This window comes from Pseudomonas sp. PDM09, assembly GCF_014852305.1.
Taxonomy (GTDB): domain Bacteria; phylum Pseudomonadota; class Gammaproteobacteria; order Pseudomonadales; family Pseudomonadaceae; genus Aquipseudomonas.
In genome coordinates this window covers 1-57,671 of the sequence record NZ_JACVBI010000010.1, presented here as the reverse complement: position 1 = coordinate 57,671, position 57,671 = coordinate 1, and the positions used below count along the sequence as shown (strand labels likewise).

49 protein-coding genes and 1 pseudogene (1 of these 50 running past the window's edge) are annotated in these 57,671 nt (G+C 59.5%); 20 read left to right on the top strand and 30 right to left on the bottom strand.

The window, feature by feature from the left end:
* A protein-coding gene (locus IB250_RS22655) for a hypothetical protein (protein ID WP_192345651.1) crosses the window boundary here: on the top strand, positions 1–147 show its 3' portion. 42 nt of this gene lie to the left of the window's left edge; 147 of the gene's 189 nt are visible here — the last part of the coding sequence; its start codon lies beyond the left edge, outside the window; the stop codon is at positions 145–147.
* A 66-nt stretch (positions 148–213) separates the two neighbouring features.
* Here the strand turns inward: IB250_RS22655 and IB250_RS22650 are convergent, their stop codons facing one another.
* From IB250_RS22650 to IB250_RS22615, 8 genes are all read right to left on the bottom strand, one after another.
* Positions 214–756, bottom strand: a complete 543-nt coding sequence (locus tag IB250_RS22650) for a DUF2058 domain-containing protein (protein ID WP_123495908.1) — start codon at positions 754–756, stop codon at positions 214–216.
* A 28-nt stretch (positions 757–784) separates the two neighbouring features.
* Positions 785–1,618, bottom strand: a complete 834-nt coding sequence (gene mazG / locus IB250_RS22645; RefSeq protein WP_192345650.1) for a nucleoside triphosphate pyrophosphohydrolase — start codon at positions 1,616–1,618, stop codon at positions 785–787.
* Between the two features lie 124 nt (positions 1,619–1,742).
* Positions 1,743–3,986 carry a GTP diphosphokinase gene (gene relA, locus IB250_RS22640; protein WP_192345649.1) on the bottom strand — a complete coding sequence of 748 codons (2,244 nt, stop codon included), beginning with the start codon at positions 3,984–3,986 and terminating at the stop codon, positions 1,743–1,745.
* 128 nt (positions 3,987–4,114) lie between these two features.
* The gene (gene rlmD, locus IB250_RS22635) at positions 4,115–5,467 is read right to left on the bottom strand and encodes a 23S rRNA (uracil(1939)-C(5))-methyltransferase RlmD (protein ID WP_192345648.1); all 1,353 of its coding nucleotides are present in this window, start codon (positions 5,465–5,467) and stop codon (positions 4,115–4,117) included.
* Complete coding sequence (cysM, locus tag IB250_RS22630) at positions 5,467–6,369, bottom strand: cysteine synthase CysM (RefSeq protein WP_007899067.1); 903 nt, start codon at positions 6,367–6,369, stop codon at positions 5,467–5,469. Before cysM ends, rlmD begins: the two co-directional genes overlap by 1 nt.
* 107 nt (positions 6,370–6,476) lie before the next feature.
* The gene (locus IB250_RS22625) at positions 6,477–7,493 is read right to left on the bottom strand and encodes a PDDEXK nuclease domain-containing protein (RefSeq protein ID WP_192345647.1); all 1,017 of its coding nucleotides are present in this window, start codon (positions 7,491–7,493) and stop codon (positions 6,477–6,479) included.
* Positions 7,494–7,675: 182 nt separating this feature from the next.
* Positions 7,676–9,106 carry a sensor histidine kinase gene (locus IB250_RS22620; RefSeq protein ID WP_192345646.1) on the bottom strand — a complete coding sequence of 477 codons (1,431 nt, stop codon included), beginning with the start codon at positions 9,104–9,106 and terminating at the stop codon, positions 7,676–7,678.
* Positions 9,093–9,815, bottom strand: a complete 723-nt coding sequence (locus tag IB250_RS22615) for a response regulator transcription factor (RefSeq protein WP_192345645.1) — start codon at positions 9,813–9,815, stop codon at positions 9,093–9,095. The genes IB250_RS22620 and IB250_RS22615 overlap by 14 nt, the downstream gene beginning before the upstream one ends.
* A 215-nt stretch (positions 9,816–10,030) precedes the next feature.
* On the opposite strand from IB250_RS22615, the gene IB250_RS22610 reads away from it, so the two are divergent.
* The 4 genes from IB250_RS22610 (at position 10,031) to IB250_RS22595 (ending at position 15,030) form a co-directional block, all read left to right on the top strand.
* The gene (locus tag IB250_RS22610; RefSeq protein ID WP_192345644.1) at positions 10,031–12,781 is read left to right on the top strand and encodes a response regulator; all 2,751 of its coding nucleotides are present in this window, start codon (positions 10,031–10,033) and stop codon (positions 12,779–12,781) included.
* Positions 12,782–12,991: 210 nt separating this feature from the next.
* Entirely contained in the window at positions 12,992–13,981 is a 990-nt protein-coding gene (locus tag IB250_RS22605; protein ID WP_192345643.1) for a 2-hydroxyacid dehydrogenase, read from the top strand.
* A gap of 210 nt (positions 13,982–14,191) precedes the next feature.
* Positions 14,192–14,626, top strand: a complete 435-nt coding sequence (locus IB250_RS22600; RefSeq protein WP_007899088.1) for a hypothetical protein — start codon at positions 14,192–14,194, stop codon at positions 14,624–14,626.
* On the top strand, positions 14,626–15,030 hold the full coding sequence (locus tag IB250_RS22595) for an META domain-containing protein (RefSeq protein WP_008074973.1): 405 nt from the start codon (positions 14,626–14,628) through the stop codon (positions 15,028–15,030). Before IB250_RS22600 ends, IB250_RS22595 begins: the two co-directional genes overlap by 1 nt.
* Before the next feature lie 127 nt (positions 15,031–15,157).
* Here the strand turns inward: IB250_RS22595 and IB250_RS22590 are convergent, their stop codons facing one another.
* A complete protein-coding gene (locus tag IB250_RS22590) occupies positions 15,158–15,625 on the bottom strand; it encodes a TlpA family protein disulfide reductase (RefSeq protein WP_192345642.1) in 468 nt (155 codons plus the stop codon).
* Positions 15,626–15,739: 114 nt separating this feature from the next.
* On the opposite strand from IB250_RS22590, the gene arsC reads away from it, so the two are divergent.
* From arsC to IB250_RS22575, 3 genes are read left to right on the top strand one after another with little or no spacing between them, the layout of a single operon-like run.
* Entirely contained in the window at positions 15,740–16,093 is a 354-nt protein-coding gene (arsC, locus tag IB250_RS22585) for an arsenate reductase (glutaredoxin) (protein WP_192345641.1), read from the top strand.
* The gene (gene wrbA / locus IB250_RS22580; RefSeq protein ID WP_008011647.1) at positions 16,090–16,686 is read left to right on the top strand and encodes an NAD(P)H:quinone oxidoreductase; all 597 of its coding nucleotides are present in this window, start codon (positions 16,090–16,092) and stop codon (positions 16,684–16,686) included. The genes arsC and wrbA overlap by 4 nt, the downstream gene beginning before the upstream one ends.
* A gap of 1 nt (position 16,687) precedes the next feature.
* A complete protein-coding gene (locus IB250_RS22575) occupies positions 16,688–17,113 on the top strand; it encodes a DUF2069 domain-containing protein (RefSeq protein ID WP_192345640.1) in 426 nt (141 codons plus the stop codon).
* Positions 17,114–17,204: 91 nt separating this feature from the next.
* On the opposite strand, the gene IB250_RS22570 is transcribed toward IB250_RS22575, so the two are convergent.
* On the bottom strand, positions 17,205–17,879 hold the full coding sequence (locus tag IB250_RS22570; RefSeq protein WP_063342855.1) for a DNA-3-methyladenine glycosylase I: 675 nt from the start codon (positions 17,877–17,879) through the stop codon (positions 17,205–17,207).
* A gap of 131 nt (positions 17,880–18,010) precedes the next feature.
* Positions 18,011–18,835, bottom strand: a complete 825-nt coding sequence (ttcA, locus tag IB250_RS22565) for a tRNA 2-thiocytidine(32) synthetase TtcA (protein WP_192345639.1) — start codon at positions 18,833–18,835, stop codon at positions 18,011–18,013.
* Between the two features lie 420 nt (positions 18,836–19,255).
* Between ttcA and IB250_RS22560 the strand changes: the two genes are divergently transcribed.
* Both IB250_RS22560 and IB250_RS22555 read left to right on the top strand, forming a co-directional pair.
* Positions 19,256–19,858 (top strand): Yip1 family protein, encoded by a 603-nt coding sequence (locus tag IB250_RS22560; RefSeq protein ID WP_017340184.1) that lies wholly within the window; start codon positions 19,256–19,258, stop codon positions 19,856–19,858.
* A gap of 158 nt (positions 19,859–20,016) precedes the next feature.
* Positions 20,017–20,511, top strand: coding sequence for a SprT family zinc-dependent metalloprotease (locus tag IB250_RS22555; protein ID WP_192345638.1), 495 nt, complete (start codon positions 20,017–20,019; stop codon positions 20,509–20,511).
* Between the two features lie 120 nt (positions 20,512–20,631).
* Here IB250_RS22555 and IB250_RS22550 read toward each other — a convergent pair whose 3' ends face one another.
* Entirely contained in the window at positions 20,632–21,813 is a 1,182-nt protein-coding gene (locus IB250_RS22550; RefSeq protein WP_192345637.1) for a CaiB/BaiF CoA transferase family protein, read from the bottom strand.
* Between the two features lie 145 nt (positions 21,814–21,958).
* Entirely contained in the window at positions 21,959–23,293 is a 1,335-nt protein-coding gene (locus IB250_RS22545) for a dicarboxylate/amino acid:cation symporter (protein WP_192345636.1), read from the bottom strand.
* Between the two features lie 339 nt (positions 23,294–23,632).
* Between IB250_RS22545 and IB250_RS22540 the strand changes: the two genes are divergently transcribed.
* A complete protein-coding gene (locus tag IB250_RS22540) occupies positions 23,633–24,646 on the top strand; it encodes an AraC family transcriptional regulator (RefSeq protein WP_192345635.1) in 1,014 nt (337 codons plus the stop codon).
* Positions 24,647–24,963: 317 nt separating this feature from the next.
* Here the strand turns inward: IB250_RS22540 and IB250_RS22535 are convergent, their stop codons facing one another.
* The 4 genes from IB250_RS22535 to IB250_RS22520 form a co-directional block, all read right to left on the bottom strand.
* On the bottom strand, positions 24,964–25,323 hold the full coding sequence (locus IB250_RS22535; RefSeq protein ID WP_192345634.1) for a DUF6124 family protein: 360 nt from the start codon (positions 25,321–25,323) through the stop codon (positions 24,964–24,966).
* A gap of 529 nt (positions 25,324–25,852) precedes the next feature.
* Positions 25,853–27,199: an ATP-binding protein gene (locus IB250_RS22530; protein ID WP_192345633.1), complete on the bottom strand. Its 1,347-nt coding sequence runs from the start codon at positions 27,197–27,199 to the stop codon at positions 25,853–25,855.
* Positions 27,196–27,873 carry a response regulator gene (locus tag IB250_RS22525; protein ID WP_192345632.1) on the bottom strand — a complete coding sequence of 226 codons (678 nt, stop codon included), beginning with the start codon at positions 27,871–27,873 and terminating at the stop codon, positions 27,196–27,198. The genes IB250_RS22530 and IB250_RS22525 overlap by 4 nt, the downstream gene beginning before the upstream one ends.
* Before the next feature lie 191 nt (positions 27,874–28,064).
* Entirely contained in the window at positions 28,065–28,667 is a 603-nt protein-coding gene (locus IB250_RS22520; RefSeq protein WP_192345631.1) for a hypothetical protein, read from the bottom strand.
* Positions 28,668–28,814: 147 nt separating this feature from the next.
* Here IB250_RS22520 and IB250_RS22515 point away from each other — a divergent pair, with 147 nt between their 5' ends.
* On the top strand, positions 28,815–29,606 hold the full coding sequence (locus tag IB250_RS22515; RefSeq protein WP_192345630.1) for a dienelactone hydrolase family protein: 792 nt from the start codon (positions 28,815–28,817) through the stop codon (positions 29,604–29,606).
* Positions 29,607–29,746: 140 nt separating this feature from the next.
* Entirely contained in the window at positions 29,747–30,472 is a 726-nt protein-coding gene (locus IB250_RS22510) for a 4'-phosphopantetheinyl transferase family protein (RefSeq protein ID WP_225603738.1), read from the top strand.
* Between the two features lie 117 nt (positions 30,473–30,589).
* Here the strand turns inward: IB250_RS22510 and IB250_RS22505 are convergent, their stop codons facing one another.
* Complete coding sequence (locus tag IB250_RS22505) at positions 30,590–32,200, bottom strand: ATP-binding protein (protein WP_123495864.1); 1,611 nt, start codon at positions 32,198–32,200, stop codon at positions 30,590–30,592.
* Positions 32,197–32,919: a response regulator gene (locus IB250_RS22500; RefSeq protein ID WP_123495862.1), complete on the bottom strand. Its 723-nt coding sequence runs from the start codon at positions 32,917–32,919 to the stop codon at positions 32,197–32,199. Before IB250_RS22500 ends, IB250_RS22505 begins: the two co-directional genes overlap by 4 nt.
* Positions 32,920–33,653: 734 nt before the next feature.
* Here IB250_RS22500 and IB250_RS22495 point away from each other — a divergent pair.
* The gene (locus IB250_RS22495; protein WP_192345628.1) at positions 33,654–36,548 is read left to right on the top strand and encodes a ribonucleoside-diphosphate reductase subunit alpha; all 2,895 of its coding nucleotides are present in this window, start codon (positions 33,654–33,656) and stop codon (positions 36,546–36,548) included.
* Positions 36,549–36,811: 263 nt separating this feature from the next.
* Here the strand turns inward: IB250_RS22495 and flgE are convergent, their stop codons facing one another.
* From flgE to IB250_RS22465, 6 genes are all read right to left on the bottom strand, one after another.
* A complete protein-coding gene (gene flgE / locus IB250_RS22490) occupies positions 36,812–38,125 on the bottom strand; it encodes a flagellar hook protein FlgE (RefSeq protein ID WP_123495858.1) in 1,314 nt (437 codons plus the stop codon).
* A 30-nt stretch (positions 38,126–38,155) separates the two neighbouring features.
* Positions 38,156–38,845: a flagellar hook assembly protein FlgD gene (flgD, locus tag IB250_RS22485; protein WP_192345627.1), complete on the bottom strand. Its 690-nt coding sequence runs from the start codon at positions 38,843–38,845 to the stop codon at positions 38,156–38,158.
* A gap of 15 nt (positions 38,846–38,860) precedes the next feature.
* Positions 38,861–39,304: a flagellar basal body rod protein FlgC gene (gene flgC / locus IB250_RS22480; RefSeq protein ID WP_007899122.1), complete on the bottom strand. Its 444-nt coding sequence runs from the start codon at positions 39,302–39,304 to the stop codon at positions 38,861–38,863.
* Between the two features lie 3 nt (positions 39,305–39,307).
* Complete coding sequence (flgB, locus tag IB250_RS22475; RefSeq protein WP_095634357.1) at positions 39,308–39,715, bottom strand: flagellar basal body rod protein FlgB; 408 nt, start codon at positions 39,713–39,715, stop codon at positions 39,308–39,310.
* 355 nt (positions 39,716–40,070) lie between these two features.
* A complete protein-coding gene (cheR, locus tag IB250_RS22470) occupies positions 40,071–40,898 on the bottom strand; it encodes a protein-glutamate O-methyltransferase CheR (protein WP_192345626.1) in 828 nt (275 codons plus the stop codon).
* A 46-nt stretch (positions 40,899–40,944) separates the two neighbouring features.
* The gene (locus IB250_RS22465; protein ID WP_008071794.1) at positions 40,945–41,877 is read right to left on the bottom strand and encodes a chemotaxis protein CheV; all 933 of its coding nucleotides are present in this window, start codon (positions 41,875–41,877) and stop codon (positions 40,945–40,947) included.
* Between the two features lie 81 nt (positions 41,878–41,958).
* On the opposite strand from IB250_RS22465, the gene flgA reads away from it, so the two are divergent.
* The 4 genes from flgA to IB250_RS22445 all read left to right on the top strand — a co-directional run bounded on the left by flgA (position 41,959) and on the right by IB250_RS22445 (position 44,566).
* Positions 41,959–42,720 (top strand): flagellar basal body P-ring formation chaperone FlgA, encoded by a 762-nt coding sequence (gene flgA, locus IB250_RS22460; RefSeq protein ID WP_123495852.1) that lies wholly within the window; start codon positions 41,959–41,961, stop codon positions 42,718–42,720.
* Between the two features lie 169 nt (positions 42,721–42,889).
* Positions 42,890–43,216 carry a flagellar biosynthesis anti-sigma factor FlgM gene (flgM, locus tag IB250_RS22455; protein ID WP_192345625.1) on the top strand — a complete coding sequence of 109 codons (327 nt, stop codon included), beginning with the start codon at positions 42,890–42,892 and terminating at the stop codon, positions 43,214–43,216.
* 47 nt (positions 43,217–43,263) lie between these two features.
* Entirely contained in the window at positions 43,264–43,731 is a 468-nt protein-coding gene (locus tag IB250_RS22450) for a flagella synthesis protein FlgN (protein WP_008071798.1), read from the top strand.
* Positions 43,732–43,819: 88 nt separating this feature from the next.
* On the top strand, positions 43,820–44,566 hold the full coding sequence (locus IB250_RS22445) for a flagellar brake protein (RefSeq protein WP_192345624.1): 747 nt from the start codon (positions 43,820–43,822) through the stop codon (positions 44,564–44,566).
* A 63-nt stretch (positions 44,567–44,629) separates the two neighbouring features.
* On the opposite strand, the gene IB250_RS22440 is transcribed toward IB250_RS22445, so the two are convergent.
* The 4 genes from IB250_RS22440 to IB250_RS22425 all read right to left on the bottom strand — a co-directional run bounded on the left by IB250_RS22440 (position 44,630) and on the right by IB250_RS22425 (position 49,901).
* Positions 44,630–46,012 (bottom strand): MFS transporter, encoded by a 1,383-nt coding sequence (locus tag IB250_RS22440; RefSeq protein WP_123495848.1) that lies wholly within the window; start codon positions 46,010–46,012, stop codon positions 44,630–44,632.
* Positions 46,013–46,083: 71 nt separating this feature from the next.
* Positions 46,084–47,325 (bottom strand): glutamine synthetase family protein, encoded by a 1,242-nt coding sequence (locus IB250_RS22435; protein WP_192345789.1) that lies wholly within the window; start codon positions 47,323–47,325, stop codon positions 46,084–46,086.
* 282 nt (positions 47,326–47,607) lie between these two features.
* The gene (locus IB250_RS22430) at positions 47,608–48,300 is read right to left on the bottom strand and encodes a sensor histidine kinase (protein WP_192345623.1); all 693 of its coding nucleotides are present in this window, start codon (positions 48,298–48,300) and stop codon (positions 47,608–47,610) included.
* Positions 48,297–49,901, bottom strand: a complete 1,605-nt coding sequence (locus IB250_RS22425) for a tetratricopeptide repeat-containing response regulator (RefSeq protein WP_052966588.1) — start codon at positions 49,899–49,901, stop codon at positions 48,297–48,299. Before IB250_RS22425 ends, IB250_RS22430 begins: the two co-directional genes overlap by 4 nt.
* A gap of 380 nt (positions 49,902–50,281) precedes the next feature.
* Here IB250_RS22425 and IB250_RS22420 point away from each other — a divergent pair.
* Positions 50,282–53,853: pseudogene (locus IB250_RS22420) on the top strand (CheR family methyltransferase).
* Between the two features lie 14 nt (positions 53,854–53,867).
* Here IB250_RS22420 and IB250_RS22415 read toward each other — a convergent pair.
* Positions 53,868–54,407 (bottom strand): hypothetical protein, encoded by a 540-nt coding sequence (locus IB250_RS22415; protein ID WP_192345622.1) that lies wholly within the window; start codon positions 54,405–54,407, stop codon positions 53,868–53,870.
* A gap of 854 nt (positions 54,408–55,261) precedes the next feature.
* On the opposite strand from IB250_RS22415, the gene IB250_RS22410 reads away from it, so the two are divergent.
* Positions 55,262–57,671, top strand: a 2,410-nt coding sequence (locus IB250_RS22410) for a beta strand repeat-containing protein (RefSeq protein ID WP_225603736.1), incomplete at its 3' end; no start/stop codon positions are given.

Sequence of the window (57,671 nt, the reverse complement as noted above, 5' to 3'; positions counted from 1 at the left end):
CATGAAGGCATCGCCGCCGGTATCCGCATCTGGGATGTACATCAACAAGACCTGTTGGTCGGGATGTTTCACTCCGAGACCGAAGCCCATAAATACAAGGCCGAACTTGAAACACAGGAGCAGCAGCGCGAAGCGCGTTCTGCATAATGACCGCATTGAAAACGACAAACCCCGCCATGAGCGGGGTTTGTCGTTGTTGCAGTCTCTAACGGCTTACCACATCAGATCGTCAGGAATCTGATAGGCCGCGTACGGATCGTCTTCGGCGCTGACTTCTTCTGTCTTCACATTCAGCTGCACGATGCGCTGTGGATCGCGCTCCTGAATCTTCAGGGCCGCTTCACGAGGGATCACTTCGTAACCGCCAGCGTGATGCACGATCGCCAGCGAACCGCTGCTGAGCTTGTTGCGCATCAGCGTGTTGACGGAGATACGCTTGACCTTCTTGTCGTCGACGAAGTTGTAGTAGTCCTCGGTGGTCAGCTTGGGCAGGCGCGAGACTTCGATCAATTGCTTGACCTGGGCGGCGCGGGCCTTCGCTTCGGCCTTCTCCTGCTGCTGACGGTTCAGTTCCTGGTCGCGCTTGACCTTCTCGGCCATGGCTTCCTGAGCGGCACGCTGCTGGGAGTCATCGAGTTCAATCTGACCTTTGTGGGCCAGACGTTGCTGCTTCTGCTTCTCTTTGCCGACCTGTTTGGCCTGCTTTTGGTTGACCAGCCCTGCTTTGAGCAACTGGTCGCGAAGGGAAAGGCTCATGGTGCTTATTTCTCACTTAGGCAACTGCTCAACCGCAGCTGGGCAAATTCTTTTCCTGACGTTTGGCTTCGCCCCACAAGGCGTCCAACTCTTCGAGGGTGCAATCTTCTATGGGACGGTGGGTGTCGCGCAATGCCTGTTCGATAAATCGGAAGCGTCTTTCAAACTTTGAGTTCGCGCTGCGCAGTGCGGTTTCCGGATCGACCTTGAGGTGTCGCGCCAGATTGACCACGGAAAACAGCAGGTCGCCGACTTCATTGGCAATCGCCGTCGAGTCATTGTCGGCCATGGCTTCGAGCACTTCATCGAGCTCTTCGCGAACCTTGTCGAGTACCGGCAAGGCGTCCGGCCAGTCGAAACCGACCTGCCCTGCGCGCTTCTGCAGTTTTGCCGAACGGGACAGCGCCGGCAACGCAGCAGGCACGTCGTCGAGCAAGGACAACTGCTGCGGCGCCGAAGACTTCTCGGCGCGCTCTTCAGCCTTGATCTCTTCCCAGCGTTGCTTGACCTGCTCTTCATTCAGACGCGGGATGTCCAGCGGCGCATACAGATCACCGGTGGGGAACACGTGAGGATGACGGCGGATCAGTTTGCGCGTGATGCTGTCGACCACGCCATCGAACTCGAAACGCCCTTCTTCCCGGGCCAGCTGGCTGTAATAAACCACCTGGAACAACAAATCGCCCAACTCACCCTGTAAATGATCGAAGTCCCCGCGCTCGATCGCATCGGCGACTTCGTAGGCTTCTTCCAGGGTGTGGGGGACGATGGTCGCGTAGGTTTGCTTGATGTCCCACGGGCAGCCGTATTGCGGGTCGCGCAGACGGTTCATCAGGTGCAGCAGGTCTTCAAGGCTGTACATCAATCATGTCTCATCACAAAAACCTGTGGGAGCGAGCCTGCTCGCGATAGCGGACTTGCAGGCAACACAGATGTTGACTGAAATACCGCCATCGCGAGCAGGCTCGCTCCCACATTGGTCATCTTCACGGTGTGCGGTTACGGCGGGTTTCGATGATGTTCGGTAACTGGGAAATCCGCCCCAGCAACCGCCCCAGCGCATCCAGCCCCGGAATCTCGATGGTCAGGGACATCAACGCCGTGTTGTCCTCTTTGTTCGAACGGGTGTTGACCGCCAGCACATTGATCCGCTCATTGAGCAGCACCTGCGACACATCACGCAGCAGACCGGAACGGTCGTAGGCGCGAATGATGATGTCCACCGGATAGGTGAGCACCGGCACCGGGCCCCAGCTGACCTGGATGATCCGCTCCGGCTCACGCCCGGCCAGTTGCAGCACCGAGGCGCAGTCCTGACGGTGAATGCTCACGCCACGGCCCTGGGTGATGTAACCGACGATCGCATCCCCCGGCAGCGGCTGGCAGCAGCCGGCCATTTGGGTCATCAGGTTGCCGACGCCCTGGATCTGAATGTCACCACGCTTGCCCGGTTTGTAGCCGGTGGCTTTGCGCGGGATCAGTTCCAGCTGTTCGTTGCCGCGTTCCGGCTCGACCAGTTGCTGCGCCAGATTCACCAATTGCGCCAGGCGCAAATCGCCTGCGCCCAATGCAGCGAACATATCCTCGGCGGTCTTCATGTTGGCCTTCTCGGCCAGCTTGTCGAAGTCCACCTGCGGCAGGCCGAGGCGATTGAGTTCGCGCTCGAGCAAGGTTTTACCGGCCGCGACGTTCTGATCGCGGGCCTGCAATTTGAACCAGTGAACGATCTTCGCCCGCGCCCGCGAGGTGGTGATGTAGCCCAGGTTCGGGTTCAGCCAGTCGCGGCTCGGCGTGCCGTGCTTACTGGTAATGATCTCGACCTGTTCACCGGTTTGCAGGCTGTAGTTGAGCGGTACGATCCGCCCGTTGATCTTGGCGCCGCGGCAGTTGTGACCGATTTCGGTGTGTACGCGGTAGGCGAAGTCCAGCGGTGTCGCGCCCTTCGGCAAGTCGATGGCGTGACCGTCCGGGGTGAAGATATAGACCCGGTCCGGCTCGATATCGACCCGCAGTTGTTCGGCAAGGCCACCAATATCGCCCAGCTCTTCGTGCCACTCGAGCACCTGACGCAGCCAGGAGATTTTCTCTTCATAGTGGTTCGAGCCGGACTTGACGTCGGTGCCCTTGTACTTCCAGTGCGCGCACACGCCCAGCTCGGCTTCTTCGTGCATGGCATGGGTGCGGATCTGCACTTCCAGCACTTTGCCTTCAGGGCCGATCACCGCGGTGTGCAGCGAGCGGTAGCCGTTCTCTTTCGGGTTGGCGATGTAGTCGTCGAACTCTTTCGGGATATGCCGCCACAGGGTGTGGACGATGCCGAGCGCGGTGTAGCAGTCGCGCATTTCCGGCACCAGCACGCGAACCGCGCGCACGTCGTAGATCTGGCTGAACTCCAGACCCTTGCGCTGCATTTTGCGCCAGATCGAATAGATATGTTTGGCCCGACCGCTGATGTCCGCATCGACGCCAGTGGCCTGCAACTCTTCTTTGAGTTGGGTCATCACGTCGGCGATAAAGCGCTCGCGATCCAGCCGTCGCTCGTGGAGCAACTTGGCGATCTGCTTGTACTGGTCAGGCTCAAGATAGCGGAAGGACAAGTCCTCCAGCTCCCACTTGATGTGACCGATACCGAGGCGGTGGGCGAGCGGCGCGTAAATGTCGAACACTTCACGGGCTACGCGGTTGCGCTTCTCGTCGTCGGCGGTTTTCACCGCGCGGATCGCGCAGGTGCGTTCAGCCAGTTTGATCAGCGCGACGCGCACGTCGTCGACCATGGCCACGAGCATTTTGCGCAGGTTTTCGACCTGGCCTTGAGTGCCCAGCACCATGGATTGACGGGGGCTCAGGCTGGCGCTGATCGCCGCCATGCGCAACACGCCGTCGATGAGTTTGGCGACCACCGGACCGAAGCGTTGGCTGACCGCCGGCAACTGGATCTGGCCTTCGCGCACGCCGCGGTAAAGCACGGCTGCGACCAACGAATCCTGGTCGAGTTTGAGGTCGGCGAGAATCTCGGCGATCTCAAGGCCCGTGCGGAAACTCGAGGTCCCTTCGGACCACAGATTCTTCGCCGCATTGGCTTGTTGTTCGGCCTCGCGAGCGAACTCGCAGGCTTCCTTCAAGGCTTCGCGATCCAGTGCCAGATCGACACTGACCGCATGATCGAGCCAAGCCTCGAGGTTGATACTGCCGTCAGTATTGATCGGCTGGTGTGCTCTCACCTGTACCATCTTGCTTTACCTTCCCTACGACGCAGATTCAATGCGTCAAATCGCTGACCTTCGCTGCCCGTGTGCACTCGCGGGGCTAAGACGAATGCGCTTTGCACGAGCGGGTCAGTCGGACCAGACGAGCCGTCCTAGCTCGCTTCAAATAACGCCATGGCCTCGACATGTGCCGTCTGAGGAAACATATCGAGAATCCCGGCACGTTTTAACCGGTAGCCCTGCTTGATCAATTCGACTGTGTCGCGCGCCAGCGTTGCAGGGTTACACGACACATACACCAATCGTTTGGCGCCCAAAGACGCCAGCTTGCGCACCACCTCAAAAGCACCGTCGCGAGGTGGGTCCAAGAGTACCGCACAAAAGCCTTCATCGGCCCATTCGGCATCGGCCAAAGGCTGGGATAAATCGGCCTGAAAAAACTTCGCGTTATGCAGATTATTGCTGACAGCATTCGCGGCGGCACGCTCGACCATCGCCTGCACCCCCTCCACCGCCACCACTTCGCGAACGGTTTTGGCCAGCGGTAAAGCAAAGTTGCCCAACCCACAAAACAGGTCCAGAACCCGCTCATCAGATTTCGGTGCCAACCACGCCAACGCCTGGGCCACCATCGCTTCGTTGACCCCGGCGTTGACCTGAATGAAATCTCCCGGCCGATACGCCAGGTTCAAGTCCCACTGCTCAAGGCGATAGCCCAGCGACTGATCGGCCTCGACCGGTTGCGGCTCGCCGTCGCCATGCAGCCACAACTGGGCTTCATGGAACGCGCAGAAGTCCTTGAGGATGGTCATGTCGGATTCGGACAACGGCGCCATGTGCCGCAGCAATACCGCCAATGACGAACCGCTGAACAACTCCACATGCCCCAACGCCTGAGGTTTGCTCAAGCGCCGCAGCATCTCCGGCAAGCGGGTCATGATCGATTGCAAGGGCTGTACCAGCACCGGGCATTCGTTGATGGCGACGATGTCCTGACTGCCGGCAGCACGGAAGCCGACTTCGAGTTTTTTCGCTTTCATGTCCCAACGCACCGCCACTCGGGCGCGACGACGGTAGCCGAATTCCGGACCGCTCAACGGCGCTGCCCACTCTTCAGGTTCGACACCGGCAACCCGCGACAATTGCTCGGCGAGCATGCGCTGTTTCAGGGCGAGCTGTTCGTTGTGGGGCAAATGCTGCACGCTGCAACCGCCGCAGCGAGCGGCATGAGCGCACGGTGCCGGGCGGCGCAATTCACTGGCCTGGAACACGCGCTCGGTGCGCGCCTCGACCACTTTGCCGTGGGCACCCAAGACCCGCGCCTCGACGTCTTCACCGGCCAATGCGCCGATGACGAACCACGTGCGACCTTCGAAAAACGCGATACCGCGACCGTCATTGGCCAGGCGCTCGATGGTCAAGCGCTGCTTTTTGCCGGTCGGGACTTGCGGGGCCTTGCTGCCGCCTGTGGGCTGGAAGCGCAGGCCTCTCTCTTGCCTGGCCATCAGTTGGGCGCGTCGAAAATGCCGGTCGACAAGTAACGGTCGCCACGGTCACAGATGATCGCGACGATCACCGCGTTTTCAACTTCTTTGGACAGGCGCAGCATCGCCGCCACGGCACCGCCCGAAGACACACCGCAAAAGATGCCTTCTTCGCGTGCCAGACGACGGGTCACGTCTTCGGCTTCGCTTTGCGCCATGTCGACGATCCGGTCCACGCGCTCGGCCTGGTAGATCTTCGGCAGGTATTCCTGCGGCCAGCGACGGATGCCCGGAATCGCCGAACCTTCCATCGGTTGCAGCCCGATGATCTGCACGTTGTCGTTCTGCTCTTTCAAGTAGCGCGAAACGCCCATGATGGTGCCGGTGGTGCCCATCGAGCTGACGAAATGAGTGATGGTGCCTTCGGTCTGACGCCAGATTTCCGGACCGGTGGTGGTGTAGTGCGCCTCGGGGTTGTCACCGTTGGCGAACTGATCCAGCACCTTGCCACGACCTTCGGCTTCCATTCGCTGGGCGAGGTCGCGAGCGCCTTCCATGCCTTCTTCCTGGCTGACCAGAATAAGCTCGGCGCCATAAGCCGTCATGGCGGCTTTACGCTCGGCGCTGGAGTTGTCCGGCATGATCAGGATCATCTTGTAACCCTTGATCGCCGCAGCCATGGCCAAGGCAATCCCGGTGTTGCCCGAGGTTGCTTCGATCAGCGTATCGCCGGCGTGGATCTGCCCGCGCAATTCGGCACGGGTGATCATCGACAGCGCCGGACGGTCCTTGACCGAACCCGCCGGATTATTCCCTTCGAGCTTGAGCAAAAGGGTATTGCTGGTGGCGCCAGGCAGGCGCTGCAAACGGACCAGCGGAGTGTTGCCGACGCAATCGGCGATAGTTGGGTACTGCAAGGTCATGGCGTATTCGCAATCCAGACTGCGGGGGCGCCTATCATACCGGCAAACGTGCGCAGGCCATATCACGCAAAGTAAGGGGCTTATGGCGAATGGGAATAAGAGGAAGATTACCCGCTCTTCTCCTGCTCAAAATCCAGCGCATAAAACTCATGCAATTTAGCCTGCAACAACTGCTTGTCCGGCAGGCGAGTCTGGTATTCGGCAATTAACGCTGGCGACAGGCTACGGTTAAGGGCGTACTCGACCACCTCGTCATCCTTGCTGGCACAAAGCAACACACCAATGGCAGGATTTTCGTGGGGTTTGCGCTCATTGCGATCCAGCGCTTCCAGATAGAAATCCAGCTTGCCCAAATACTCCGGCTCAAACCGACCGACCTTGAGCTCAATGGCTACCAGACAGTTGAGCCCACGATGGAAGAACAGCAGATCCAGGGCGAAATCACGCCCACCGACTTGCAGCGGGTATTGGGAGCCGACAAAGCAGAAGTCACGACCCAGTTCGATCAGAAATTCCTTGAGACGCGCCAGCAGCCCCTTATGCAGATCGGTTTCGGCATGGCCGCCGGGCAGGTCGAGAAACTCGACCATGTAGGCATCGCGGAAAATCTCAAGCGCCGCAGGGTGAGTATGTCTTAGCACTGCGGAGGTTTTTGCCGGTTGGGTCACGCTACGCTCGAACAGTGCAGTTTTGAACTGACGCTCCAACTCGCGCTTCGACCACTTCTCCTGAACCGCCATTCGTAGATAAAACTCCCGCTCTTCCGGGAGTTTGCCCTGACTGAAGATGACCAGATTATGGGTCCAGGGTATTTGTCTCACCAGCGGTGAGACTTTCTCGTCACCCCGGTAAGTCTCGTAGAACTGACGCATGCGGAACAGATTGGGGCGAGTAAAACCACGTAACCCTGGTTGAGTCTGGGCCAGATGCTCAGCCAGTTGGCTGACCACAGAATCGCCCCATTCGGCCTTTTCCAGCTTGCGACTGATATAGGCACCCACCTGCCAATACAGCTCAATCAGCTGGGTATTCACCGCCTGCATGGCTTGCTGTTTGGCATCTTGAATCAACGCAAGCACTTCATTGAAACGGTCGTCGGTTGCGGGGACGCTGAATGCATTCATGCCAAACTCCTTGAGGACGAGGAAAAACGCGAGTCTATTCCGTCGAATCAGGCATAAGGTGTCGGCAATACCCTTTAGGAAAGGTCGTACAAATAAACGGGAACGCTCCGGCAAAAGCTGAACGACGGTGGCTGGAAGAGCCGCATCGCGAGCAGGCTCGCTCCCACAGGAGTCGAGGTTGATCACACAATGTGTGGCAGACACACATCAACTGTGGGAGCGGGCTTGCCCGCGATGGCGTCATCACTAACACCGTCATCATCCGCCAATAACCGCATATTCAACCGCAACCCTGCCCCGCTGTTTTCCGCCCATAGATGCCCCCCCTGCCGCAGCACCGCATTCCTCGCAATGCTCAACCCCAACCCAAATCCACCATCCCCCGGCCGCGAACCATCAAGCCGGATGAACGGCGAGAAGATCCGTTCAAGATCCTCGTCCGCCACTCCACCGCCCTCGTCCTCCAGCCACAGGTGCCAGAAGTCGCCATCGCGCCGACCAGCGAGCGTCACGACACCTCCCGCAGGTGAATGACGAATGGCGTTGCGCAGTATGTTTTCCAGCGCTTGGGCCAGGGTATTGAGATGGCCGCGCACCCAGCAGGATGCATCTACCGCGCAGTGCAACTGACTCGCCGGCCAGCCACTTTCATAGCAGGCGTTTTCCGTGAGCATTTCCCACAAGGCCTGGACCTGGATCGCTTCATCGAGCAACGGCGCGCGCTCGGTGTCGAGCCAGGCGAGTTGCAGGGCGTCCTCGACCAGACGTTGCATGCCGTCGACTTCCCGGCCAATGCGTTCGCGCAATTGCCCCAGGTCTTGCTCGCTTTCGCTGGCCACCCGCAGCCGGCTCAGTGGCGTACGCAATTCGTGGGACAGGTCGCGCAGCAATTGTTGTTGCAGAGCCACCGTGCTTTGCAGGCGCTCGGCCATGTGATCGAAGGCCCTGCCCAGTTCACCCAATTCATCCGAGCGGTTGGTGGTGCGGCTCGATAAACGCACAGTCAGTTGGTCGGCGCGCCAGGCGTTGGCCTGCTCGCGCAGGCTGTTCAGCGGGACGACCAGCAATCGATACAGCCCCACGCACAGCAGCAGCGTGAACAGCCCGGGAATCACCCCATTGGTGATCACCCGCCAAAACACCCGGTAGCGTCCTGGCATAAAACGCTGAGGCAACTCGATCACCAGGCTGCCGGCAGACGGGTCATTGGGAAACGGGATCTTCAGCCACGGCCGGCCCTGGTGGCGCCGACTCACCGGCCAATCCAGACCGCGCAAAAAGGTCAGGCGCTGGATTTCCTGATGGGTCAGCGGGTAGTTGCTCAGGGATTGCAAGTCGCCACCGATGACACCGACCCAAGTCGACTCGCGCTCGCCGACACGCGGCAACCAGGCATCAATGCCTGCGCTCTGCTGTTCGTTCCACGCCCGCTCCGCCTCGGCGGCGTAGCGCGTCAGGCTGCCCCGGGCCTCGTCGGACAGGAACAGGTTTTTCTTTTCCATGTAGCGGCCCCAGGACCAGCTCAACCAGATCATCAGCAGACAGAACGCTACCAACAGGCAAGCCAGTTTCCAGAACAGTGAATGCTTGCCCGGCACGTCAGACCATTTCATCGGCCGCACTCAATACATACCCCTTGCCCCAGACAGTACGCACTTCACGCTCGGTGTAACCGATGGCCTTGAGCTTGCGGCGAATCTGGCTGATGTGCATGTCGAGGCTGCGGTCATGGGGCGCATAACCGCGCTGCAGTACCTGCTGATAAAGGAACGCCTTGCTCAGTACTTCATCACCGTTGCGATTCAATGTATCCAGCAACCGATATTCGCTGCGAGTCAGGCCGGCCGCGTGTTCGCCCAAAAAGACCTCGCACCGTTCATCGTCGAAATGCAGGTTGTCCATCGCAGGGGCAATCGATGCCGGCGCTGGCCGCCGATCGAGCGCCACCCGCCGCAGGATCGCCTCGATGCGTACCCGCAGCTCGGCCATGCTGAAAGGTTTGGGCAGGTAATCGTCGGCACCGAGGCGAAAGCCACTGATGCGATCCGCCTCCGCCCCCAGCGCCGACATCAGCACCACTGGCGTGGAGTGACTCTGGCGCAGTTGGGTCAGCACCGCCAGGCCATCCAGCCCCGGCAACAGAATATCCATCAACACCACATCGAAGGCTTGCCGGCGCGCAATGGCCAACCCTTCCTGGCCGTTCTGACACCAGGTCACCTGAAATCCACAGCGCCCCAGATGCTCATGGACATAAGCACCGAGCACCAGATCGTCTTCGATGGAGAGGACGCGGGGGGGAACAACGGAGATGGGAGTCATGAGTATCTGCAAATAATTCTCAGTTGCCGATTATTCAAGATCGCCTCGCCAGGGGCAACCCATGGTTTGCTCCCCAAGACCAAAGCGCGGAACTGGCCGACGAATGACGACATCAATTTTACGAAGATTGCCCGCATGCAAATCGCTACACTGCGCAGGTGGCGCGTGCCGGACGCATGTGCAGGTCAATAAACAGCTGGATGCGGGAGAGATGCGTGCTCAAGAAACTGGGAATTAAAGGCCGCGTGCTGTTGCTGACCCTGTTACCGACCACCCTGATGGCGCTGGTTCTGGGCGGCTATTTCACCTGGATGCAGCAATCGGACCTGCAATCGCAACTCATGCAGCGCGGCGAAATGATTGCCGAACAGCTGGCACCGCTGGTGGCCCCGGCCATGGGTCGCAAAGACAACGACCTGCTGGAACGCATCGCCACCCAGTTCCTGGAACAAACCGACGTGCGCGCGGTGACTTTCCTCGCCCCCGACCGCACTCAGCTGGCCCATGCCGGCCCGACCATGCTCAATTCGGCGCCTTTGGGCAACGGTTCACAGCTGCTGCGCCGCAGTGGCAATGACGCCACGCGTTACCTGCTGCCAGTGTTCGGCAAGCACCGCAACCTGGCCGGCGACCTTATCCCCGATGAAGCCGACCGTCTGCTGGGCTGGGTCGAACTCGAGCTGTCGCACAGTGGCATGTTGCTGCGCGGTTACCGCAGTCTGTTCGCCAGCCTGCTGCTGATCGGCGGTGGCCTGGTCGGTGCGGCGCTGTTGGCGTTGCGCATGGGCCGGACCATCAACCGGCCATTGAGCCAGATTAAACAAGCCGTGGCACAGCTCAAGGACGGTCACCTGGAAACCCGCCTGCCGCCCCTCGGCAGCCAGGAGCTGGATGAACTGGCGTCCGGCATCAACCGAATGGCCGGAACCCTGCAGAACGCTCAGGAAGAATTGCAAAACAGCGTCGACCAAGCTACCGAAGACGTGCGTCAGAACCTGGAAACCATCGAGATCCAGAACATCGAGCTGGACCTTGCGCGCAAGGAAGCCCTGGAGGCGAGCCGGATCAAGTCCGAGTTCCTGGCCAACATGAGCCATGAAATCCGCACGCCGCTCAACGGCATTCTCGGCTTCACCCATTTGCTGCAAAAAAGTGAATTGACCCCGCGCCAGCTCGATTACCTGGGCACCATCGAAAAATCCGCGGACAGCCTGCTGGGGATCATCAACGAGATTCTCGACTTCTCGAAAATCGAGGCCGGCAAACTGGTGCTCGACCATATTCCGTTCAACCTGCGCGACCTGCTGCAAGACACCTTGAACATCCTTGCCCCGGCTGCCCACGCCAAAGAGCTTGAGCTGGTGAGCCTGGTTTATCGCGATACGCCATTGTCGCTGGTGGGCGATCCGCTGCGACTCAAGCAGATCCTCACCAACCTTGTGAGCAACGCGATCAAGTTCACCCGCGAAGGCACCATCGTCGCCCGGGCCATGCTCGAAGAAGAGTATGAAGACAGCGTGCAACTGCGCATCAGCATTCAGGACACCGGCATTGGTCTGTCGAACCAGGACGTGCGCGCCTTGTTCCAGGCCTTCAGCCAGGCCGATAACTCGCTGTCCCGACAACCTGGCGGCACCGGCCTGGGACTGGTGATTTCCAAACGCCTGATTGAACAAATGGGCGGCGAGATCGGCGTCGACAGCACACCGGGCGAAGGCTCGGAATTCTGGATCAGCCTGAGCTTGCCCAAAGCCCGCGACGACGCCGAGGACCTGCCCGGCCCACCCTTGCTCGGACAGCGGGTGGCGGTGTTGGAAAACCATGAGCTGGCACGTCAGGCCTTGCAGCATCAACTGGAAGACTGCGGCCTGGCAGTCACGCCGTTCAACACCCTCGAAAGCCTGGCCAATGGCGTGACCGGTGCCCATCAGACCGATCAGGCCATCGGCCTGGCGGTGCTCGGTATCACCAGCAACGACATGCCGCCAGAGCGCCTCAACCAGCATATCTGGGACCTCGAACACTTGGGCTGCAGAGTGTTGGTGTTGTGCCCGACCACCGAACTGACGCTGTTCCACCTCTCGGTGCCCAACCCCCACAGCCAGCTGCAGTCCAAACCGGCCTGCACGCGCAAACTGCGTCGGGCCCTGTCCGATATGGTCAACCCTCGCCAGCAGCGCAGCGACCCCGGCGAGCCGCTTTCGAGTCGCGCACCGAAGGTCCTTTGTGTCGATGACAACCCGGCCAATCTGCTGCTGGTGCAAACCCTGCTCGAAGACATGGGCGCCAAAGTGCTCGCGGTGGAAAGCGGTTACGCCGCGGTCAAGGCCGTACAGAACGAGACCTTTGACCTGGTGCTGATGGACGTCCAGATGCCCGGCATGGATGGTCGCCAAAGCACCGAAGCCATTCGTCAGTGGGAAAGCGAACGGCATTGCACACCACTGCCGATCGTCGCCCTCACCGCCCACGCGATGGCCAACGAAAAACGCGCATTGCTGCAAAGCGGCATGGATGACTACCTGACCAAACCCATCAGCGAACGGCAACTGGCGCAGGTGGTGTTGAAATGGACCGGCCTGGCGTTGCGCAATCTGGGACCGGAGCGCTCCAGCGAAAGCAACAACGATAATGACTTGCAGGTGCTTGATCACGACGAAGGCCTACGCTTGGCGGCGGGCAAGGCCGATCTGGCGGCGGACATGCTGGCAATGCTGCTGGCCTCCCTGGAGGCCGACCGCGAGGCCATCCGCGTCGCTCGTGAAGCCAATGACCAGAACGCGCTGATTGAGCGAGTCCATCGCCTGCATGGGGCGACCCGTTACTGCGGCGTCCCGCAATTGCGCGCCGCCTGCCAGCGCAGTGAAACCCTGCTCAAGCAACAGGACCCGAAAGCCCCCGGCGCGCTGGAAGAACTCGAACGAGCCATCAATCGCCTGGCGGCCCATGCGCGTATCAATGCCTGATGCAGCGCAATAACACGGAGTGCCTGGAAGGCTAAGCTCAAATACATTCTGTGTAGCAGCTGCCGAAGGCTGCGTCCGGCGGCGAAGCCGTCGTTAAATCAGGCACCGCAATCGTTCAGGTAAACCGCGGATGCAGGTTTTACGACGGCTTCGCCGCCGAACGCAGGCTTCGCCAGCTGCTACAGGATTTGAGACTTCCAGGAGGACAGCATGCGCACGCTTCTTTTCAGCAGCCAGACCTACGACCGCGACAGTTTTCTGAGCGCAGACCTGCCCGCCGGCATCGAGCTGTATTTCCAGCCAGCACGACTGAGCCTCGACACGGCGGCGCTGGCGGAGCATCACGAAGTGGTTTGTGCCTTCATCAATGATGACCTCAGTGCTCCGGTACTCGAACGCCTGGCCGCGGGTGGCACACACCTGATCGCCCTGCGCTCGGCCGGTTACAACCATGTCGATCTGGCGGTAGCGAAGCGCCTGGGGTTGGCGATTGTGCGGGTTCCGGCCTACTCGCCTCACGCGGTGGCCGAACACGCGGTGGCGCTGATTCTGGCGCTCAACCGCCGACTGAACCGTGCCTACAACCGTACCCGCGAGGGCGATTTCAGCTTGCACGGGCTGACCGGTTTCGACCTCGTGGGCAAAACCGTCGGCGTAGTCGGCACCGGGCAGATCGGCGCGACCTTCGCGAAAATCATGAACGGCTTCGGCTGCCGGTTGCTGGCCTGTGATCCTTACCCGAACCCGCAGGTCGAAGCGCTCGGCGCGCGCTACCTCAGCTTGCCGCAACTGCTGGCCGAGTCGCAGATCATCAGCCTGCATTGCCCGCTCAACGAACAAAGCAAACACTTGATCAACAGTGAATCACTGGCGCACATGCAGCCCGGCGCGATGTTGATCAATACCGGGCGTGGCGGTCTGGTGGACACCCCGGCGCTGATCGACGCGTTGAAGGACGGCCAATTGGGCTATCTGGGGCTGGATGTTTATGAAGAGGAGGCGCAGCTGTTCTTCGAGGATCGCTCCGACTTGCCGCTGCAGGACGATGTGCTGGCGCGTCTACTGACCTTTCCGAATGTAATCATCACCGCGCACCAAGCCTTCCTCACGCGCGAAGCCCTGGGCGCGATTGCCGCAACCACCCTGCAGAACATCGCGGCCTGGGCGGCCGGTTCGCCACAGAATCAGGTCGAGAGCTGATCGGTCAGGATTTGGACAAAAGGATCATCAGTTTCAGCCAGAGTTCCACCGGCCGCGGCCCGTCGGGTGCCGGTGCCGGGATCTCGACCTGATGCAAAAGCGGCATTGTGCCATGACTCGGTAGGTCATTTGAACCAGATCGAAGGTTACATGCCCGCGCCATGCTGCGTTCATGCCCGTGCTAGCATATCGCGCATATTTGGAGGACCCATGGTCGAACACGATTTTCGCTATAGCCTGATGAACCCGCAACACACCCTCACCGAATGCCGCGCCCTTGTGCCGGGGCGTTATCAAGTCACCGGCAACGGCGGCTCGATTCGTAATAACGACGTGTTGGTAGTGACCCTTAAAGGCAGCAAGGACTTGTCCATGCGCCTGACCGTCGAAACGGTTCGCCACTTGATCAACCCGCCGGGCCAATGGGTCGCGGTGGCCAGTGGTCCGGTGTTCGGCGAATTGGCGATCCACACCTGGAAGGTCAACTGCGACAGCTGCGCCAAAGAGCTGAGCTTTGAATTCGCGGTCGACGCCAAGCTGGGCAACAAGGCGGAAAAACCGGCGGCCACTGCACGGATTGCCGAGCTGGGCTGGGCCACCGTTGCCGACAAGCACCTGTGCAAGAAGTGCCAGGAGCCTGCGTGATGAAACGCCTTGCTCTGACCGCCATGGCCGGCGCCAGCCTGTTGGGCTGCGCCGCCGAGCCGGTGCAATTGCAACACAACCGCAGCTACATTCTGGAATGGATCGGCGAGCGTCCGCTGATGGACTACAGCCATCTGACCATCACCCTCGATGAAGATGGTCGGGCCTATGGCAATGGCGGCTGCAACCACTGGTTCGCGCCGTATACCCTGCAAGGCGACAAGCTGAGCTTCGGCAAGATCGGCAGCACCCGCAAAATGTGTGCGCCAGCGTTGATGGAGCAGGAAAAACGCTTCCTGCAGGCGCTGGAAAACGTCCAGCGCTGGGACGTTTCACCGATCGACCAGATGCGCTTCTGGCCGGCGCAAGGCAAACCGTTGCGTTGGTGGCTTGAAGAGGGTTGATCCTCTCGCTCCGATCGTTCCCACGCAGGGCGTGGGAACGATCAGTGAATTGCTTTTCGTAGGAGCCAGGCTTGCCGGCGAAGGCGCTCCAAAGTACGCCTTCGCCGGCAAGCCTGGCTCCTACAGATCAATTTTTAGCCTGCAACGCCTCAAGCTTCGCCATCACCCCCGCCGCCGTCTGCTCGCCCATCAACTGTTCCCGCACCTTGCCCTTGTCATCAATGATGTAAGTCACCGGCAACGCTTCACTGCGCGGTAATTCGAAAAGGTCGGCCGGGTCCTGGGCCAGCACGGTGAAGGCGATCCCCAGTTTCTCGCTGGCACTTTTCAGCTCTTCGCCCTGCACATTGTCGAAGTTGACCCCGAACACACCGATCTTCTTGCCCTTGAGCTGTTCGGCCAGCACGTTCAACTCGGGAATCTCGGTACGGCACGGGCCACACCATTCGGCCCAGTAATTGAGCACCAGCCATTGTTTATCCAGACGTTCGGCGGCGACTTTATGGCCATTTTGGTCGGTGCCATAGTCGTTGCCGCAGCCCCCCAACAATAACGCCCCCATGATCGCCAATGCCGCTGCCAGTCGCCTTGTCATGTCTCGATCCTTGTCAAAAATGGAATGCACCTGCGACCCATCGCCTCCCAAGGTTCTGGATTACGCGCCGCCCAGTTAGAATAGCCGCCACCTTACGCAAGATGCGACCCGCACATGACCGATCTGACGCTTTATCACAACCCGCGCTGCTCGAAATCCCGCGGTGCGCTCGAACTGCTTGAAGCCCGTGGCCTGGCCCCGACCGTGGTCCGCTACCTGGAAACCCCGCTGGACGCCGCGCAAATCCAGAGCCTGCTGAGCAAGCTTGGTATCAGCGCCCGGCAATTGCTGCGCACCGGCGAGGACGAGTACAAAACCCTCAACCTGGCCGACAGCACCCTCGGCGAGGCGCAATTGATCGCTGCCATCGCCGCGCACCCGAAACTCATGGAGCGGCCGATTCTCGAAGTCGGCGACAAAGCCATCATCGGCCGTCCGCCGGAGAATGTGCTGGAGTTGCTGCCGTGAGTGCCCCGTACATTCTGGTGCTGTATTACAGCCGCAGTGGCTCGACCAATGAAATGGCCCGGCAGATTGCCCGTGGTGTCGAGCAGTCCGGTATGGAAGCGCGCCTGCGCACCGTGCCGGCGATCTCCACCGAATGCGAAGCCGTGTCGCCGGACATTCCCGATGAAGGCGCGCTGTACGCCAGCCTCGACGACCTGAAAAACTGCGCCGGCCTGGCCCTCGGCAGCCCGACCCGGTTCGGCAACATGGCCGCACCCTTGAAGTACTTTCTCGATGGCACCAGCAATCTGTGGCTGACCGGCGCCCTGGTAGGCAAACCGGCCGGGGTCTTCACCTCCACCGCGAGCCTGCATGGCGGCCAGGAAACTACGCTGCTGTCGATGATGTTGCCGTTGCTGCACCACGGCATGCTGATCACCGGCCTGCCTTACAGCGAGTCGGCGCTGCTGGAAACCCGCGGTGGCGGCACGCCTTATGGCGCCAGCCATCACGCCGGGGCCGATGGCAAAAGCGGTTTGAATGAACACGAAGTTGCGCTGTGCCGCGCCTTGGGCCTGCGGTTGGCGAAGACTGCGCAAAAGTTGGTGAGCTGAAATGGCCAAAAAGCCGAAGATTCTGCCTTCCATTGAATGGCTCGAACCGCGAGTACGGGCGATGCGCGTCATCAGCCTGCTGTGCTTTTTCGGTCTGGTGGGACTGCTCTGCGCCTACTACCTGATATTCGCCGACCTGCATGGCGCGCGGCCGTGGGTGATTCTGCTGATCGAACTGGTGCCGCTGCTGTTGCTGGCGCCGGGGATGATCGTTGGCAGCGCCCGCGGGCATTCGTGGATGTGTTTTGTGGTGAACCTGTATTTCATGAAGGGCGCATTGGCCGCGTACGACCCGAACCGCCAGCTGTTCGGTTTACTGGAAATGGGCGCGAGCCTGGCGGTGTTCTGCTCGGCAATGTTGTATGTGCGGTGGCGATTTCAGTTGAACCGCAAGTTGGCGGGTGAAGGCGAGACCAGCGTCGCCTGAACTGACGCCTTCGCGGGCAAGCCTCGCTCCTACAAGGGCACCACCATTCCCCGTAGGAGCGAGGCTTGCCCGCGAAGGCCGCGACTCGGTCTCAATGATTCACTGTGTAAGCCAGCATCATCGAAATCTGGCTCATCGGCCGCCCTCCGCTCTCTTCGTGCCACTGGTTGAACGCATTTTGCACCGTGGCCATGTCCCGCAGGCTGGTTGGCACCTTGTCGACAATCTTCTGCGCACTCAGCGCTGCCACCACGTCATAGCTCGGCACGAACGTGTCCTTGCCGACCATGCGCAAGAATCGCGGTGCCGATAACCCGCCCAACTGATGCCCGTGTTTTTTCAGGTAGGTCCACAAGCCGACAATATCGGTCACCGGCCATTCGGCGATCAACGCGCCAAAACTGCCCTTCTCATGGGCCACGTCCAGAATGAACTGTGCATTGCGCGGCACGCTCTTGAGCTTGCCCAGGTGGCGGATGATCCGCGCGTCCTGCATCAGGCGTTCCAGGTGTTCGGCGCTCATCAGCACGACTTTTTCCGGGTCGAACTTGAAGAACACCTCTTCGAACGCCGGCCACTTGGCGTCCACCAGGCTGTGCTTGAGCCCGGCGCGGAATACCCGCAGCGCCATGGTCGAGAGGTAGCGGTCGTCGCTGATCTTGCGCAATTGCGCCGGGGTCTTGGGAACGGGCAGATGGGCTTCCAGTTCAGCCGCCGAACCGAAGCGGTTCAGACAGTATTCGTGCAGCCACTTGTAGTCGCGCATGCCCTTTCCTGATGAGTAAGTGAATAGACTCATGTGGGAGCCAGCCTGCTGGCGATAGCGGAGGGTCAGTCAACAATGATGTGTCTGACCCACCGCTATCGCCAGCAGGCTGGCTCCCACAGTGATTGTGTTTAGAGGTTTACAACGTTGACGAAGCGCGAAGCGGCGGTTTCGTCAATCTTGAGGTTGGTGAAATCGAACAGGTTGCGATCCGCCAGTTGCGACGGGATCACGTTCTGCAAGCTGCGGAAAATGCTTTCGGTACGGCCCGGGGTCTTGCGTTCCCACTCCTGCAGCATTTCTTTAACCACCTGGCGTTGCAGGTTTTCCTGGGAGCCGCAGAGGTTGCACGGGATGATCGGGAATTGTTTGAAGTCCGAGTAAGCCTGAATGTCTTTTTCGTTGCAGTAGGCCAGCGGCCGGATCACCACGTTGCGTCCGTCATCGGCGCGCAGCTTCGGCGGCATGGCCTTGAGCGAGCCGTTGAAGAACATGTTCAGGAAAAATGTCTCGACGATGTCGTCGCGGTGGTGACCGAGGGCCATTTTGGTCGCGCCGATTTCATCGGCAAAGGTGTAGAGCGTGCCGCGACGCAGGCGCGAGCACAGCGAGCAGGTGGTCTTTCCCTCAGGAATAAGCTCCTTGACCACCGAATAGGTGTCTTTCTCGACGATGTGGTACTCGATGCCCAGTTCTTTGAGGTAAGCCGGCAGCACGTGCTCGGGAAAGCCTGGCTGCTTCTGGTCCATGTTCACGGCCACGATATCGAACTTGATCGGGGCGACCTTCTGCAAATGCATCAGCACGTCGAGCATGGTGTAGCTGTCTTTGCCACCGGACAGGCAGACCATGACCTTGTCGCCGTCTTCAATCATGTTGAAATCGGCGACAGCCTCACCCGCCTGGCGGCGAAGGCGCTTTTGCAGTTTGTTCTGGTTGACCGTAAGAGTGCCCATGACGCGAAATCCGTGAGGTGTGACGAAAGGCCGGCATTTTACGCAAAAACCCTTTCGGGGCGAAGCCTGCGCTTTAGATGACTTGAGCATACCCCTGTGGCGAGGGAGCTTGCTCCCGCTCGGCTGCACAGCAGTCGCAAAACCTGCCGACACGGTTTACCTGACACAACATCAGGGCCGCTTCGCGCCCCAGCGGGAGCAAGCTCCCTCGCCACAGGTTTCATTCGGCACAGACCTGACGGCGATTAACAAGATTGTTTACAGCGCGATTTGCTCTAAGCCTCTCGCACTATTGCCAGTAACTCCTTTCTATACTGCGGCATAAGGTCGCACACGTATTCAGACCTGTACTTACCTGGCCACTTTGGCCCGTAAGCGCTCCGCTGGGGGGCGATGGCAACAACAAGAGGAGTGACTGGCATGATCCATCACGTAGTGGGGCTCTTCACCCACCCTGACCAGGAATGGAAAGAAATCCGTGGCGACCAGGAGGAAAGCATCAGCCACATGTACCTCACGCACACCCTGATTCTGGCGGCGATCCCTGCCGTGTCGGCGTTTATCGGCACCACGCAGGTCGGCTGGGTCATTGGTAATCGGGCGCCGGTGATGCTGACCACGGAAAGCGCGCTGTGGATGACCATCATGTCGTACCTGGCGATGCTCGGCGGTGTCGCGGTGATGGGCGCGTTCATCCACTGGATGGCTCGCACCTATGACGCCAACCCGAGCCTGGCACGCTGTGTCGCGTTCGCCACCTACACCGCGACTCCACTGTTCATCGGCGGTCTGGCGGCGTTGTACCCACACATGTGGCTTGGGATGATCGTCGGCACCGCGGCCATCTGCTACACGGTGTACCTGTTGTATGTGGGGCTACCCACTTTCATGAACATTCCATCAGACGAGGGATTCCTGTTTTCAAGCTCGGTGCTCGCCGTAGGACTGGTGGTGCTGGTGGCGATCATGGCGTTCACGGTGATTGTCTGGGGACTTGGCGTGGGGCCGGTCTATACGAATTAGCAACGCACCAACAAAAAACAAGATCTGCCAACACAGGCCGCCGCAAGGCGGCCTTCTACTCTCTAAGAAAGAGCAGGAGGTACCACCATTCAGCGCCTCGGCGATTCGCAAGTCCCGAAGGTTGCGGCATACTCGACGCCTCTGGAGATCCATCAAGCATGCCCGAGCAACTCAATACCCGCGTCGAAGACTGTTTTCAACAAGCCGAATCCTTTTTCAAACGACCTTTCAAACGCCCCGTGGTGAGCCTCAAGCTGCGCGGACAAAAAGCCGGTGTCGCGCATTTGCACGAGAACCTGCTGCGTTTCAATCCGCAGCTGTACCGGGAAAACACCGAAGACTTCCTCAAGCAGACGGTGGCGCATGAAGTCGCGCACCTGATCGCCCATCAACTGTTTGGCGACCGCATCCAGCCTCATGGCGAAGAGTGGCAACTGATCATGCGCGGTGTGTACGAACTGCCGCCCAACCGCTGCCACACCTACGACGTCAAACGCCGTAGCGTGACCCGCTACATCTACAAATGCCCGTGCCCCGACAGCGACTTCCCGTTTTCGGCGCAGCGACATGGTTTGGTGAGACAGGGGCGGCGGTATTTGTGCAGGCGCTGCCGCAGCACCTTGGAGTTTAGTGGCGAGATGCGGGTCGAGTAGCAGGATTTTTGGTGTTTGGGCCGGCCTCTTCGCGAGCAAGCCCGCTCCCACACTGGGCCTGTGTCGCGCCGAAGATCAAATGTGGGAGCGGGCTTGCTCGCGAAGGCGTCCTTACAATCACTACACAACCACCCTGGCACGCCGCAATTCCTCGATCCGCTCAACACTGAACCCCAACTCCCCCAACACCTGATCGGTATGCGCTCCCAGCGTCGCGCCAATATGCCGAGGCTCAGGCAAGCCGTCCGAAAACTTCAACGGGCAAGCCATCTGCGCCTGAGTCGAACCATCGCCCCTTGGCACTTCCGTCACCAATTCCCGCGCTTTCAACTGCGGATGCCGCACCGCTTCGCCCAGGCTTAATACCGGCTCGACGCACGCATCGACCCCGGCGAACAGCTCACACAACTGGGCAAAGTCATATTTTTCGAATTCAACTTTCAGCGCCTCCTTGAGCGCCTGTTGCCGGGCCGGTTCGGGTGACAGCCCCTGAGCTGCCAGTTCTGGCCGGCCCAGGGCCGTGCAGAGTTGCTGCATGAACGCCGGCTCCAGACTGCCCACCGACAACCAGCGTCCATCGCGTGAACGGTAGTAATCGTAGAAGCTGCCGCCATTGAGCATCTGCTCTTCCCTGCCCGGCTCCACGCCACAGGCCAGGTACCCGGCACCGGCCATGGCATTCAGGCTGAAGGCGCAGTCGGTCATGCTCACATCCAGATACTGCCCCTGCCCGGTCTGCTGTCGCGCGATCACCGCCGCCAGCAGGCCGATCACCCCATGCAACGAGCCACCCGCGACATCCGCCACCTGCATGCCCAACGGCACCGGGCCGCTGTCGGCGCGACCGGTGTAGCTCGAAAGCCCCGCCAACGCCAGGTAGTTGATGTCGTGGCCGGCGCGATCCTTGTAGGGGCCGGTCTGGCCATAACCGGTGATCGACACATAAATCAGCTTCGGGTTGATCGCCTTCAAGACTTCATACCCCAACCCGAGCCGGTCCATCACGCCGGGACGAAACTGCTCCAGCACGATGTCGTGGTCCTGCAGCAATTGTTTGATCACCTCCAGCGCCTCGGGCTGCTTGAGGTCCAGCGCCAGGCTGCGCTTGTTGCGATTGAGGTAGGCGTGGCTGGCCGAGACGCCTTGATCATGCGGCGGCAGCACCCGCAGCAGGTCCATGCGGGTCGGCGATTCGATGCGCAGCACCTCGGCGCCCATGTCTGCCAGTAGCAACGAGGCGAACGGCCCCGGCAGCAGTGTCGAGAAATCCAGAACCTTGAGTGATGCCAGTGGACCGAGCATAAGTGTTCTCCAGTGCAATCCCCCAAGCCTAGGCAGCCGAGGACATTGCAGCAATCACCTTATGTGCCAGTGGCGGTGACTGTTGTGCTCAAATCGCAGGTAAGAAAAAACCCGCCGAAGCGGGTTTTTCATGCAGCCAGAGTACTTACTTGATGCTGGCTGGGGTTGGGCCTTCAGCCACGCCCAGGTCGTCTACTTCACGCTCGTCGGAGATACCGCGACCGCCGGAAGCCAGCTCGACTTGCAGCTTGTCTTCGTCCAGCTCTTTCACCCACTTGGCGACCACGAGGGTGGCCACGGCGTTACCCACAAGGTTGGTCAGCGCACGGGCTTCGGACATGAAGCGGTCGATACCGAGGATCAGCGCCAGGCCGGCCACCGGCAGAGTACCCACGGCCGACAGAGTGGCCGCCAGCACGATGAAGCCACTACCAGTCACACCCGCCGCACCTTTGGAGGACAACAGCAGCACCAGCAGCAAGGTGATCTGGTGAGTCAGGTCCATTGGGGTGTCAGTCGCCTGAGCGATGAACACAGCCGCCATGGTCAGGTAGATCGACGTACCGTCGAGGTTGAACGAGTAGCCAGTCGGGATCACCAGACCCACAACCGATTTCTGCGCACCCAGGCGTTCCATCTTGATCAGCATGCGTGGCAGCGCGGATTCCGAAGAGGAAGTGCCCAGCACGATCAGCAGTTCTTCACGGATGTAGCGAATCAGTTTCAGCACACTGAAGCCGTGCGCGCGGCAGATGGCGCCCAACACCACGACGACGAATACGATGCAGGTAATGTAGAAGCAGATCATCAACTGACCCAACTGCACCAACGAACCGACACCGTAGGCACCGATGGTGAAAGCCATTGCACCGAACGCGCCGACTGGAGCGAGCTTCATGATCATGTTGATGATGTTGAACATCACGTGAGCAAAGCGATCGATGAAGTCCAGCACCGGTTTGCCGTAGGCACCCAGGCGATGCAGGGCGAAACCGAAGATCACCGAGAACATCAGCACTTGCAGGATGTCGCCGTTGGCGAAGGCGCCGACGATGGTGTTCGGGATCACGTTGAGGACGAAAGCAATGATGCTCTGGTCTTTACCGGCCGAGATGAAGCCAGCGATTTTGCTGGTGTCCAGGGTCGTCACGTCGATGTGCATGCCGGCGCCCGGTTGCACGACATTGACCACGACCAGACCGATCAGCAAGGCAATGGTGGAGACGATTTCGAAGTACAGCAGCGCATAGCCGCCGGTCTTGCCGACCGATTTCATGTTCTGCATGCCGGCGATACCACTGACGACGGTACAGAAGATGATTGGCGCGATGACCATTTTGATCAGTTTGATGAACCCGTCACCCAGCGGCTTGAGGGCTACACCAGTCTGCGGGTAGAAGTGACCGAGCAGGATGCCAATAGCGATGGCAACGATCACCTGGAAGTACAGGGATTTATACAGTGGCTGACGAGTCGTCATTGCAAAGTTCCTCAAGAGTGCCTCAGTAACAACATCCATCTGTTGCCCCTGACACCTCAATTGCGAACCCTCCTGCACTGGAGGGATTTGTTTTGTCGAGCTGCACGCCGGCAGACCTCTGCGGCTTGTATCGCAAGCGCCGTGCCACCTTCGAAAAAAACCCCGCCAGCCTTGTGACATCAAGGGTTACAGGTTTTTTGGGTCACTAACCCGTCACAACGATGTGGCGGATTTCCGCCCATCAGCCAAACCTCGTCCTGCAATTTGGCGGATATCCGCCTTGTTCATTCTCGACAGGCACCGCTACCATCCATTGCTCAGTGGACGGACCTGCCCCCTATGCGCGAACGCACCATCGCCAGCCATTTCGCCCGCGCCGCCCTCGGTGGTGCGCGTCGGCGTGGCTACGACTATTCGAGTCTGTTGCAGCAACTGGGGATCAGCCCCGAGCTGCTCGAGGAGCCGCGCGCCCGAATCGCGCCCGAGCAGTTCGCTCGATTGATCCAGGGGCTGTGGCTGGCCCTGGACGACGAATACCTGGGCTTCGGGCAGGCCCCGAGCAAACCCGGCAGCTTCGCGATGATGTGCCATGCGGTGATCCACTGCCGCACGCTGGAGAAAGCGCTCAATCGCGGTTTATTGTTTTACAGCCTGTTCCCCGGCGCGCCGCGTCTGACGCTGAGCCACGAAGGCGACAGGGTTCGCCTGAGCCTGGACGATTCGTCGCTGTGGGACCCGGACCACTTCCTCAGCGAAAGCCTGTTGGTGATCTGGCATCGGTTCGGCAGTTGGCTGATCGGCCAGCGCATTCGCCTGGAGCAGGCCACGTTCAGCTACCCGAGGCCCGAACACGGGGCCGAATACGACTTGCTGTTTTCCTGCCCGCTGAGCTTTTCCACCGTAAAGAGCACGACGGCGCAAAGCAGTCTGCTGTTTCACAGTCGCTACCTGAACATGCCGCTGTTGCAGGACGAACGAACCCTCAAGCACTTTCTCGAGCGCTCCCCCGCCGACCTGCTATCGCGCCCCGACGAAGGCGACAGCCTGAGCAGCCAGTTGCGGCGCTTGCTCAGCCGCGACAGCGCGCGCTGGCCAGACCTGGAAGCCGTGGCCGCGCACCTGCACATCAGCCCGCAAACCTTGCGGCGGCATTTGCGCGAAGAAGGCACGAGTTTTCAGGAATTGAAGGACCAGTTGCGGCGGGACATTGCGATTTATCACCTGGGGCGCGCGGATCTGTCGTTGCAACAGATAGCCGAGCAGTTGGGGTTTTCCGAGCCGTCGGCGTTTCACCGGGCGTTCAAGAAGTGGACCGGCCTTACGCCTGGGGCTTATCGAGCTCAGGAGAATTGAGTTCTAGCGCTGTCTTTTGGGTGTATTCACTGGCCTCTTCGCGAGCAAGCCCGCTCCCACAGGGGATCTGCTGCGAACACATCATTTGTGAACGCCAGCAATCCAATGTGGGAGCGGGCTTGCTCGCGAAGAGGCCCGAAAAAACACCACAGAACTTTGCAGACAGCCATGCTGTTGTGGCGAGGGAGCTTGCTCCCGCTGGGCTGCGAAGCGGCCCCAAATCCGGCAGTCACGGTTTTTCAGATGCACCGCACGCTCAGGTTTTGCGACTGCTGCGCAGCCGAGCGGGAGCAAGCTCCCTCGCCACAGGTTCTTCGCTAGCCTCGCGGATCGAGGTTATCCAGCACCCGATTCACGGCCAGCTCCCCGAGCATGACCACGGATTGAATCCCCAACATCATGTTGCGATGTGGCATGTCCATCAACCCGGCGAACTCACTGAGCATCATGCTCGCTGACGCCAGGGATTCGCAGGCGTTGACCAGCAGGGTTTCGTTATCGACCTCGGCGCCGACATGGTAAATGGTGCTGGGTTTGCGCTTGGTGTCTTTGGGGATGTCCGGTTTTAGGTAGTAATCGAGGGCGCGGTCGGCGGCTTCGTTGAGTTTTTTCGAATCGAGGGATTCGTAGGGGGATGTCGGATCGGTTTCCGGTGGGTTGGGTGTAGGTTTGAACATGGCGAAACTCCGTGGTTGATTGAGCCGCCACGACCTATCGCTAAACAAGTAAAGGTGGCGGCTGTACGCAGGTTAGCGATCCGGGTCACAGAAACCCCGGGTAGACCTCGAAGGTCTCCCACGCACAGCCACCATTACGCGAATTGCAGGCACTAAAAACTGCAATCAGAACTTGGGCGCTTTTGCGTCTGTGTATGGGGTCGGATCGCTAAACCCGATCGCTGATTCGTCAGCGACCCGCAAACGATAGAACCCACGCCCCAGGCGCACAAGCCGGCGGATTCTGGCGTAGTCGTAGGCAGCGGCGCAAGGATGTGTAGCCTGGGAGAGTATCTGGAAGTGTCGTTTAAACAGTGCTTGTTTATCAGTCTGACACCGAGACTTGTGGTGGCTGTACCGGCCTCTTCGCGAGCAAGCCCGCTCCCACAGTTGATTTGTGTCGGACACAAATAATGTGTTCACAGACGATCCAATGTGGGAGCGGGCTTGCTCGCGAAGGGGCCCGAGAGAACAACCCTCCAACTTCCAGTCACACCACCGGAAAATGAATCCGGAACGCCGCCCCGCCCATTGGCGAATCCCCCAGCGTCAGCTTGGCGCTGTAGCTTTCGATGATGTCCTTGACCACCGCCAACCCGATCCCCTGCCCCGGATGCTGACGATCCAGCCGTTCGCCCCGCTGCAGAATCCGCGCACGCTGGTCCGGTGGCACGCCCGGCCCGTCATCTTCGACGCACAACTCAATCCCGCTGAGGGTTTCGCGCACACTGATACGCACTTCGCCGAGGCACAGGCGATAGGCGTTTTCCAGCAGGTTGCCCATCATTTCCAGCAACGCGCCCTGCTCGATCGGCACGTAACACTGCTCCGGCAGATCGAAAGCGACCCGCACCTGTTTGTCGCGGTAGACCTTGTCCAGGGTGTCGCAGAGGCTTTGCAACACCGGGCGCAGGCGCACTTGGTGGCGCACCAGACCGCTTTTGCGCAGGCTCGCACGTTGCAGTTGATAGCCGATCTGCTGGCTCATGCGTTCGATCTGGGTTTGCAGCACCCAAGCCTGCTCGCGCTCTTGCGGCTTTTGCGCCATGTCTTCGCTGACCCCTTGCAACACCGTCAGCGGGGTTTTCAGGCTGTGAGCCAGGTCGTCGAGGGAATCGCGATAACGGCTGCGCTGTTCGCGTTCGCTGTGCAACAAGCGGTTGAGCGAGCCGGTCAGGCGCAGCAATTCACGCGGGTGTTGTTCGCTGAGGCTTTCCCGGGTGCCGCTTTCGATCTGGTCCAGCTCCTGGCTCAGCCGGCGCAACGCCTGCAAGCCCCAGGTCAGGCCGATCCACAGCAAGGCGAGCAACACCAGCAAGGCTGCGCCAAAGCCCAGATAAAGGTTTTCCCGCAGGCCTTCGAGGGTGATTTCGTATTCGCGCACCGGTTGCAGGGCAACGATGCTGAACGCCGCGCTCTGGCCGCCCAGCAGCTTGACCTCGACGTCATAGACGAAGAACTCTTCACCATTGGCTTCGAGAATCCTTGCGAACTCATTACCGCGTCCGTCGTAACGCGGTTTGTAGTTGATCTTCTCTTCCTGGGTAGCTTTCGAGCGCCAGACCATATGACCTTCGCGGTCATAGATGTAGCCGAGCAAACGGCTGTCGGTGAGGTTGAAGCGTTCGTCGGGTAGCTGCGTCGGCATCTGTAGGGTGTTGTTTTCCACCCGCGCGGCGGAGATCAGCGTGGTGACGTCCGACGCCAGGCGCTGCTCGATGGAATCCTGCAACGCCAGGCTGAACGCGCCCTGCATCGCCGGCAGCAACGCCAGCATGAACAACACCGCCAGGACCGTGGCGGCGAGCATCAACCGGACGCGAAGGGAACGAATCAAGTGCAGCGCTCATTGAACAGGTAGCCAAGGCCACGCACGGTATCGATCGGCTTGAAGCCGGCCGGGCCTTCGAGTTTGCGGCGCAAGCGGCCGACCAGCACTTCGATCACATTCGGATCGCGCTCGCCGTCATCCGGATAGAGCTGCTCCATCAAGCGGTCCTTGGCCACCACTTGCTGGTGATGGCGCATCAGGTACTCGAGGATCCGGTACTCGTAGGCGGTCAGCGCCAGCGGTTGTTCGTCGAGGGAGGCCTGCTTGCGGTTGAGATCGAGCAGCAAGGGGCCAGCGACGATGGTCGACTGGGTGAAACCGCTGGAGCGGCGCAGCAAGGCATTGAGCCGGGCCTCCAGCTCTTCGAACTGGAAGGGCTTGACCACGTAATCGTCGGCACCGGCGGCGAGGCCTTCGACCTTGTCCTGCCAGTTGCCGCGCGCGGTGAGGATCAGGATCGGAAACGTCTTGCCCCGGGAGCGCAATTGACGAATCAGGTCGAGCCCGCCCATGCCCGGCAGACCGAGGTCGATCACCGCCAGGTCATGGTTGAACTGCTCGGCCTGGTACAACGCTTCCTCGGCGTTGGCCACGGACTCGACCACGTGGCCGCTATCCGTCAGGCGGGTTTGCAGGTGATGGCGCAATAGCGCTTCATCTTCGACGACCAGCAATTTCATAACGCTCTCCTGGGCAAATCAACATCTCCAAAGACATAACGCCGCGGAACATGTGGGAGCAGGCTTGCTCGCGAAGGCGGTGTGTCAGGCGACATCAATGTTGACTGTGCCACCGTCTTCGCGAGCAAGCCCGCTCCCACAGGGATTTCGCTTAACCACTGGCTTCGGCGCCTACCCTCATAAAACGCTTTTTAGAAAGCGTAGTTGGCGGACAGGTAGGTCTGGGCGCTGCTGGTCAAGTCCAGCGAACCCTGTTTGCTGCCGCCGCGCTCGCTCATCTCGGTGCTGGCGTTGCTGCGCAGGTAACGGTAACCCAGCTCGACCGAGGTGTTTTGCGAAACTTGCTGCAATACACCGACCTGGCCGCCAACGGCGTAACCGATGTCGCTATCGCGGCTGAAGCCTGGCGAATCCTGGGTCAGCTTGGTCAAACCGGCGGTGGCACCGCCGAACAGTTTGGTGCTGCCGCCCACCGGGTAGAACAGATCGTAACTGCCCAGCAGATTTTCCTGACGCAGTTTAATGCCATTGTGCGAGCCCGATACGTTGTCGTAAGTGGCGTAGTAGCGACCCTTGCTGTCTTGCTGGCCCAGACGCACGCCCCAGGTGTTGTCCTTGCCGATCACACCGTCGGCGTTCGGGTGGTTGAGGTTGTCGTTCAGGGCGCTGGATTTTTTTACCTTGTCGCTGGTCTGGCCAAAGGTCAGGCCGGCGAAATTGGTGGTATCGGCGTGGGCCGCGACACTGGCGCCCATCACGGTGAAAGCCAGAAGCAGTTTTTTAAAAGTAGTCATTGGGGAGTTTCCTCATGCGCTATGTGCTTTTTGGGTACGGGGCAAGGTTACTGACCCCTCCCTGTACTGCCCCTGAACGCACTCTGAACCTGAGCTGAATCAAATCGACTACGCTGTTCTCACGATTCCTAATATGGAGATTTGATCATGCGTGTGTTCCTCGCCCTCGTGGTACTGGCTCTGAGCGGGGTCAGCCAGGCCGCCATCCAGACCCAGGAAATTCCCTACCAGAGTGCCGACGGCACCAAGCTGATCGGCTATTACGCCTACGACGACGCCATCAAAGGCCCGCGCCCGGGCGTGGTGGTGGTGCATGAGTGGTGGGGCCTCAACGACTACGCCAAGCGCCGCGCCCGTGATCTGGCCGGTCTGGGCTACAGCGCGCTGGCGATCGACATGTTTGGCGACGGCAAGAACACCGAACACGCCAAGGACGCCATGGCCTTCATGCAAGCGGCATTGAAAGACAGTGCAGCAGCCAGTGCGCGGTTTGAGGCCGGGCTCGACTTGCTGAAGAAACAGCCGCAAACCGATCCGAATAAACTGGCGGCCATCGGCTATTGCTTCGGCGGTAAGGTGGTGCTGGATGCGGCGCGTCAAGGCGTGCCGCTGGCGGGCGTGGTGAGTTTCCACGGCGCGCTGGTGACCAATACGCCAGCGACGCCTGGCAGTGTGAAGGCGAAAATCCTGGTGGAGCATGGCGCGCTGGACAGCATGGTCACGGCGGAAAACGTGGCGGCGTTCAAGACGGAAATGGACAAGGCCAAAGCCGACTACACGTTCGTCACCCTCGAAGGCGCCAAGCATGGGTTCAGCAATCCCGAGGCGGATCGTCTGAGCCATGGCGACCATGGCGGGCCGGACATTGGTTACAGCAAGACCGCGGATGAGAAGTCCTGGGCGGACATGCAGGCGTTTTTCAAGAAGATATTTGGCTGACACGATGATCGTTCCCACGGTCCCCGTGGGAATGCCGCCCGGGACGCTCCGCGTCCCTTCGACGGTGTGACGCAGAGCGTGGGAACGATCAAGCTCTCAGCTACTACCCAGCCCCAAGGCAACCCGGCAAAATGCCCGTCATGAATCCCGTCCCCGCCCTACCCGCCTGCTGCACCCCACCCGACGCCCATTGGCCGCTGCCGTTTGTGCTGCCCGATACGGTCCTGTTGGGTACCCACTTCGATACCAAACAACTGGCCAGTGATGATTTCCAGCGCAGCGCCATCGAGCCGCCCGCGAGCATCCAGCGTTCGGTGGCCAAGCGCCAGGCCGAGTTTCTCGCCGGGCGAGTCTGCGCTCGGGCGGCGTTGCAACAACTGGAAGGGCTGAGTTTCATCCCGGCCATCGGCGAAGACCGCGCACCGGTATGGCCGGCGCACATCACCGGCTCGATCACCCACAGCACCGGCCGGGCCGCGGCGATTGTCGCGAACAAGGCGCACTGGCGTGGTCTGGGGATGGACCTGGAAAACCTGCTCGACGCTGAACGCGCCGAACGCCTGGCCGGGGAAATCCTAACGGGGCCTGAGTTGCAGCGCATGGCTGCCGGGGCTGCCGATCAATTGGCAATGCTGGTGACGTTGACGTTTTCGGTGAAGGAGAGCCTGTTCAAGGCGCTCTACCCGATTGTCCAGAAGCGCTTCTATTTCGAACACGCCGAGGTGCTGGAGTGGAGCGCGGGCGGTGAAGTGCGGTTGCGGTTGCTGACTGACCTGTCCGGTGAATGGCGTAGCGGCACTGAGCTGGATGCGCAATTTGCAGTGATGGATGGGCAGTTGTTGAGTCTGGTCAGTATCAAGGCCTGAGGTTTTGTAGCGCCTGTCAGGGCCTCTTCGCGGGCAAGCCTCGCTCCTACGGGAGTTGTGTGAATCCTGTAGGAGCGAGGCTTGCCCGCGAAGGCGATTGTCCAGACAACAAAAATCTCACCGCCGCTCCTGATTCCTCGGCCAGCTCAAACTGAAACAGGCCCCGCCCAGGCTTTTGCTCTTGCCGATCAATGCTCGCCCGTCATGCCAATGGATGATTCGCCGCACAATCGATAACCCCAACCCATGCCCGCCCGAAGCGCGGGTGCGGCTGTCATCGAGGCGCAGGAACGGCGTGAAGATTTTCTCCCAGGCCGTTTCCGGCACGCCCGGCCCGTCATCCTCGACATCGACCCGACAGCGCTGCTGTCCGACCTGATAACTGACGGTCACCCGTGAATGGGCGTGGCGCATGGCGTTGCTCACCAGGTTCTGCAACGCCCGGTGCAGGTAGCGTGGCTCGGCCTCGACCCAGGCGTCGTCGCAATCGGCGGCCGACAGGCACAAACCGCGCTGCACCGTGATCTCGGCGCGCAACGGCGCCAGTTCTTCGATCACCTGATTGACCAACGCATCCAGATCGATCCGCTGAAAATTCAGCGCCGGCGAACCCTGCTCCAGCCGCGCATAGGTGAGCATCTCGTCGACCAGCCGATCAAGGTCCTCGATGTCGTGATCCATGCCCTCGCGGTATTTTTCCAGCGCCTCAGGCGTGGTGGCCGAGCCGATCATCTCCAGGCCAAAACGCAAGCGCGCCACCGGCGTGCGCAGTTCATGGGACACGGCACGCACCAGCTCTCGCTGAATCGCCAACAATTGCTGCAAGTGCTCGGCCATGCCGTTGAACGCCGAGGCCAGGCGCCCCACCGAGTCCGCGCCGCGTGCCGGTACGCGGGTTTCCAGGCTGCCCTTGGCGATGCGCGTGGCAGCGGCTTCCAGCCCGCGCAAACGGCGCTCCAGCTGACGCACCAATAGATAGACAATCAAACCAATCAGGCTCAGGCCGAGGGCCGCGATCAGCACCAGCCACTCGGGCGGATAAGGATTCATCTGATACAGCGGGCCGATTTCCAGTACCCACGGCGTACCGACCATGCCGGCAAACACCCGGATGGAATCGCCGCCCTTGCCCAGCGCCATCACCGTGTCGCCTTCGGATACGCGGCGGCTCTGATCTTCGTCCATGTCGGCCTGATCGATCGTGACCAGCCGCAGATCAAAGCCGAAACCCTTCTCTTCCTTTAACTGCGCCAGACGCTTGGGCTGCTCGGCCACCGGGTAGCGCACCAGCTCATCGGCCAGCAGGTAAATGGTCGCTCGCGCCAGTTGCTCGCTGATTTGCTGGACTTCCCCGGTGAGCACCAGTTGTTCCTTGTCGCTGACCAAGCGGTAAACCTTTGCCGCGTGCGGGCCGGTCTGCTCCACCAGTGCCTGACCGCGCAGCACGCGGGTGCGCTGGGTCAGGTCGAGATCGGTCTGGGGGAATGTCTTCAGCGCCAACGGAATCCCGAGCAAGCGCTCCCACACCAGCAAGGCCCGGTGACGCTCGGTTTCGTTCATCGGTTGCAGGTTATCGGCCATCAACGAAAACGTGCCGTGGGCCAGACGCTCGCGGTATTGCTCGCTGCGCACCTGGTTAAGCAGGTGCAAGGCCAGCACGCCGAGCACGGCCACCAGAATCAGCGCCGCGCACATACCGCCATAAATGCGCAGGAAGATCGAGTTCACAGCGACAAGTCTGCGCAGGCTTCGGGAACGAACAGATAGCCTTTGCTGCGGATGGTTTTGATCAGCCGCGGATGCTCCGGGTCATCGCCGATCTTCGGGCGGATGCGCGAAATCCGCACGTCAATGGAACGGTCCTGGCCGTCATAACCGATCCCGCGCAGCGCGGTGAATATTTCCTCGCGAGACAGAATACGCCCCGCGTTGGCCACCAGCAGCCAGAGCAAATCGAACTCGGCGCTGGTCAACTCGATGCCTTTGTCATGCAGCCAGGCCTCGCGCAACGCGTTGTCCACCACCAACGGGCCGAACTGCAGACGCCGCTGTATTTCCGGGGCTGCTTCAGGCGCTTCGCTACGCCGCAACAAGGCCTGGATGCGCGCCAGCAGCAGGCGTGGGCGAACCGGTTTGCAGACGTAGTCATCAGCGCCGAGGTCGAGGCCGAGGATTTGATCGGTGTCATCGGTGCGTGCGGTGAGCATCAGAATCGGGCCGTCATACTTGTCGCGAACCTTGCGGCAAATGCTCAGGCCATCTTCGCCAGGGAGCATCAGGTCGAGGATTACCAGGTCCGGCTTCTCCTTGATGATGCGTGCTGCGGCAAGGGCGCCGTTGCCCTCGATCGAGACGCGCAGGCCATTGGCTTCGAGGTAGTCGCGAGTCAGTTCGGCCAGACGCTGGTCGTCCTCGACAATCAATACCTGCCAGACTTCTTGCTCCACGGTGACCTCTGCTTGCCAACATCACTTTAAAAGGAAGGATCCGCCCGTCTTTTTGTAATGATAGGGGAGGATAAGAATGCATCTGCATTGGCCGATTGTATAAACGGCGCACGTCTGGAACACAAGCGGGTAAATGCGTTCGGACACAGCGGTTTTTTGTGATAGGGTTCGCGCCCTTAAAAATCCGAATGACTGTTTTCAATCGTTGAAAATCAGTGAAAAACGGTCCGCTCCAGCTAGGTCGCGGCCTACACGCTCGTTCCACCTTTCACACACAATTTACGCACAGGTTTATCCACAGGTAGTACGTTGCAACACCCTCCAAAACGCATTATCTTGTACCTCGGCGCCAAAAAAACCCTACATGTAGGGTTTTAGCTTAAAAGCCCAACCACATTTCAGACCAGAAACTCAAGCGCTTTATTGCCTGTTTATGGTTGAACCAAGCACGATTTTACAAGCCCAAACCGCACGTGCGGATGGCACCGTTTTTTCAGGCCAGAACAGCCAGAACGGTACGGGTGTTGCAGTCAAAACTGGCACCCCTGAAAGGAATCCGGCTTCGAGCCCTGGCTCGCGGCCAAGACTTCGGCAAGGAAGCGGCATCATTAGCCTTTTCCTACTGTCCCGAAGTTGTTATGCCCGACGCCACGTCGGTTGTAGTGCTTCAGGACAGAACGGTGGGCACCGTGATGGTGCCCAAACAAACATAGAGAATGTGGAGACAACCCCCCATGCAAACCGACACAACTCGCGAGAACCCGCAGGGCACCTTGCCGCAGGCCGCCGATTCGAATTCGGATCTGTCCGCCACCGCGCCTGGCCAGCTGCGCGTGATCAAGCGAAACGGGACTGTCGTTCCTTACACCGATGACAAAATCACCGTCGCCATCACCAAAGCGTTTCTTGCAGTTGAAGGCGGCACCGCTGCCGCTTCGTCGCGCATCCACGACACCGTTGCCCGCCTGACCGAACAAGTCACCGCCACCTTCAAGCGTCGCATGCCATCGGGCGGCACCATCCACATCGAAGAAATCCAGGACCAGGTCGAACTGGCCCTGATGCGTGCCGGCGAGCAGAAAGTTGCCCGCGACTACGTGATCTACCGCGACGCCCGTTCCAAGGAACGCGCTGTACGCGCCCCTGCCGAGGACGCGGTACAGGCTCACCCGTCGATCCGCATCACCCGCGCCGATGGCAGCCTTGCACCTCTGGACATGGGTCGTCTGAACACCATCGTCACTGAAGCGTGCGAAGGTCTGGAAGAAGTCGATGGCGACCTGATCCAGCGCGAAACCCTGAAGAACCTGTACGACGGCGTGGCCCTGACCGACGTCAACACTGCTCTGGTGATGACCGCCCGTACGCTGGTCGAGCGTGAGCCGAACTACTCGTTCGTGACCGCCCGCCTGCTGATGGACACCCTGCGTGCCGAAGGCCTGAACTTCCTGGGCGTCGCCGAGAGCGCGACTCACCACGAAATGGTCGACCTGTACGCCAAGGCGCTGCCTGCATACATCGCCAAAGGTATCGAATTCGAATTGCTGAACCCGGTTCTGGCGACTTTCGACCTGGAAAAACTCGGCAAGGCAATCAACCACGAGCGCGATCAGCAGTTCACGTACCTGGGCCTGCAAACCCTGTACGACCGTTACTTCATCCACAAGGATGGCGTGCGTTTCGAACTGCCACAGATTTTCTTCATGCGCGTGGCCATGGGCCTGGCAATCGAAGAGAAGAACAAAGAAGACCGTGCGATCGAGTTCTACAACCTGTTGTCGTCCTTCGACTACATGTCCTCGACCCCTACCTTGTTCAACGCCGGCACCCTGCGTCCACAGCTGTCGAGCTGCTACCTGACCACCGTGCCGGATGACCTGTCGGGCATCTACCACGCGATCCACGACAACGCCATGTTGTCGAAATTCGCTGGCGGCCTGGGCAATGACTGGACGCCGGTTCGTGCGCTGGGCTCGTACATCAAGGGCACCAACGGCAAATCCCAGGGCGTTGTACCGTTCCTGAAAGTGGTGAACGACACCGCCGTCGCCGTTAACCAGGGTGGCAAGCGCAAAGGCGCTGTGTGTGCCTACCTGGAAACCTGGCACATGGACATCGAAGAGTTCATCGAACTGCGCAAGAACACCGGTGATGACCGTCGTCGTACCCACGACATGAACACCGCCAACTGGATCCCTGACCTGTTCATGAAGCGCGTCTTCGATGACGGCAAGTGGACCCTGTTCTCGCCGTCCGAAGTGCCGGACCTGCACGACCTGACCGGCAAGGCCTTCGAAGAGCGCTACGAGTACTACGAAGCCCTGTCCGAGTACCCAGGCAAGATCAAGCTGTTCAAGACCATCCAGGCCAAAGACCTGTGGCGCAAAATGCTGTCCATGCTGTTTGAAACCGGCCACCCATGGCTGACCTTCAAAGACCCGTGCAACCTGCGCAGCCCGCAGCAGCACGTGGGCGTGGTTCACAGCTCGAACCTGTGCACCGAGATCACCTTGAACACCAACAAGGACGAGATCGCCGTTTGCAACCTGGGCTCGATCAACCTGCCGAACCACATCACCAACGGCAAGCTGGACACCGCCAAGCTGGAACGCACCGTGAACACCGCTGTTCGCATGCTCGATAACGTTATCGACATCAACTACTACTCGGTGCCACAAGCGAAGAACTCCAACTTCAAGCACCGTCCGGTCGGTCTGGGCATCATGGGCTTCCAGGACGCTTTGTACCTGCAGCACATCCCTTATGGTTCCGACGCTGCCGTCGAGTTCGCCGACAAGTCGATGGAAGCGGTCAGCTACTACGCGATCCAGGCGTCCTGCGACCTGGCCGACGAGCGCGGCGCTTACGAGACGTTCCAGGGTTCGCTGTGGTCCAAAGGCATCCTGCCGCTGGATTCGCAACAGATCCTGATCGAACAGCGTGGCCAGAAGTACATCGATGTCGACCTGAACGAATCCCTGGACTGGGCACCGGTTCGCGCCCGTGTGCAGAAAGGCATTCGTAACTCCAACATCATGGCCATCGCACCGACCGCAACCATCGCCAACATCACTGGCGTGTCGCAGTCGATCGAACCGACCTACCAGAACCTCTACGTGAAATCGAACCTGTCGGGCGAATTCACCGTGATCAACCCGTACCTGGTTCGCGACCTGAAGGCTCGCGGTCTGTGGGACTCGGTCATGATCAACGACCTGAAGTACTACGACGGTTCGGTTCAACAGATCGAGCGCATCCCGCAAGAACTCAAAGAGCTCTACGCCACTGCGTTCGAAGTGGACACCAAGTGGATCGTTGACGCGGCCAGCCGTCGTCAGAAGTGGATCGACCAGGCTCAATCGCTGAACCTGTACATCGCCGGCGCTTCGGGCAAGAAGCTGGACGTGACCTACCGCATGGCTTGGTACCGTGGTCTGAAAACCACCTACTACCTCCGTGCCCTGGCCGCAACCAGCACCGAGAAGTCGACCATCAACACCGGTAAGCTGAACGCTGTTTCCAGCGGCGGCAACCACGGCGACGACTCGGTCCTGGCAGCCCCTGCCGGCCCTGCTCCAGTGCCGAAGGCGTGCGCCATCGACGAGCCGGATTGCGAAGCTTGCCAATAAGCTGAGCCGGTGAGCGCTGAAAGGCGCTGACCTCGATAACCCCCGATCAGTCCTCTGGATTGGTCGGGGGTTTTCTTTTGCCTGCTTTAAGTCAAAAGATCGCAGCCTCGCTTCGCTCGACAGCTCCTACAGGGATCGCATGTCAATGTAGGAGCTGTCGAGCGAAGCGAGGCTGCGATCTTTTGATCTTGAACTGTTCTACCATCCACAAAAAAGCCCCTCTTGCGAGGGGCTCTTTGTGAAACGCTATTCGCTCACCAAAATCAGGTCATCTGAATGATGGTCTGCATGATGGTGCTCTGGGTGGAGATGGTCTTGGCGTTTGCCTGGTAGTTGCTCTGGGCCTTGATCAGCTCGACCAATTCGTTGGTCAGGTTGACGTTGGACTCTTCCAGGGAGTTGGACACAACCGAACCCAGCGTGCCGGTCGTCGGCGCATCGACACCCGCCACGCCCGAGGCGAAGGTTTCTTTCCAGCGGGTACCACCGATCGGTTGCAAGCCTTGCTCGTTAGCGAAGCTGGCGACTGCAACCTGGCCGATGGCCTTGGTTTGCTGGTTGCTGAAGTTGGCGGTCATGACGCCGGTGGCGTCGATCGTCAGGCTGGAGATCTGGCCGGTGGCGTAACCATCCTGGAATTGGGCGGTACGAGCGGTTGGCGAGTTGTAAGAGGTGGTCAGCGCCATGTTGAACGCGATACCGCCAGTGGCAGCGACGGAACCGTTCGGACCCCAGGTCACAGGAGTCGTCGCGGCGTTGGTAATGGTACCTGGCACCCAACCGGTCATGGTCAACGTGTTGCCGGTCTTGGTCCAGCCAGCACCCGCCGTCAGCGTATTGATGCTGCCATCGGAGTTGAAAGTGATGTCGGCGGTAATCGCCACTGGTGGCGTGGTAGCAGGGTTGGCCGGGGAACGACCATCCATGTAGGTGTGGACACGCCAGGCGTTGGTACCCGTTTTCACGTAGTACTGATCCATGGTGTGCTCGTTACCCTGGCTATCGTAGACCTTGGTGGAAATGGTCTTGTTATAGCTGTTGGTATCGGTCGGGCTGAACGTGGCCACGGTCGGTAATGTTTCCGCCGAATTCAGGTTCATCGTCTGATCGACTTTGGTGGTCGGGTTTGGCTTGAGGCTCGACGTATCAATCTTCAAGTCAGTCAACACACCGTTGATGATCTTGCCGTTGGCATCAACGCCATAACCCTGCAAACGGTTGCCGTTGTTATCGACCACATAGTTTTCAGCATCAGTCTTGAACGCACCGGCACGGGTGTAGCTCAGGGAGCCGTTGTCGCTGAGGATGAAGAAGCCGTTGCCCTGGATGCCCATATCCAGCACGTTGCCGGTGTTGTTCACGTCGCCCTGGCCGAACTGCTGGGACACGTTGGCCAGACGCACGCCGTTGCCGACGGTCTTGCTGCCGGTACCCAGGCGAGTGGCCGAGTACACGTCTTCGAATTCTGCACGGGAGGATTTGAAACCGGTGGTCGCGACGTTGGCGATGTTGTTGCCGGTTACGTCCAGTTGTTTGTTGGCTGCATAGAGACCGCTAAGGCCGATATTGAAAGACATATTCCACTCCTTGTGCCGTGTTAGTCGGCTCTATATACCAATGGTTTGTACTTTGGACAGGGCAACGCTGCCCATGCCTGCCAGGTTCAGCATCAACTCACCGCCGGTCTGGCTGATGGTCACGCTGTTAACGGTCGCTGGCAGATAAGTAATCAGCGATGTCGCCTTGCTGTCGATGGTGGCCGTTGCGCCGAAGGTGTAAGTACCCGCCGGTGCCACCGCGCCTGCATCGTCCTTGCCGTCCCAGATAAAACTGGCGTTACCGGCACTTTGACTGCCCAACTCGAGCGTACGGATAGTCTTGCCTTCCGAGTTGGTGATCTTGACGGTGGCGGCGGAAACCGAGGTGGGCACCACGACGGTACCGTTAAGGCTCTTGGAAGTGTCGACCATAGTTTTGTCGGTCTGCGCAATGACGGAGCGCCCCACCAGCGAAGAAGCCTGCAAGGCTTGCGAGGAGCTGTAGCTGCTGGCAAGGCCGCTGACCGTATCGTTCAGCGTGGTGATACCTTCCAGGCTACTGAACTGCGCCAACTGTGCCACGAACTCGCTGTTATCCTGAGGATCGAGCGGGTTCTGGTTTTTCAGCTGAGTCACCAACAGTTGCAGGAACGCGTCCTTGCCCAGCGCCTGGCCGCCGGTAGCGGCGGAGGTCAGGCTGTCTTTGTTGGTCGGGGTCTGGACCGAGGAGTTGGCCAGAACATCGCTGATAACGCTCATATGAATCGCCCCTTATCACTGACCGAGGGTCAGGACCTTCTGCATCATGGTTTTGGCGGTGTTCATCATTTCGGCGTTGGTCTGGAACGAACGGCTCGCGGAAATCATGTCGGCCATTTCTTCGACGACGTTGACGTTCGGGTAGTAGACGTAGCCCTTGCCATCGGCAGCCGGATGGTTCGGCTCGTAGCGCGCTTCAAGGTTGCTCTGGTCTTCGACCACGCCCAGCACTTGCACGCCTTGACCGGCAGCGTCCTGGTTCTGGAACAGCGAATCGCTGCCGCCGCTCTGGCCGCCCTGGAACATGGTGGCGAATACCGGGTGGCGGGCACGGTAGGTCTGGTCGATGCTCGACGAGACGGTCTCGGCGTTGGCGATGTTCGAGGCGACGGTGTTCAAGCGAGTGGTCTGGGCACTCATGCCGCTACCGGCAATGTTGAAAACACTGGATAGAGACATGGATTACTCTCCGCGCAGGGCTGACACCAGCCCTTTGAATTTACTGTTGAGCAGGGTGAAGCTGGCCTGGAAGTTGACCGCGTTTTCCGCGTAATTCGACTGTTCCAGCTGGGCGTCCACGGTGTTCTGGTCGATCGACGGTTGCATCGGCGTGCGATACATCAGCGACTCGTCGCCATTGCCCATGCCTTCAGCTTCGATGTGACGGCTGTTGGTCATGTTCAAGGCGAACTTGCCGTTTTTGGTTTTCTCGTTCTGCTCGGCGAGCACTTTCGAGAAGTCCAGATCCCGAGCCTTGTAGTTCGGGGTGTCGGCGTTGGCGATGTTGTTGGCCAGGACTTCGGCACGCTGAGCGCGGAAGCCCAGGGCTTGTTCATGGATACCGAGCGCTTTATCGAAGCTGATGCTCATGTCGGGAAACCTTCGGGTGACCTGATTTTTCGTAACATGGACATAGCAAGCGGCGTGCCAATTCAAAAAAGCCCGTAAACCGGGGCTTTGCGCGCGGTGGCAAGCCGGCAATGCCAGAAAAGCGGCAACCGATTTCCGCCGCCTGCCGCTTTTCTGCCGCTTATCAGGAACTACACCGACCACTGTAGGAGCGAGGCTTGCCCGCGAAAGCGATGTGTCAGTCAGCGATTTTGTGTCTGATACACCGCCTTCGCGGGCAAGCCTCGCTCCTACAGGTAGTGCGGCGAGAATGAGAAATCAGGCACAAAAAAACGGGACCCCCTGAGGACTCCCGTTTTTTTATGCCATCAACGAATCACTTCGCCTGATAAATGATCCCCGGGCTGCACTGGACCATCTGGTAATGGTCCGGCAAACCGTTCAGCGCTTCGGACGCGCCAAGGAACAGATAACCGCCCGGCTTCAGTGTGCTGTGGATGCGCAACAGGATGTCTTTCTTCACCTCGGCGGAGAAGTAGATCAGCACGTTGCGGCAGAACACGATGTCGAACTTGCCCAGGCTCGCATAGCTGTCCAGCAGGTTGAACGAGCGAAATTCCACCCGACTCTTGATCGGCGCCTTGATCGCCCAACGTCCCGGCCCTTTCGGGTCGAAGTAACGCTGAAGGCGCTCGGGCGACAGACCGCGGCCGATGGCCAGGCTGTCGTACTCGCCGGTCTTGCAGTTGGTCAGCATGGTGCCGGACAGGTCAGTGGCAACGATCTGCACGCCCATCTTCAACTGACCCATGTTGACCCGTTCGAACTCATCGATGGACATCGACAGAGAATACGGTTCCTGACCCGACGAACACGCCGCCGACCAGATCCGCAGGCGCTGGCCGGGGCTTGCCTTGATCGCTGCAGGCAAGACCTTGTTCTTCAAGATTTCAAACGGATAGGTGTCACGAAACCACAAGGTTTCGTTGGTGGTCATGGCATCCACCACCATCTCGCGCAAACCACTGCGCGGCTGGGTCTGGATGCGCTGAACCAGCTCACCCAGCGATTTGATGCCCTGCTGTTCCATCAGTTTGTTGAGACGGCTCGAGACCAGGTATTGCTTGTTTTCACCGAGCAAAATGCCACAGGCTTTTTCCAGGAATACCCGGAACTGTTCAAAATCCAAATTACCCGTAGACAAAGATGCCGCCTCTTAAATCGTGTTGACCGCCAGGGACAGAAGGCCCCTAGCTGTTATCTGCTGCTTTGATCCGGTCGACTACCCGGGATGCCAGGTCATCAGGACGGAATTTGGCCAGGAAGTCATCGGCACCGACCTTCTTGACCATCGCCTGATTGAACACACCCGACAACGAAGTGTGCAGGATGATATGCAGCTTTTGCATGCGCGGATCACTGCGGATTTCGGCCGTCAGGGTGTACCCGTCCATCTCCGGCATCTCGATGTCGGAGATCATCATCAGGAACTCTTCTTCCGGCTTCTTGCCCTCATCGACCAGCTTGCGCAGGTAATCCAGCGCTTGCCGGCCGTCGTTCAACGCCACCACTTCGACGCCGACGGTTTGCAGGCAACGGGTCACCTGCTTGCGCGCCACCGATGAGTCATCGACCGTCAGCACGCGCAAGGACAACGCCTTGTGCTGAGTCTCGACATCCACCACGCCCACCGAAATCGCTTCCGGTGTCGGTGACACTTCCGCCAGCACCTTCTCGACGTCGATGATTTCGACCAACTGATTGTCGACCCGAGTCACCGCCGTCAGGTAGTGATCGCGCCCGGTGCCCTTGGGTGGCGGATGAATCTCCTCCCAGTTCATGTTGACGATGCGCTCTACCGATCGAACCAGGAAACCCTGAGTCTTGGTGTTGTACTCCGTGATGATCACGAAGGGATTGCTTTGATCTTTCAGCGCTCCGGAGCCGGTCGCCATCGCCAGATCCAGAATCGGAATGGTCGCCCCCCGAATATTCGCCACACCGCACACGACAGGACTGGACTTGGGCATCAGGGTCAGCTTGGGGCATTGCAGCACCTCACGAACCTTGAACACGTTGATCCCATACAGCTGCTGGCCGTCGAGACGGAACAACAACAGCTCAAGGCGATTCTGCCCCACCAGTTGCGTGCGCTGGTTCACCGAATCCATTACACCAGCCATGCCCAGACTCCTACACCAACGCTAAGTGTGTTGCGACGCACATTCTTCACTAAACGGCACGGCGCTTGCTTTTTAACTCTTATGAACACAGAACCGACATTTTCCCGACGCTTGACATCAACGTATCGCAGATTGCTCTGCGCGATGTCGGCCGTTTGCCTGTTCAACGCTGGCAGCCCTGCCCTTGCTGACGCGGTTACCTTGCCTGACATGCTTATCGGCGTCACTCAGGGCTTTCTTGAATTCACCGTAGAAGACTATCTGGCCACCAGTCAAACGCAAGGACGCTACGAAATCGAGGTCAACCAGCTCGATCCCCGCCTGCGCATGCCTATGTGCGACAAGGAATTGACAGCCACCCTCGAGAGCCCCGCGAGGCCTCTGGGCCGGGTTACGGTCAAGGTTCGCTGCGACGGTGCCTCCCCCTGGACAGTCTTCGTACCCGCTCAAGTACGGCTGTTTCGCGACATCGTGACCACCACTCGTCCGCTCAAGCGCACAGGGATTATCGAACCTCAGGACGTAACCCTTCGCGAACGCGATATCAGCCTGATAAATCAGGGTTTTCTGACTTCCGTCGATCAAGCGATCGGACAAAAACTGACCCGACCAATGGTCGCCGATCAGGTGATTACCCTGGTGCACCTCGAACAGGCGGAAGTCATTCGCAAGGGCGATCAGGTAGTGATTACCGCCCGCAGTGGTACGCTCAGTGTGCGTATGCCGGGTGAAGCGCTGTCCAATGGCGGCATGAGCGAACAGATTCGCGTGAAAAACCTCAACTCCCAGCGGGTCATCAAGGCGCAAGTCACCGCGCCCGGCCAGGTGGAAGTTTCCATGTAAGCGGCCATGTAGTTTGTGAAGAGATGGCGCGCCACTGGGCTGTTGCCTAAACTGTGCCGCATGCAGGACACACGCTGGCGCATGCACGCTCATTGATAAATGGGCCTAAAGTTTTCACAAGAAGAGCCGAAAACATGGCAAGCGTCCAAATATCCAGAGGTTTTTTGTCATGGTCATCGATTTCAGTCGTTTAAACAGCTCCTCGTCACTTGCGGGCAGTACACGTACCAGCGCCGCGAAGGAAACCGCCGAAACCGGCCAATCCGCGCCGCTGACTACCCCGGCCGAGCAGGCCAGTACCACCAAAAGCGGGGAATCGGTACACCTCAGCAATGAGGCTCAACAGTTGCAGAAGGTCACTGACAAGCTGCGCGATCAGCCTGCCGTCGACAACGCCCGCGTGGCCGAGTTGAAAGCAGCGATTGCCGATGGCAGCTATAAAGTCGACAGCAACCGTGTAGCCAGCAAACTGCTCAACTTCGAAGCCCAGCGCTAGGCCACGGCCGCGCCAGGCTTTTGGACGCTTAAAACCCAAGGCCAGCCATGCACGACACTAATTTACTGCAACTGATCATCGACGACTTTGCCCCGGCGCAACACTTGCTGGAGCTGCTGCAAACCGAGTCCCTCGCGCTGCACGGTCGCGACATGCCACTGCTCGAAGAGATTCTGGCGCAGAAACAGGCATTGATCATTTTGCTTGAGCAGCATGGCCGCAAGCGCAGTGAAATCCTCGCCAGCCTCAACCTGCCGACCAATCGCCAGGGCCTGGAGCAACTTGCCAGCCATTCGAGCATTGGCGATCAGTTGCTGGCACAGAGCGATGTGCTGACCGACCTCCTGGCCCAGTGCCAGGCCGCCAACGTTAACAATGGCCAGTCGATTCTGGTGCAGCAGGCCGCCACGGCCAACCAGCTGAAAATCCTCACCGGCGGCGAGCCGCCAGCGCTCTATGATGCCCGCGGTTCAACCTCCAAGCTCGCAAAGCCACGCCCGCTCAGTCAGGCTTGAGCCTTTCAATGAGCACGCTCTATCAAGACGCGAAACATGCTGGCAGAATGCTAGCCAGTAGTCATATTTGTCTGGAGATTGATGCCCCGTGTTCAATGCCTTAAACGCGGAAGATGCTCCGCAGCCACCCAAGGTGCTCACTACGCCCCTGGAAATCTCCGGCAATCTGCGTCAGCTGCAAGACAGCCATGACCCGCTGATCATCACGTTCCATGAGCGCAGCCAGCGCTTCCAGAGTTATCTGGTGGACATCGACCGTGACAGCAACATGATCGCGCTGGACGAAATGATCCCGCGCGATGGCGAACGTTTTCTGCTGGCCGGCGAACCGTTCAAGGTCGAAGGCTTCCACGACGGCGTGCGCATCGCCTGGGAAAGCAATGGCCCGCTGACCATCGACGACTCCGGCGATGGCCGCTGCTACCGTGGCGCGCTGCCCGATGAGGTGGTTTATCACCAGCGCCGCAATGCTTTCCGCGCCGCGTTGAAGCTGGCGCAACTGGTCAACGTCGATCTGGGTGGCGACAAACTCAAATCGGCCATCAGCGGCAAACTGCTGGACATCTCCGCCACCGGCTGCAAGTTGCGCTTCGAGGGCGACATCACCGCCAGGCTGCAACTGGGCCAGGTCTACGACCGTTTCGTCGCTGCCCTGCCCTTCGGCAGCATGACGGCACCGGTCGAACTGCGTTACCTGCATTTCGAAGAAAAGATCAACACCACCTTCGCTGGCGTGCGTTTTCACAACATGAGCGGCCTGGTGCAGCGCCAGGTCGAGCGGTTCGTCTATCAGCTTCAGCGCGAAGCGCGGCGTTTCGATAAAGACGACTTCTGATACGCCACGCCCATAAAAAACGGGCAGTCCCTTGCGGTGACTGCCCGTTTTTTTATGCCTTGGTCAAGGCCGCGCTTCGGTAAAACTTTGCTCGCGACCTGTGTCAGGGTCTTCGGGTTCCGAATCTGTTTCAGCTTCGGTTTCCGGCTCGGCATCCGGATTGAAATCAGCCTCCGGGTTGACCGGGTTCTGCATCTGATCCTGCACTACCTGTTCATCGACTCGCGGGTCCAGGCAAGCGACCAATGGCGAGCTCGACATGCTGTCCGGCATGGCCACGTGATGCAGCGGAGCATCGTCCACCTGATGCAGGTTGGTGACCGCTTTGGGGCGAATTCGCCACACCAGCACCAGCGCAAAGAAGCTGAAGAAGGCATAGAGCATCTGACTGCCGAACAGCTTCATCAACACCCCGGCTACCAACGGTCCGATACTCGCGCCGACACCATAAGTCACCAGCAGCATCGCCGTCAGCGACACCCGGCGATCACCCTCGACGTGGTCGTTGGAGAACGCCACCGCCAACGGGTACAGGCAGAACTGCACCAACGAGCAGAGGAACCCGGCAATGAACAGCACCTCCAGCGGCACCTGCTGCATGATTGCCAGCGGCAACGCGGCCAACGCCAGGCTGAACGCGAAACAGCGGATCAACAGCGCCCGGTCATAGCGGTCCGACAGCCAACCCAACGGCCACTGCACCACCAGGCCTGCAAAAATGCAGCTACCCATGAACAGACCGACCTGTTCGGTGGACAGCCCTTGCTGCGAGGCATACAGCGGCGCCAGACCGTAGAACGAACCGACGATCAAACCCGACCCCAACACCGTGCTCAACGACTGCGGCACACGCTTGATGAAGAAGCGTGGTTCCATCGGCGCCGGGTGCAAAGGCGCCGGGTGAATCCGCCGCGTCAGGGCCACCGGTACCAGGCACAGGGCGAAACACAGTGCGACCAGCATCAGCAGTTCCAGGCCCAGGCCCGGGTGCATGACCAGAATCAGCTGACCCAGCACCAGCCCCAGGTACGAAGCGATCATGTAGCCGCTGAACACCACCCCACGCTTATTGGCTTCTGCCTGCTCATTGAGCCAGCTTTCGATCACCATGTACTGGCACATCATGCCCAGGCCGACGATCACCCGCAGGAACAGCCACGCGGGCAACCAGTCCACCAGGCCATGGCCCAGCACTGCCGCGCCGACGATCCCGGCGCAGGCTGAATAAGCTCGAATATGCCCGACCCGGGCAATCAGCCGATGGCCGATCTTGCCGCCCAGCACCAGGCCGAAATAGTTGGCCGCCATCAACGCACCGACCCACAGGCTATCGACTTTATCGGCCGCCAGGCGCAGGGCAAGGTAAGTACTCAACAGGCCCGAGCCGATCAACATCATCAGCGAGGCGAAATAAAGCCCCCGAAAAGATTTCAAGATTTGGCGCATCGGCGTTCCGAGCGGCTCCTTGCAGTGAGTATCGGGCTATCGACAAACGATAGCCCGACGGCGACGGGTCGTCAGGCCTGGGCTGCTAGAACACGCCGTTCCCAGGGAGTAATTTCATCAAAGAAGCTGGTCAACTCCATGGTCTTCGAAGCGATGTAGCCTTCGATGAACTCCTTGCCGAACAGTTCCTTCGCCAATTGGCTACGTTTCAGACGTTCGAGAGCGGCATGCAAGGTACACGGCAACGAAAGATTATCCGGCACAACGAACTCACCCTGGATCGGCTCGCTCGGCTCCAGTTTGTTCTCGATGCCATACAACCCTGACGCCAGGCTCGCGGCGATCGCCAGATACGGATTGGCATCGGCCCCCGGCAAGCGATTTTCGACCCGACGAGCGACCGGTGAACTGGCCGGAATGCGCAGTCCGGCCGCGCGATTGTCGTGGGACCAGCAGGCATTGTTCGGCGATGCGAAAGGATGGCACAGGCGCTGATAGGAGTTCACGTTCGGCGCAAACAGCGCAGTGAAATCCGCCAGACCGGCCTGCTGGCCACCGATGAAATGACGGAAGGTCGCGGTCGGCTCGCCGGCCTTGTCGCTGAACACGTTACGCCCGGTGCCGATCTCGACGATGCTCTGATGAATATGCATCGAACTGCCCGGTGTGTGCGCCAACGGCTTGGCCATGCAGACCACGGTCAGGCCATGCTTGAGCGCCACTTCTTTGAGCAGATGCTTGAACAGTAAAGTCTGGTCGGCCAACAGTAGCGGATCGCCGTGCAGCAGGTTGATCTCGAACTGGCTGACACCCATCTCGTGCATGAAGGTATCGCGCGGCAAGCCCAACGCCGCCATGCATTCGTAGACTTCATTGAAGAACGGCCGCAAGCCGTTATTGGAACTGACGCTGAACGCCGAATGACCGTCCTCGCGACGACCGTCCAGGCCCAGTGGTGGCTGGAAGGGTTGCGTCGGGTCAGGGTTGGGCGCGAAGACGAAGAACTCCAGCTCGGTCGCCACCACCGGCGCCAGACCGAGGGCGGCATATCGAGCGATCACGGCCTTGAGTTGGCCGCGGGTCGACAATGGCGAGCTCTCGCCAGTCAGTTCGTCCGCATCACAAATGGCCAGCGCCCGAGGCTGCGGGCTCCAGGGCAAACGGTGGATCTGCGCGGGATCAGGCACCAGCGCCAGGTCGCCATCATCACTGCCGTAAAAGCGCGCCGGCGGATAACCGCCCATGATGCATTGCAGCAGCACTCCCCGCGCCATCTGCAAACGCCGCCCTTCAAGAAATCCTTCGGCGGTCATCACCTTGCCGCGTGGTACGCCGTTCAGGTCCGGCGTGACACATTCAATCTCATCAATGCCCGTCAATCGCTGCGCGAGTGAACGATGGCCATCGGTTGTCATGACGCAATCCTTGTTGTTGTACGAGCCGCGAACGGCGACCCGTACAAAATAGGCTTCGGCTGTTCGGAATATCAAGCAGCGTCAAACAAAAAGGTGGAGGAACCGCCGAAGGCTGCGATCTTTTGACTTTGCTTTTTAAAGGCAACATCAAAAGATCGCAGCCTTCGGGGATTGTGTCTGTCAGGGGAGATACAGGCTGAACACGCCACCGCCCAACGGGCCGCCATTGCTGATTTCGGTGCGTCCGCCCACGCCGTTGCGCTGATGCAAGGCGGCAATCCGTCCGGCAAAGTACAGGCCCAGGCCGGTGCTGCCACTGCTGTGGTTGATGCCCTGCACGTAATCGGCCTGACGCTCGATCATCTCGGGCGGATAACCCTCACCATCGTCGTTGATGGTCAGCACCAGTTGCCCGGCCTCATCGCTGACGCTGATCAACAAGGCATGGCGGGCGTAACGAATGGCATTGTTGATGCAGTTGGCGAGTACCGAGGCAATCAGTTCCCGGTCGAAGAAACCCAGCGGGCTCAACGGGTCCACTTCATAGCTCGCGATAATGCCGCGGCTGGCGAACACTTCCTGGTGAGCCGCCAGTTGCGCCTCGATGAAATCATCCAGCTCATGGTAGGCCGGCTGCAACGGCATCTGGTTGACACCGAGTTTGTACAGCCCCAGCAATTGCACCAGCATGCCATTGAGGTGGGCGAACTCGAAGTCGATCACGCCCTGCTCCGGGGTGTGTTGCTCGGGATCGGGCAAGCGCGCCAGCCATTGACTGTGCGCCTGCATCAGCATGGCCAGGGAGTTCTTCATGTCATGCACGGTGGAAGCAATCACCGTGGAAAAGTCGAGTGACGGTTCGCTGTCGATCATTCGCCGAACGCCTTGATTTTCAGTTTCTGGTAGCGCGGATAACGCGCGTCGGTATCGGGCATCAGGCCGACGGTTTTCAGGCAGGCCCGGCATTCTTCCAGTTCGGCCGACGGCACGCTGGTGTCAGTGCCGTGCAGCAACGACTGCGCCATGTTCAGGGCAATACTGATGTTCTTCGGCTGCAACGCCAGGGCTTTGCGGAATACATCCCGGGCTTCCACCAGGTTGCCGGTCTTGTACACCCGCACGCCCTGACGGTTAAGGTCGGCGGCTGCGTTACCGGAGTTGAGGATGGTCGGGTCGTCAGTCAGTTTGGCGATGCCTTTCATCACGGTCGGATCGTCGCCGTAGATTTCCGCACAGTTTTTCAGCATCGAAGCGCCGGCACTTGCCTGCCCCAGCATTTGCAGCTGTTTGGCCACCAGCAGCGCCGCTTCGGCGCTCATGAACTGCTCCATGCCATCGAGGCGCATCATCGCCTGCTCGGTGAGCTTCTCGGCGGTTTCGGCATCGTTGAGCAGCAGACTGGTGGCTTTCATCAGACGCGCACGAATCTGCAGGCCGGGGTCGGAAGGGTTCTCCTTCGCCACCGCACTCAGCGTGGTGTTGATTTCGAGGCGGGTCCGGGTGTCCAGGCCTTTCTCACTGCCCTTGCTGATCAAGGCATGGGCCAGGCCGAGGTTGCTTTCCGCATCCTTGAAACGTGACTGCGCCCCTTGGGCCACCGCCTGGCGATAGGCTTTGGAAGCGGTATCGAAATCCTCGTTGGCCATTGCCAGCTTGCCCAGCAACGCTTGCCGGCGCACCGCCAGCGGCGACAGGCGAATAGCCTCTTCCAGAACTCTCTGCGCCCCCTTGGTGTCGCCTTCGGCGACCAGCACATCAGCCATGCCGTCGTAGAGAGCCGGCATCATCGGAAAAACTTTCAGAGCCTTTTCATAAATGCCTTTGGCCTGGCTGACCTGGCCGCGCTTGAACAGCAACTGGCCCAACCCGGCAAATGCCCATGGCAAAGGCCGATCAGCAATGATGCTGTCATAGAGACGCTCCAGCGCTTCGTTCTGGTTCAAATCGCGCAACGCGTCGGCGCGGTAACGCAGGCACAGCGGCGAATACCGAATGTCCTGTTTGCACAGGGCAATGCAGGCATTGAGCACTTCAACCGGTTTGCCCCGGTCAAGGGCTTGCAGGATCGGTTTGAGCAACGTTTTGCGCTGCTCCAGCCGTTCCAGGCGCTGGGCCAGGCCGGAACGGTTGAACGGCTTGGTCAGGTAAGCGTCGGGCTCATGCTCCAGTGCGCTGAGGACCATGGCCTGGCTGGTTTCGGCAGTGACCATGACAAACACGCTTTCATGGCTGATCAGTTTCTCGATCATCAGGTCTTCGAGTACTTGCTGACCGTTCTTCTTGCCGTCGCCCAGATGGAAGTCCTGCAGGATGAAATCGTAAGACTTCTGCGAGCACATGCGCAGCGCCTGTTCACCGGTATCGGCGGTGTCCACGTCCTTGACGCCCAGCTCCCGCAGCATGGACCTGACGGAACTGCGGAAATCCGAGAAATCATCGACGATCAGGAAGCTTTTTTGGTGATACGACAGCATCGAAGATTTCCAGGCAATTTAAGAAGAACAACCTAAAGGCAGTGACACGGATGAACTCAGCGTCGCGGCCGTTTTTCGGGCGCGCAGATGATAGCGGGAGGCCATAGGCTATCAAGCGATTTCGCACAATTCCGTGATCACACGTGCCGGCCGTCAGCGACGAAACTCACACAGCCGATCGGGTTATCGGCCAGTAGTCGCGTTCCCTTGAAGCGACGGGAATGCAATCGTGCGTTGGGTGGTCAAAAACTTATATAACCCCACAAATGCGCGCTAAATAATTGAAGGCCTTATTGAAAAACGGGATTATTCTGAATTGACGCGCGTTTTATACCCGCTTGAACTCAATACGCTTTACATCGCCAGCAAAGGCAAAAGAAATGACCACCAACCCCAAGCACTCGGCCACCGCTCCTGAGCAAAAGGCCCTGAGCCCCAGCACCCTGGACTTTCCGGTGGTGGGTATTGGCGCGTCAGCGGGCGGGCTGCAAGCCATTAAACTGTTCTTCGAGAACATGCCTCACGATAACGGCATGGCGTTTGTGATCATTCTTCACCTGTCGCCCGACCATCAGAGCATCGCAGACAAGATCATCCAGGAATCGACCCAGATGCCGGTTCTGCAGGTCACCGAAACCGTGCCGATCGAAAAAAACCGGGTGTACGTCATCTCACCGGCGCAGCGGCTGACCATGAATGACGGCAACCTTGAGGTCAGTGAAAACGATCCACAGTTGGGACGCCACGCCTCGATCGATCTGTTCTTCCGTGACCTGGCCGAAGTACACCAGGAACGCGCCTTTTGCCTGGTACTTTCCGGCAGCGGTTCCGATGGCGCGGTCGGCTTGTCACGTATCAAGGAACACGGCGGCATCACCATGGCCCAGGTGCCGGAAGATGCCGAGTTCGACGGTATGCCACGAGCGGCCATCGAGACCGGCATGGTTGATCTGGTGTTACCCGTGGTCGAAATGCCGCAAAAGTTGCTGGATCTATGGCACAACTCCCAGGAAATCAGCTTGCCCACTGCCAACGACCCGGAACTGCAAACCATCGCCTCGGTGTCCGAGCGTGATGCAGCGCTCGCCGAACAAATGCTGCATGACGTGCTGATCCAATTGCGCACCGGCACTGGTCATGACTTCAAGCACTATAAACGCGCGACGGTATTACGGCGGATCGAGCGCCGGATGCAGGTCACGGCCCAGCCGGACCTGGTGGCTTACTACCGCTACCTGCAAAGCAATCCCGAAGAAACCAAGGCGCTGCTGGGGGACATGCTGATCGGCGTGACCAACTTCTTCCGCGATCGCGAAGCCTTCGAAGCGCTGGAGCGCGATATCGTGCCGCAACTGGTCAGCGCCGCGGTCTCGGCGCAGCCTGAGAAAGAAGAAATTCGAGTGTGGTCGGCTGGCTGCTCCACCGGCGAAGAAGCCTACAGCCTGGCGATGCTGGTCAACGATCAGCTGCAACTGGAATCCAGCAAGGCCTCGCTGCAAATTTTTGCCACCGATATTGACGAACGCGCCATCAGCATCGGCCGGGCCGGTCTGTACCCTCAAGCGATCGTCACGGATGTGCCGCCGACGCGGCTGCGGCATTACTTTATCAAGGAGGATGACCACTATCGGATTCGCAAGGAAATCCGCGAGAAGGTGCTGTTCGCCAAACACAGCCTGTTATCCGACCCGCCTTTCTCGCAGATCGACCTGATCGTTTTTGCCGCAACCTGCTGATCTATCTGGATCGCGAAGTACAGCGCGAAATCCTTCAGATGTTCCACTTTGCATTGCGCCCTGGCGGCTTCCTGTTCCTGGGGTCTTCAGAAAGCGCAGACGCTTGCCATGATCTGTTCACGCCGGTAGACAAACGCAACCGGATCTTCCGCGCCAAGACCGGCACCGCCAATAGCCGACGCACGCCGACCGTGCCACGCGGCGGCTATGTGCGCAGCAACGTTTCCCGCCAGACACCGCAAAACGCAGTGCCGCGCAAGCTGTCCTTCGCCGACATCCACCAGCGCGCCCTCGAGCGCGCCGCCCCACCGAGCATGATCGTCGACGCCAACGCCGACATCTTGCACATGAGCGAAAGTGCCGGGCGTTTCCTGCGGCATGTGGGCGGTGAGCTGTCACGCAACCTGCTGACGCTGATCCTTCCGGAGCTGCGCCTGGAGATCCGCACCACATTGTTCCAGGTCCAGCAGAGTGGCCTGGCGGTCAAATCCCGCGAGGTGTCGATCAAGCGCGAAGACCGGCGCTACAAGGTCAGCCTGGAGGCGCAGCCTTACAAGGATGAAGAGTCGGACGGCGAGTTCGTCCTGGTGATTTTCGAGGAAGTCGAAGTCGATCCTTCGCAAGTGACGACCACGACTCTGCTGCAAACCGAGAGCCAGGTACTGTCCAACCTGGAGCGTGAACTGCAACGCACCAAGCTGCATTTGCAGGACACCATTGAACAATCGGAAATCTCCAGTGAAGAACTGAAAGCCTCCAACGAAGAAATGCAGGCGATCAACGAAGAATTGCGCTCGGCCACCGAAGAGCTGGAAACCAGCAAGGAAGAGCTGCAATCGATCAACGAAGAGTTGCTGACGGTCAACTACGAGCTGAAAACCAAAGTCGAAGAAACCGACAAGATCAACGACTACCTGACCAACCTGATCGCCTCCACCGACATTGCCACGGTCTTTGTCGACCGCAGCATGCGGATCAAATGGTTCACCCCCCGCGCCACCGACATTTTCAGCATGTTGCCGATGGATACCGGCCGTTCACTGCTCGACATCACCCATCGCCTGCACTACGAAGAGCTGGCGAGTGATGCCGCCCAGGTATTCGAATCATTGAACATGATCGAGCGCGAAGTCAGCAGCACCGACAAGCGCTGGTACATCGCCCTCCAGCTCAACGCCGAACTGCTGAGACGCTTGCCGGTGACCAAGTCTGTGGCGCCTGCCGCCAAAGCCGTCAGCACCATCTGCGATGCCGTCAGCAGCCAGGCACGGATCATCGATGACCTGCTGGACGTTGCCCGTGTCCGTACCGGCAAGCTCAAGCTGAAACCGATCGCCGTGGACCTGGCCAGTGTGCTGCGCGATATCCACACTGTCGTCCTCAATGATCGGCACAGCACCACCGTCGAGTTGCAAGTACCGTCAGAGCCGTTGATGGTGTGCGCCGATCCGACGCGCTTGGAGCAGATCATCTGGAACCTGGTGAACAACGCACTGAAATTCACCCCGCCCAACGGCCACGTGCAATTGATCGCCCAGCAGGCCGCAAACATGGCGCGCCTGGACGTCAAGGATGACGGCATTGGTATCGCGGCCGAGCACCTGGAGCACGTATTCGACCTGTTTGGCCAGGCTGAAACACAACACGCCAACCACCAACGCGAGGGGCTGGGCATCGGTTTGTCACTGGTCCGCCAGTTGACCGAGGCCCAACGGGGTACGGTAGAGGTGAGTTCCCCGGGCGTCGGGGAAGGCTGTACCTTCAGTGTCTACTTGCCACTGGCCAACACCGAAGAAAAAACCCAAACCGAAGCTCAAATCGACGATGTGTCAGGAAGACTGAGCGGCTTGACGATTCTGCTGGTCGACGACTCTGCCGAGGTACTGGAAACCCTGAAAATGCTGCTGGAAATGGAGGACGCCGAAGTCATTGCCTTTGATCGTCCGATGGCCGCTCTGGACGCAGCGAAGAGCACCCGTTTCGATCTGATCATTTCGGATTTGGGCATGCCGGTCATGAACGGCCATGAGCTGATGAATGCATTGCGTCAGTTGCCGCTTGCCAAGGATGTGCCGGCCATTGCCCTGACCGGCTATGGCGCCAGTAGTGACATTCAGAAAGCCCACCAATCGGGTTTCGACCAGCACATTGGAAAACCGGTTTCCTACGATGATCTGATCACAACCATTGAGACCCTGCGGCAACCCCAGCCATGAGGGGGTGTAATCACTCAGCGTAAATAGGTGCGTTGCAGCCAGACGCGCCGGTCAATCGCCTGTCTCAGACGCTCCTTGTGGTCTGCCCAGACCTTGGGATCGACCTTGGGCGCACGCATGAGGTTCAACATGGCCGCTTTGGCGGCCAGATACTCCGACCATGCGTCTTCGCAACTGAGCTTGAAACGCTCATGCTCGCTCATTTCCATGCGCCGCAGCGCCAGTACCGACTCATCAGTGATGACCGGGCTTAGCGTCAACTGCACCCGATGCGGTGCGACGAACCCTTGCGCGTCCGCCACAACATCCCTCGCGCGCTGAGCGCCCCACTTCAACGCCGCGCAGTAAGGCTCATCCCGATCCCTGTCGTGAAACTCCTCACACAGCATGATCCCATGGTCATCATAAATACCTATGAACACCTGGGTGATACCTTCGTGATTCACCCGAGCCCGCACTTCCACCTGCACCCCGTCGCTGAGGACTTCTTCATGGATGTGCAGCGATAACCGATTGTCGGTCCATAACCAGAACTGGGCGCCTCTGTGTCGCATTGCTTGGCTCCTTGAGTGGAGTGAGCAGTAAGGCACAGTAGTGACAGACTTTCCATGTAGGTCGTCGGGTGGTTTTAGCCATGAAAAACCTGCCACAGCAGACGCGGGACCGCTTTTCGTAGGAGCCAGGCTTGTCGGCGAAGGCGTCCTTAAGAGCGCCTTCGCCGGCAAGCCTGGCTCCTACATGTCCGATTTACCCTTAACCGACCTCCATCAGGCTCTGGCAGGGCCTTTTTAACACTGAACGCTGAAATTTCAGGGGCGTCCCAGCACCGATAAAACACAGCCAGCCCATGCTGCATAAGGGTTTCAGATCATTTGAGCCGCACCAGTGTTGAGTGCCTGCGACCCATTCGCCAAAAACAGATCGACATAATATTGACACCAAAACACCCACTTGTCGGAATATTGGCACATGGCACCGTTTCATCCGGTTAACACCTTTACAAAGCCTGAGCCCACAACTAAACACCTATCAAACTGATATCAGGAAAGGCCGTACTCCTGAGTCAGGGTTATCCCAAGACACGGCCTCATTCAGCCATTACTTCAGGAGTCCCTTCCACATGGGAGCTCTCAGATTACTGCGCGCCGTGCGTAATGCAGCCCCAGGTTCGGGCCTACGTTCGCCCAACCGGTCCTGCGATCCGCTCCTCGAGTGCGGCGAGCTTTTCCACCCCCGCAATACCCGCGCGCCTCTGCCGGCAGCGGTTGTCCCGTCAGCTGGCCGACGATGTCCGGCGGCCGCCTCGCACCACTCTTGAACGACCTGAGCGGTGCAAGAACGGGACTTCGTCCTGTTAGCAGTCCTAGCGATTCCAAAAATAAAAAAATGGCATTTTCGGGAGAAAGACATGGCTACCACCACAACGACCAGCGGCGGCACCGTTACTTCGTTTTCCAACACTCCGCAGGCGCAGGACGACATTTTCACTGCCGGAGTTATTGGCACGAGCACCGCGGCCATCACTGAAGACCTGCTGGGAGTCGTGTACCTGGACGTCATGTCCAATGACCTCGGTGGCAACGCGAAGACACTGTGGTCACTCGATAACGCAACCAGTCTTTCTACCGCCACCAAGGTTTATGCTCCGGCCGACCTGCTGGTCCAGGACACGAGCAGAATCGAGGCGACGAGTGCTGACACCAGTTTCAATGGTGCAAAGATCTGGATTACGTCGGATGGCAAAGTCGGCTACGACGCTGCTACGTTATCGACGACTTTCAAGGAACAACTTCAGGCGCTTGCTGCTGGAGGGTCCCTGACGGACAGTTTTACCTATGCGATTCGTCTGGGTAACGGCACGCTCAGTTGGGCTACCGCGCAGGTGCAGTTCGCTGGCATGAATGACAGTGTAACGATGAGCCTCGGCGCACAGGCAAGTACGGTAACCGAAGATGCGACCACAACACCGAGCACCACTGACTCGCTGAGCGCGACAGGCACTATTGCTTTTAGCGATGTAGACCTGAGCGACACGCATACCGCCTCTTTCGTGGCGGCGGGAGGCAATACAACCGCGCTGGGCACCTTCGTCCTTGCCCCCGTGACCGAAGCGGCCAACACCGCCGACGGCTCCGTCAACTGGACTTACACCCTCAATAACGCGGCAGCCCAGTCCCTGGCCCAGGGTCAGACGGCTACCGAAACTTATGTGGTCACCATCAATGATGGGCATGGTTCGTCGACCACGCAGAACGTGACGATCACTATCACCGGCACCAACGACCAGGTGCAGATCACCAGCGGCGTGCAAGCCGGCGATGCCGGGGAAGACAGCGGCGACTACGCAGCCAGCGGCAACATCACCTTCACCGACGTCGACCTGATCGATACCCACAGCGTCACCGTCACGCCGGGCGCTTCCGGCTATCTGGGCAGTTTCACCACTGATCCACTGAGCGACAGCACCGGCACGGCCAGTGGTTCGCTGGGTTGGAACTTCGCGGTGAACAATACCGCCCTGCAGTTCCTCGGCGAAGGCCAGATCGTCACCCAAACCTATAACGTGGCGATTGGCGACGGCGCGATGCAGACCGTGACCATTACTATCACCGGTACTAACGATCGGCCGACGCTGACGATCGCCGACAGCAGCGGCGCAATAAACGAAGGTAATGGCACCGCCACGCTGAGCGACAGCGGTGCCCTGAGTTTTGCCGATGTTGACAATATCGACGTGGTGACTGTGTCGCACACCTCCAACGGCAACATCGCCTGGAGCGGCGGCACGCTCAATGCGGGCGTGGCTTCGGCACTGGTGGCCGGTTTCTCGGTCGATCAGAACAGCTGGGACTACAGCAGCAACCAGAACCTCGACTTCCTCGGTGCGGGTGAAACCATCACCTTCTCGTACACGGTGGTTGCCACCGACAACAGTGGCGCGGCTAATGCTGCTTCGGCGACTCAGACTGTCACCATCACCCTCACTGGCACCAATGACGCACCCGTGCTCAATTTCGCGACAGGCAACGATATCGGCGCCGTGCAAGAAGACACCACACTCAGCGTGAGTGGCCAGTTCAGTTCGGCCGACATCGATCACGATGCCACCGCCAGCTGGAGCATCAATGGCTCGGCTTCGGGCACTTACGGCTCGATCGCTGTCGACAGCACCGGCCAGTGGACGTACACCCTGGCCAATGGCACCGACGGTGTCGCCAGTGCCGTGCAGTCATTGAAGGCTGGCGAAAGTCATAATGAAGTGTTCAGCGTGCAGGTCAGCGATGGCCTCGGCGGTGTCGATACTCAGCTGGTGACCGTCACCGTCAGCGGCACTAACGACGCACCCGTGCTCAGCTTCGTGACCGGCAATGATGCCGGCGCGGTGCAGGAAGACACCACCCTCAACGTCAGCGGCCAGTTCAGTTCGGCCGACATCGATCACGACGCAACCGCCAGCTGGAGCATCAATGGCTCGGCAACCGGAACCTATGGCTCGATCGCCGTCGACAGCACCGGCCAGTGGACGTATACCCTGGCCAATGGCAGCGACGGCATCGCCAGTGCCGTGCAGTCATTGAAGGCGGGCGAAAGTCACGACGAAGTGTTCAGCGTGCAGGTCAGCGATGGCCTCGGCGGTGTCGACACCCAGCTGGTGACTGTCACCGTCAGCGGCACTAACGATGCGCCCGTACTCAGCTTCGTGACCGGCAACGATGCCGGCGCGGTGAAGGAAGACACCACCCTCAGCGTGAGTGGCCAGTTCAGCTCGGCCGACATCGATCACGATGCCACCGCCAGCTGGAGCATCAATGGCTCGG

What these genes read in the sequence shown, in the direction of transcription:
- IB250_RS22650 (WP_123495908.1), bottom strand. Translation starts at nt 756, where the DNA reads ATGAGCCTTTCCCTTCGCGACCAGTTGCTCAAAGCAGGGCTGGTCAAC.
- mazG (WP_192345650.1), bottom strand. Translation starts at nt 1,618, where the DNA reads ATGTACAGCCTTGAAGACCTGCTGCACCTGATGAACCGTCTGCGCGAC.
- relA (WP_192345649.1), bottom strand. Translation starts at nt 3,986, where the DNA reads ATGGTACAGGTGAGAGCACACCAGCCGATCAATACTGACGGCAGTATC.
- rlmD (WP_192345648.1), bottom strand. Translation starts at nt 5,467, where the DNA reads ATGGCCAGGCAAGAGAGAGGCCTGCGCTTCCAGCCCACAGGCGGCAGC.
- cysM (WP_007899067.1), bottom strand. Translation starts at nt 6,369, where the DNA reads ATGACCTTGCAGTACCCAACTATCGCCGATTGCGTCGGCAACACTCCG.
- IB250_RS22625 (WP_192345647.1), bottom strand. Translation starts at nt 7,493, where the DNA reads ATGAATGCATTCAGCGTCCCCGCAACCGACGACCGTTTCAATGAAGTG.
- IB250_RS22620 (WP_192345646.1), bottom strand. Translation starts at nt 9,106, where the DNA reads ATGAAATGGTCTGACGTGCCGGGCAAGCATTCACTGTTCTGGAAACTG.
- IB250_RS22615 (WP_192345645.1), bottom strand. Translation starts at nt 9,815, where the DNA reads ATGACTCCCATCTCCGTTGTTCCCCCCCGCGTCCTCTCCATCGAAGAC.
- IB250_RS22605 (WP_192345643.1), top strand. Translation starts at nt 12,992, where the DNA reads ATGCGCACGCTTCTTTTCAGCAGCCAGACCTACGACCGCGACAGTTTT.
- IB250_RS22600 (WP_007899088.1), top strand. Translation starts at nt 14,192, where the DNA reads ATGGTCGAACACGATTTTCGCTATAGCCTGATGAACCCGCAACACACC.
- IB250_RS22595 (WP_008074973.1), top strand. Translation starts at nt 14,626, where the DNA reads ATGAAACGCCTTGCTCTGACCGCCATGGCCGGCGCCAGCCTGTTGGGC.
- IB250_RS22590 (WP_192345642.1), bottom strand. Translation starts at nt 15,625, where the DNA reads ATGACAAGGCGACTGGCAGCGGCATTGGCGATCATGGGGGCGTTATTG.
- arsC (WP_192345641.1), top strand. Translation starts at nt 15,740, where the DNA reads ATGACCGATCTGACGCTTTATCACAACCCGCGCTGCTCGAAATCCCGC.
- IB250_RS22575 (WP_192345640.1), top strand. Translation starts at nt 16,688, where the DNA reads ATGGCCAAAAAGCCGAAGATTCTGCCTTCCATTGAATGGCTCGAACCG.
- IB250_RS22570 (WP_063342855.1), bottom strand. Translation starts at nt 17,879, where the DNA reads ATGCGCGACTACAAGTGGCTGCACGAATACTGTCTGAACCGCTTCGGT.
- ttcA (WP_192345639.1), bottom strand. Translation starts at nt 18,835, where the DNA reads ATGGGCACTCTTACGGTCAACCAGAACAAACTGCAAAAGCGCCTTCGC.
- IB250_RS22560 (WP_017340184.1), top strand. Translation starts at nt 19,256, where the DNA reads ATGATCCATCACGTAGTGGGGCTCTTCACCCACCCTGACCAGGAATGG.
- IB250_RS22555 (WP_192345638.1), top strand. Translation starts at nt 20,017, where the DNA reads ATGCCCGAGCAACTCAATACCCGCGTCGAAGACTGTTTTCAACAAGCC.
- IB250_RS22550 (WP_192345637.1), bottom strand. Translation starts at nt 21,813, where the DNA reads ATGCTCGGTCCACTGGCATCACTCAAGGTTCTGGATTTCTCGACACTG.
- IB250_RS22545 (WP_192345636.1), bottom strand. Translation starts at nt 23,293, where the DNA reads ATGACGACTCGTCAGCCACTGTATAAATCCCTGTACTTCCAGGTGATC.
- IB250_RS22540 (WP_192345635.1), top strand. Translation starts at nt 23,633, where the DNA reads ATGCGCGAACGCACCATCGCCAGCCATTTCGCCCGCGCCGCCCTCGGT.
- IB250_RS22535 (WP_192345634.1), bottom strand. Translation starts at nt 25,323, where the DNA reads ATGTTCAAACCTACACCCAACCCACCGGAAACCGATCCGACATCCCCC.
- IB250_RS22525 (WP_192345632.1), bottom strand. Translation starts at nt 27,873, where the DNA reads ATGAAATTGCTGGTCGTCGAAGATGAAGCGCTATTGCGCCATCACCTG.
- IB250_RS22520 (WP_192345631.1), bottom strand. Translation starts at nt 28,667, where the DNA reads ATGACTACTTTTAAAAAACTGCTTCTGGCTTTCACCGTGATGGGCGCC.
- IB250_RS22515 (WP_192345630.1), top strand. Translation starts at nt 28,815, where the DNA reads ATGCGTGTGTTCCTCGCCCTCGTGGTACTGGCTCTGAGCGGGGTCAGC.
- IB250_RS22510 (WP_225603738.1), top strand. Translation starts at nt 29,747, where the DNA reads ATGAATCCCGTCCCCGCCCTACCCGCCTGCTGCACCCCACCCGACGCC.
- IB250_RS22495 (WP_192345628.1), top strand. Translation starts at nt 33,654, where the DNA reads ATGCAAACCGACACAACTCGCGAGAACCCGCAGGGCACCTTGCCGCAG.
- flgE (WP_123495858.1), bottom strand. Translation starts at nt 38,125, where the DNA reads ATGTCTTTCAATATCGGCCTTAGCGGTCTCTATGCAGCCAACAAACAA.
- flgD (WP_192345627.1), bottom strand. Translation starts at nt 38,845, where the DNA reads ATGAGCGTTATCAGCGATGTTCTGGCCAACTCCTCGGTCCAGACCCCG.
- flgC (WP_007899122.1), bottom strand. Translation starts at nt 39,304, where the DNA reads ATGTCTCTATCCAGTGTTTTCAACATTGCCGGTAGCGGCATGAGTGCC.
- flgB (WP_095634357.1), bottom strand. Translation starts at nt 39,715, where the DNA reads ATGAGCATCAGCTTCGATAAAGCGCTCGGTATCCATGAACAAGCCCTG.
- IB250_RS22465 (WP_008071794.1), bottom strand. Translation starts at nt 41,877, where the DNA reads ATGGCTGGTGTAATGGATTCGGTGAACCAGCGCACGCAACTGGTGGGG.
- flgA (WP_123495852.1), top strand. Translation starts at nt 41,959, where the DNA reads ATGAACACAGAACCGACATTTTCCCGACGCTTGACATCAACGTATCGC.
- flgM (WP_192345625.1), top strand. Translation starts at nt 42,890, where the DNA reads ATGGTCATCGATTTCAGTCGTTTAAACAGCTCCTCGTCACTTGCGGGC.
- IB250_RS22450 (WP_008071798.1), top strand. Translation starts at nt 43,264, where the DNA reads ATGCACGACACTAATTTACTGCAACTGATCATCGACGACTTTGCCCCG.
- IB250_RS22440 (WP_123495848.1), bottom strand. Translation starts at nt 46,012, where the DNA reads ATGCGCCAAATCTTGAAATCTTTTCGGGGGCTTTATTTCGCCTCGCTG.
- IB250_RS22435 (WP_192345789.1), bottom strand. Translation starts at nt 47,325, where the DNA reads ATGACCGCCGAAGGATTTCTTGAAGGGCGGCGTTTGCAGATGGCGCGG.
- IB250_RS22430 (WP_192345623.1), bottom strand. Translation starts at nt 48,300, where the DNA reads ATGATCGACAGCGAACCGTCACTCGACTTTTCCACGGTGATTGCTTCC.
- IB250_RS22425 (WP_052966588.1), bottom strand. Translation starts at nt 49,901, where the DNA reads ATGCTGTCGTATCACCAAAAAAGCTTCCTGATCGTCGATGATTTCTCG.
- IB250_RS22415 (WP_192345622.1), bottom strand. Translation starts at nt 54,407, where the DNA reads ATGCGACACAGAGGCGCCCAGTTCTGGTTATGGACCGACAATCGGTTA.